Annotated in this window: 49 protein-coding genes and 1 tRNA gene (1 of these 50 running past the window's edge); 17 read left to right on the top strand and 33 right to left on the bottom strand. The window is 37.0% G+C overall.

Annotation, left to right across the window (positions count from 1 at the left end):
* On the top strand, nt 1–719 hold the 3' portion of the coding sequence (locus ACZIX2_RS09125) for a beta-ketoacyl synthase N-terminal-like domain-containing protein (protein WP_463339792.1). The gene continues 487 nt to the left of window position 1, outside the view; 719 of the gene's 1,206 nt are visible here — the last part of the coding sequence; its start codon lies beyond the left edge, outside the window; the stop codon is at nt 717–719.
* A 30-nt stretch (nt 720–749) separates the two neighbouring features.
* Nucleotides 750–1,376, top strand: coding sequence for an aminoacyl-tRNA hydrolase (pth, locus tag ACZIX2_RS09120; protein ID WP_463339791.1), 627 nt, complete (start codon nt 750–752; stop codon nt 1,374–1,376).
* Nucleotides 1,377–1,382: 6 nt separating this feature from the next.
* Here the strand turns inward: pth and ACZIX2_RS09115 are convergent, their stop codons facing one another.
* The 9 genes from ACZIX2_RS09115 to ACZIX2_RS09075 all read right to left on the bottom strand — a co-directional run bounded on the left by ACZIX2_RS09115 (nt 1,383) and on the right by ACZIX2_RS09075 (nt 14,679).
* Nucleotides 1,383–4,034, bottom strand: coding sequence for a zinc-dependent metalloprotease (locus ACZIX2_RS09115; protein ID WP_463339790.1), 2,652 nt, complete (start codon nt 4,032–4,034; stop codon nt 1,383–1,385).
* Between the two features lie 82 nt (nt 4,035–4,116).
* Nucleotides 4,117–4,923, bottom strand: a complete 807-nt coding sequence (locus ACZIX2_RS09110) for a hypothetical protein (RefSeq protein WP_463339789.1) — start codon at nt 4,921–4,923, stop codon at nt 4,117–4,119.
* Nucleotides 4,924–5,418: 495 nt separating this feature from the next.
* On the bottom strand, nt 5,419–6,429 hold the full coding sequence (gene galE, locus ACZIX2_RS09105) for a UDP-glucose 4-epimerase GalE (protein WP_463339788.1): 1,011 nt from the start codon (nt 6,427–6,429) through the stop codon (nt 5,419–5,421).
* Nucleotide 6,430: 1 nt separating this feature from the next.
* Entirely contained in the window at nt 6,431–7,480 is a 1,050-nt protein-coding gene (locus ACZIX2_RS09100) for a UDP-glucose--hexose-1-phosphate uridylyltransferase (RefSeq protein WP_463339787.1), read from the bottom strand.
* A 126-nt stretch (nt 7,481–7,606) separates the two neighbouring features.
* Nucleotides 7,607–8,779: a galactokinase gene (gene galK, locus ACZIX2_RS09095; protein WP_463339786.1), complete on the bottom strand. Its 1,173-nt coding sequence runs from the start codon at nt 8,777–8,779 to the stop codon at nt 7,607–7,609.
* A gap of 82 nt (nt 8,780–8,861) precedes the next feature.
* Entirely contained in the window at nt 8,862–11,288 is a 2,427-nt protein-coding gene (locus tag ACZIX2_RS09090; protein WP_463339785.1) for a DUF4982 domain-containing protein, read from the bottom strand.
* Between the two features lie 222 nt (nt 11,289–11,510).
* Nucleotides 11,511–12,545, bottom strand: a complete 1,035-nt coding sequence (locus ACZIX2_RS09085; RefSeq protein WP_463339784.1) for a glycoside hydrolase family 53 protein — start codon at nt 12,543–12,545, stop codon at nt 11,511–11,513.
* Nucleotides 12,546–12,547: 2 nt separating this feature from the next.
* Nucleotides 12,548–13,645, bottom strand: a complete 1,098-nt coding sequence (locus ACZIX2_RS09080) for a glycoside hydrolase family 53 protein (protein WP_463339783.1) — start codon at nt 13,643–13,645, stop codon at nt 12,548–12,550.
* Nucleotides 13,646–13,647: 2 nt separating this feature from the next.
* On the bottom strand, nt 13,648–14,679 hold the full coding sequence (locus ACZIX2_RS09075; protein ID WP_463339782.1) for an aldose epimerase family protein: 1,032 nt from the start codon (nt 14,677–14,679) through the stop codon (nt 13,648–13,650).
* A 125-nt stretch (nt 14,680–14,804) separates the two neighbouring features.
* Between ACZIX2_RS09075 and ACZIX2_RS09070 the strand changes: the two genes are divergently transcribed.
* Nucleotides 14,805–15,803 carry a GntR family transcriptional regulator gene (locus ACZIX2_RS09070; protein WP_463339781.1) on the top strand — a complete coding sequence of 333 codons (999 nt, stop codon included), beginning with the start codon at nt 14,805–14,807 and terminating at the stop codon, nt 15,801–15,803.
* Between the two features lie 42 nt (nt 15,804–15,845).
* Here ACZIX2_RS09070 and ACZIX2_RS09065 read toward each other — a convergent pair.
* Nucleotides 15,846–15,925: transfer RNA gene (locus tag ACZIX2_RS09065), tRNA-Leu, on the bottom strand.
* Between the two features lie 288 nt (nt 15,926–16,213).
* Between ACZIX2_RS09065 and ACZIX2_RS09060 the strand changes: the two genes are divergently transcribed.
* Both ACZIX2_RS09060 and ACZIX2_RS09055 read left to right on the top strand, forming a co-directional pair.
* Complete coding sequence (locus tag ACZIX2_RS09060) at nt 16,214–17,155, top strand: ribose-phosphate pyrophosphokinase (RefSeq protein ID WP_463339780.1); 942 nt, start codon at nt 16,214–16,216, stop codon at nt 17,153–17,155.
* 117 nt (nt 17,156–17,272) lie between these two features.
* Nucleotides 17,273–17,884, top strand: a complete 612-nt coding sequence (locus ACZIX2_RS09055) for a 50S ribosomal protein L25/general stress protein Ctc (RefSeq protein ID WP_463339779.1) — start codon at nt 17,273–17,275, stop codon at nt 17,882–17,884.
* Nucleotides 17,885–17,949: 65 nt separating this feature from the next.
* Here ACZIX2_RS09055 and ACZIX2_RS09050 read toward each other — a convergent pair whose 3' ends face one another.
* The 11 genes from ACZIX2_RS09050 to gdhA form a co-directional block, all read right to left on the bottom strand.
* Entirely contained in the window at nt 17,950–18,423 is a 474-nt protein-coding gene (locus ACZIX2_RS09050) for a regulatory protein RecX (protein ID WP_463339778.1), read from the bottom strand.
* Nucleotides 18,424–18,508: 85 nt separating this feature from the next.
* Nucleotides 18,509–19,378, bottom strand: coding sequence for a cupin-like domain-containing protein (locus tag ACZIX2_RS09045; RefSeq protein WP_463339777.1), 870 nt, complete (start codon nt 19,376–19,378; stop codon nt 18,509–18,511).
* Between the two features lie 89 nt (nt 19,379–19,467).
* Nucleotides 19,468–20,553, bottom strand: a complete 1,086-nt coding sequence (gene bioB, locus ACZIX2_RS09040) for a biotin synthase BioB (RefSeq protein ID WP_463339776.1) — start codon at nt 20,551–20,553, stop codon at nt 19,468–19,470.
* A gap of 84 nt (nt 20,554–20,637) precedes the next feature.
* Nucleotides 20,638–21,078, bottom strand: coding sequence for a hypothetical protein (locus ACZIX2_RS09035; protein ID WP_463339775.1), 441 nt, complete (start codon nt 21,076–21,078; stop codon nt 20,638–20,640).
* A 96-nt stretch (nt 21,079–21,174) separates the two neighbouring features.
* Entirely contained in the window at nt 21,175–22,122 is a 948-nt protein-coding gene (locus tag ACZIX2_RS09030) for a bifunctional riboflavin kinase/FAD synthetase (RefSeq protein WP_463339774.1), read from the bottom strand.
* A gap of 99 nt (nt 22,123–22,221) precedes the next feature.
* On the bottom strand, nt 22,222–22,833 hold the full coding sequence (locus ACZIX2_RS09025) for a lipoprotein signal peptidase (RefSeq protein WP_463339773.1): 612 nt from the start codon (nt 22,831–22,833) through the stop codon (nt 22,222–22,224).
* A gap of 120 nt (nt 22,834–22,953) precedes the next feature.
* On the bottom strand, nt 22,954–23,334 hold the full coding sequence (locus tag ACZIX2_RS09020; protein ID WP_463339772.1) for a TraR/DksA family transcriptional regulator: 381 nt from the start codon (nt 23,332–23,334) through the stop codon (nt 22,954–22,956).
* Nucleotides 23,335–23,386: 52 nt separating this feature from the next.
* On the bottom strand, nt 23,387–26,788 hold the full coding sequence (gene ileS / locus ACZIX2_RS09015; RefSeq protein WP_463339771.1) for an isoleucine--tRNA ligase: 3,402 nt from the start codon (nt 26,786–26,788) through the stop codon (nt 23,387–23,389).
* 186 nt (nt 26,789–26,974) lie between these two features.
* Nucleotides 26,975–27,688, bottom strand: a complete 714-nt coding sequence (recO, locus tag ACZIX2_RS09010) for a DNA repair protein RecO (RefSeq protein ID WP_463339770.1) — start codon at nt 27,686–27,688, stop codon at nt 26,975–26,977.
* A gap of 148 nt (nt 27,689–27,836) precedes the next feature.
* Nucleotides 27,837–30,137 carry a type IX secretion system anionic LPS delivery protein PorZ gene (gene porZ / locus ACZIX2_RS09005; RefSeq protein ID WP_463339769.1) on the bottom strand — a complete coding sequence of 767 codons (2,301 nt, stop codon included), beginning with the start codon at nt 30,135–30,137 and terminating at the stop codon, nt 27,837–27,839.
* 118 nt (nt 30,138–30,255) lie between these two features.
* Nucleotides 30,256–31,599, bottom strand: coding sequence for an NADP-specific glutamate dehydrogenase (gdhA, locus tag ACZIX2_RS09000; RefSeq protein ID WP_463339768.1), 1,344 nt, complete (start codon nt 31,597–31,599; stop codon nt 30,256–30,258).
* A gap of 274 nt (nt 31,600–31,873) precedes the next feature.
* Here gdhA and ACZIX2_RS08995 point away from each other — a divergent pair, with 274 nt between their 5' ends.
* Nucleotides 31,874–32,668 (top strand): THC0290_0291 family protein, encoded by a 795-nt coding sequence (locus ACZIX2_RS08995; RefSeq protein WP_463339767.1) that lies wholly within the window; start codon nt 31,874–31,876, stop codon nt 32,666–32,668.
* A 38-nt stretch (nt 32,669–32,706) separates the two neighbouring features.
* Here the strand turns inward: ACZIX2_RS08995 and ACZIX2_RS08990 are convergent, their stop codons facing one another.
* Entirely contained in the window at nt 32,707–33,852 is a 1,146-nt protein-coding gene (locus ACZIX2_RS08990; RefSeq protein WP_463339766.1) for a cystathionine gamma-synthase, read from the bottom strand.
* Nucleotides 33,853–33,965: 113 nt separating this feature from the next.
* Here ACZIX2_RS08990 and ACZIX2_RS08985 point away from each other — a divergent pair, with 113 nt between their 5' ends.
* Nucleotides 33,966–34,709 (top strand): DUF3298 and DUF4163 domain-containing protein, encoded by a 744-nt coding sequence (locus ACZIX2_RS08985; protein WP_463339765.1) that lies wholly within the window; start codon nt 33,966–33,968, stop codon nt 34,707–34,709.
* A gap of 56 nt (nt 34,710–34,765) precedes the next feature.
* Here the strand turns inward: ACZIX2_RS08985 and ACZIX2_RS08980 are convergent, their stop codons facing one another.
* Nucleotides 34,766–35,221, bottom strand: coding sequence for a DinB family protein (locus tag ACZIX2_RS08980; protein ID WP_463339764.1), 456 nt, complete (start codon nt 35,219–35,221; stop codon nt 34,766–34,768).
* A 77-nt stretch (nt 35,222–35,298) separates the two neighbouring features.
* Here ACZIX2_RS08980 and ACZIX2_RS08975 point away from each other — a divergent pair, with 77 nt between their 5' ends.
* The 5 genes from ACZIX2_RS08975 to nadD all read left to right on the top strand — a co-directional run bounded on the left by ACZIX2_RS08975 (nt 35,299) and on the right by nadD (nt 38,743).
* Nucleotides 35,299–35,655 (top strand): arsenate reductase family protein, encoded by a 357-nt coding sequence (locus ACZIX2_RS08975; protein WP_463339763.1) that lies wholly within the window; start codon nt 35,299–35,301, stop codon nt 35,653–35,655.
* The gene (locus ACZIX2_RS08970; protein ID WP_463339762.1) at nt 35,648–36,526 is read left to right on the top strand and encodes a DMT family transporter; all 879 of its coding nucleotides are present in this window, start codon (nt 35,648–35,650) and stop codon (nt 36,524–36,526) included. Before ACZIX2_RS08975 ends, ACZIX2_RS08970 begins: the two co-directional genes overlap by 8 nt.
* 96 nt (nt 36,527–36,622) lie before the next feature.
* Nucleotides 36,623–37,483 carry a YicC/YloC family endoribonuclease gene (locus ACZIX2_RS08965; protein WP_463339761.1) on the top strand — a complete coding sequence of 287 codons (861 nt, stop codon included), beginning with the start codon at nt 36,623–36,625 and terminating at the stop codon, nt 37,481–37,483.
* A 33-nt stretch (nt 37,484–37,516) separates the two neighbouring features.
* Nucleotides 37,517–38,101: a guanylate kinase gene (gene gmk, locus ACZIX2_RS08960; RefSeq protein ID WP_463339760.1), complete on the top strand. Its 585-nt coding sequence runs from the start codon at nt 37,517–37,519 to the stop codon at nt 38,099–38,101.
* Nucleotides 38,102–38,161: 60 nt separating this feature from the next.
* Complete coding sequence (nadD, locus tag ACZIX2_RS08955; protein ID WP_463339759.1) at nt 38,162–38,743, top strand: nicotinate (nicotinamide) nucleotide adenylyltransferase; 582 nt, start codon at nt 38,162–38,164, stop codon at nt 38,741–38,743.
* Nucleotides 38,744–38,794: 51 nt separating this feature from the next.
* Here the strand turns inward: nadD and amaB are convergent, their stop codons facing one another.
* Nucleotides 38,795–40,339, bottom strand: a complete 1,545-nt coding sequence (gene amaB / locus ACZIX2_RS08950) for an L-piperidine-6-carboxylate dehydrogenase (RefSeq protein ID WP_463339758.1) — start codon at nt 40,337–40,339, stop codon at nt 38,795–38,797.
* Between the two features lie 231 nt (nt 40,340–40,570).
* Between amaB and ACZIX2_RS08945 the strand changes: the two genes are divergently transcribed.
* Nucleotides 40,571–41,524: an MBL fold metallo-hydrolase gene (locus tag ACZIX2_RS08945; protein ID WP_463339757.1), complete on the top strand. Its 954-nt coding sequence runs from the start codon at nt 40,571–40,573 to the stop codon at nt 41,522–41,524.
* 4 nt (nt 41,525–41,528) lie between these two features.
* Here ACZIX2_RS08945 and ACZIX2_RS08940 read toward each other — a convergent pair whose 3' ends face one another.
* The 3 genes from ACZIX2_RS08940 to ACZIX2_RS08930 all read right to left on the bottom strand — a co-directional run bounded on the left by ACZIX2_RS08940 (nt 41,529) and on the right by ACZIX2_RS08930 (nt 44,070).
* Entirely contained in the window at nt 41,529–42,323 is a 795-nt protein-coding gene (locus ACZIX2_RS08940; RefSeq protein WP_463339756.1) for a hypothetical protein, read from the bottom strand.
* A 17-nt stretch (nt 42,324–42,340) separates the two neighbouring features.
* A complete protein-coding gene (locus ACZIX2_RS08935; protein ID WP_463339755.1) occupies nt 42,341–42,880 on the bottom strand; it encodes a 3-hydroxyanthranilate 3,4-dioxygenase in 540 nt (179 codons plus the stop codon).
* Nucleotides 42,881–42,960: 80 nt separating this feature from the next.
* Nucleotides 42,961–44,070 (bottom strand): endonuclease/exonuclease/phosphatase family protein, encoded by a 1,110-nt coding sequence (locus ACZIX2_RS08930; RefSeq protein ID WP_463339754.1) that lies wholly within the window; start codon nt 44,068–44,070, stop codon nt 42,961–42,963.
* 220 nt (nt 44,071–44,290) lie between these two features.
* Between ACZIX2_RS08930 and ACZIX2_RS08925 the strand changes: the two genes are divergently transcribed.
* From ACZIX2_RS08925 to ACZIX2_RS08915, 3 genes are all read left to right on the top strand, one after another.
* Nucleotides 44,291–45,187: a S66 peptidase family protein gene (locus tag ACZIX2_RS08925; RefSeq protein ID WP_463339753.1), complete on the top strand. Its 897-nt coding sequence runs from the start codon at nt 44,291–44,293 to the stop codon at nt 45,185–45,187.
* Nucleotides 45,188–45,195: 8 nt separating this feature from the next.
* Entirely contained in the window at nt 45,196–45,555 is a 360-nt protein-coding gene (locus ACZIX2_RS08920) for a YraN family protein (RefSeq protein WP_463339752.1), read from the top strand.
* 118 nt (nt 45,556–45,673) lie between these two features.
* The gene (locus ACZIX2_RS08915; RefSeq protein WP_463339751.1) at nt 45,674–46,330 is read left to right on the top strand and encodes an aspartate kinase; all 657 of its coding nucleotides are present in this window, start codon (nt 45,674–45,676) and stop codon (nt 46,328–46,330) included.
* A gap of 48 nt (nt 46,331–46,378) precedes the next feature.
* On the opposite strand, the gene ACZIX2_RS08910 is transcribed toward ACZIX2_RS08915, so the two are convergent.
* The 6 genes from ACZIX2_RS08910 to ACZIX2_RS08885 all read right to left on the bottom strand — a co-directional run bounded on the left by ACZIX2_RS08910 (nt 46,379) and on the right by ACZIX2_RS08885 (nt 56,166).
* Nucleotides 46,379–46,879, bottom strand: a complete 501-nt coding sequence (locus tag ACZIX2_RS08910; protein ID WP_463339750.1) for a DUF6646 family protein — start codon at nt 46,877–46,879, stop codon at nt 46,379–46,381.
* A gap of 22 nt (nt 46,880–46,901) precedes the next feature.
* On the bottom strand, nt 46,902–47,633 hold the full coding sequence (locus ACZIX2_RS08905) for a metallophosphoesterase family protein (RefSeq protein WP_463339749.1): 732 nt from the start codon (nt 47,631–47,633) through the stop codon (nt 46,902–46,904).
* Nucleotides 47,634–47,775: 142 nt separating this feature from the next.
* Nucleotides 47,776–51,099 (bottom strand): transcription-repair coupling factor, encoded by a 3,324-nt coding sequence (mfd, locus tag ACZIX2_RS08900; protein ID WP_463339846.1) that lies wholly within the window; start codon nt 51,097–51,099, stop codon nt 47,776–47,778.
* 37 nt (nt 51,100–51,136) lie between these two features.
* Nucleotides 51,137–51,745, bottom strand: a complete 609-nt coding sequence (locus ACZIX2_RS08895; protein WP_463339748.1) for a hypothetical protein — start codon at nt 51,743–51,745, stop codon at nt 51,137–51,139.
* Between the two features lie 367 nt (nt 51,746–52,112).
* A complete protein-coding gene (locus ACZIX2_RS08890) occupies nt 52,113–54,230 on the bottom strand; it encodes a glycoside hydrolase family 97 protein (RefSeq protein WP_463339747.1) in 2,118 nt (705 codons plus the stop codon).
* Nucleotides 54,231–54,501: 271 nt separating this feature from the next.
* Complete coding sequence (locus ACZIX2_RS08885) at nt 54,502–56,166, bottom strand: DUF6377 domain-containing protein (protein WP_463339746.1); 1,665 nt, start codon at nt 56,164–56,166, stop codon at nt 54,502–54,504.
* Nucleotides 56,167–56,449: 283 nt separating this feature from the next.
* On the opposite strand from ACZIX2_RS08885, the gene ACZIX2_RS08880 reads away from it, so the two are divergent.
* A complete protein-coding gene (locus tag ACZIX2_RS08880; protein ID WP_463339745.1) occupies nt 56,450–57,388 on the top strand; it encodes an L-threonine 3-dehydrogenase in 939 nt (312 codons plus the stop codon).
* Nucleotides 57,389–57,671 lie beyond the last annotated feature (283 nt).

Below are 57,671 nucleotides of genomic sequence, written 5' to 3'. Positions count from 1 at the left end.
CTTTACTCAACGGAGTCGCTTGGTTGCGAGCAGGAATGGCAGATCAATTTTTGGTAGGAGGTAGTGAAGCGCCCTTGACAGATTTTACGATAGGTCAGATGCGCGCTTTGAAGATTTATACTCAAAACAAAAAGGGTAATCATGAGCCTGTCGAATGGCCCAACCGTGCTTTGGATTTAGATAAAAAGCAAAACACGTTGGTTTTGGGTGAAGGTGCGGCAGTATGTTGTTTAGAATTAGGACAAAAAGAAAATGCCTTGGCTTTTATTGAAGGCATTGGCTATGCAACAGAAATTTTGGAGCATAACATTTCAATCTCGGCAGAAGCTATTTGTTTTCAAAAATCGATGGCAATGGCTTTGCAAAACACGCCTTTATCCGAAGTAGATGTTATTGTAATGCACGCGCCAGGCACCATCAAAGGGGATTTGACCGAATATCGCGCCATTGAAAAAGTTTTCGGAAATGATTTGCCATTACTCACTACCAATAAATGGAAAATAGGCCACACGTTTGGGGCCTCGGGAATCTTAAGTCTCGAAATGGCTATTTTAATGTTGCAACACAATCAGTTTATTGGGGTGCCTTTTGTTAGCGATAGTAACCCTTTCAGAGTTCAAAACTCTAAAAGGGATATCAAAAAAGTTTTAGTAAACGCCGTTGGTTTTGGAGGTAATGCGGTAAGTATTTTGTTGAGTAAAGATTTTACTTTGGCTTAAAATAGTAGAAGGATTGACTTATTTTTGCAGATGATAACTTGGATTCAAAAAATATTTGTTGCAGCAACAACGGAGGAAATGACATTAGATATGAAAAAATTTTTAATAGTAGGTTTAGGTAATATAGGTGCTGAATACGTAAATACCCGTCATAATATTGGTTTTAAAGTATTGGATTATTTTGCTAAACAAGAAAATATAGAGTTTCAAACCGTAAAATTGGGTGCACTTGCCGAATACAAATTCAAAGGCAGAACTTTTTTATTATTGAAACCCAATACTTACATGAATTTGAGCGGAAAGGCTGTTAAATATTGGATGGATCAAGAAAAAATACCATTAGAGAATATCATGGTCATTACAGATGATTTGAATCTTTCTTTTGGAACCATTCGCATTAAAGGTAAAGGAAGCGATGGCGGTCATAATGGATTGAAAAACATTAATTTGATTTTAAATACGCAAAATTACACTCGTTTTCGATTCGGAATTAGTGATGAATTTAAAAAAGGGCAACAAGTAGATTATGTGTTGGGCGAATGGAACGACCACGAAAAAACAGCACTTCCAGAGCGTTTGGCTGTAAGTGCCGAAATTATCCGATCATTCGGCACTGCTGGTTTAAGTCAAACCATGAATACTTATAATGGTAAATAAAAGGAATTAGTTAATAACAATTTTTCGTACTTCTTTTTTGTTTCCACTTTCCACTTTTAAAAGGTAAATACCAGGAGGCGTTCCTTTTAGTTCTATGTTCTCATTGAAATTTGTAACTTTTGGGAAGTGATTTTGATATATATTTCTACCTACTAAATCGGTCACAGAAAGAAATACGTCAGCATTGGTAGCGTTCGTGAATTCGAGTTTAAATTTTCCTTTTGAAGGATTGGGATATACTTGAAAGTCTTGAATCGTAAGGTCATTGTTTCCTAAAGTTGCTTTTTGCGTACAAATTTCCAATACAGCATTGGTGATAGTACCACTATCGCCATCGTACGCATCTCGAACTCGTAGAATCCAGGTTCCTACAGGATCTTTTCCATTAAAATTACTAAGCAGATCTGCTGCACTAACGGTTTGTTTTGCAGCGTTGTCGCAATTAAGGCTAGTTCCGGAATCGTCTTGAATCAAATCTAGCGGAGTTTTTGAGGCGCCACACACTCGTTGTAACAATCTAACGGTTTGTTTTTGCGGATTTACCAATTCAATTTCAACATCCGACATGTAATTGTGTGAGATAGATAATTGTACATTAACATCAGTAATAGTGCCTTGATTGGCAGGGATTTGAATTTGACTCGTTGTGTAGGTACTTTGAAAATCAGGGATAGCAATTGGTGTTGAAAAAGAATAGGTATTACAACTAGAAACAGTAGTATAGCCTATAGCAAAAGGCGTTGAGTTTATCGCATAAAAAATGGAGTTGGTGGGTTCAATCAAGATTCTACAATTGACAGCGGCAACAGCAGGTACTTGAATAGTTGCAGAGCCATCATTTGGTGTGTTGGCAAGGAGTGTTGTTGGAAAAGTAAGCCCACCATCAGTAGAGAGTTTGATGTTGACATTGGCAGCACCAGCAAGAGTGTTGCTTGTATTCACGTTCCAAGTTATGGTTTCGGTAGTTCCTTGGGTCCAACTCAAGTCTTTAGTATTTTGCGAAGTGATTTCAAAAGGTCCAACTGTATTGGAAACCGAAACGGTAGCTATATCCGATGCCGTTTGTCCAAGGTCTTGTGTTGCATTGTTTCGGGCAGTAAACACAAAAGTAAGTGTCCTTCCGATAGAGGGCACAGACTCCCAAGTACTAGTTAGTTGATTGGACAAGACACGGTTTAAGTTTGGAAAATAACGGCTTAGGCTGCTCGATGGTTTTATACTACGAAATAGAGGGCCGTCTAATTTGCTGGAAACGGCAGTACTATTGACACCAGAACTAGTACTAGCCGAATCGTTTTGTTCCCAAACATAGGTGAAAGCTGATGTTGAAGTACCAGATACAGTTCCTTTAAGAACAAAAGGGGTACTTTTGGGAATAGTATAATCTGAACCTGCATTTACGGTAAAAAGGTCGGTTGTAATGTTGGTATTTGTAGGGCAATTTTTGTTGGCTAAATTCAATTGAATTTGATTGATGCTGGCATAGGCAAAGTAGTCATCAGCATTTTTTTGAACGTCGTAATCATCAGTTATTCCAGCATAACTCATAATGGTAGAGCCACTTCCAGGTTCTATATTTACACCAAAACTTTCTAATTCATGCGAAAAAGTATGATTGGCTCCCAATTGATGTCCCATTTCATGGGCTACAAAGTCGATATCAAACGTGTCGCCTTCTGGACGCCCATTTCCTGGTGATGTATAAGCACTTCCTTTGCCGGCCTCACAGACACAACCAATACAGCCTGAATTGCCACCGCCACCTGATGCTCCAAAAAGGTGGCCAATGTCGTAATTTGCTGAACCAATTACGGTATTTAGACTAGTTTGTAATTCTTGATTCCAGGCATCTGGAGCCGAGCCATCCAATACAGAAGAATAAGGGTCAGCTGAAGCATCCGTATATATAACAGCATCATTATTGGCAATCAGCACTAATTTTAAAGCTAAATCTTTGTTGAAAATTCCATTGACTCTTGTCATTGTTGCATTCATTGCGGCCAAGGCTACGGCTTTGGTTCCTCCAAAAAATGCTGCATATTCGCCTGTGCATGAAAGTGCCAAACGAAAAGTTCTGAATTTACGGTCGCTCACTTTTATAACGGAGGTTTTGCTGGTAATTTTATTGGCGATAATTTTTTCTTCCGTAGTACAAAGAAGCGGTCGATCGTTTTTGTCTTTTTTGTCTGAACGATACAAAACGTAACGATTAGTACTGGTTTTAAGTGGTTCCAAAAATTCAGTAGCTTGATCTTTTCGAAGCACCATGGTTTGTATGCCGTTGGGGGCGCTACTTAGATAAACTGTGGCCGAAGGATCGGTGATGCCTTTTCCTGTGTAGGATTGTATTGCCGGGTATTTGGCTTGAAGTTTGGGGTCAAAGTTGGATGATTCCCAAATCATAAATTCTTCTAACGTACCATTAGAAGTAGGCAATTGAATCTGTTTGCTATTGTTTGTTCCCTTATTTGCTTTTGTTTCTTGAAGAATAGTACTCCAAATTGTTGGGTCTAATTCGTATTCTCCCTCTGAGCTTCTAGAGTTTGCTATTGTTTTTTCGCTTTTACTAAAGGGAACGGGTTTCCATAATTGCATCTTTTGTGCATTAATGCTAAGGCCTTTTGTGAGTATCAATAACAAAAGAAGGATACGAATCATTTTCAGTGTTTTAGTGATTTCAAAAATAAGGTAAAAAATCGAATTCAAAAGATTTGATAGGGAAAAGTGCCTTTTAGCGTAGTCATTCGGTACTTACCCAAATGGGTTCAATGGGAGCAACAAGATGGGTACAATCTATTATTATCCCTTTGGCTTTGCCTTCAGTTATGGTTGTAATTCCGAAATTGAAATTATTTTTATTGCTGTAAGAAACAATCCACTCGTAAAACAAAGTTGGTTCAAAAAGCTCTATTTTTTTATAAGTAGGACTTTGTTCTTTTTCCCAATGTTTTGTTTTTAATAAACGAAAGACACTTACTCTTTTATTATTTCCTTCTGGACCTCCTATGCATTTTGTGGGTACGTTAACTTCTATTTTCCATTGATTTTTTGGAAGAATTTTTTCTAATCCAGCTACCTCTAAGAAACTAATAGCAAAAGCTGAGCATCCGGCACCTCCACCTTCTCTTGGGGTATTGCATCCATTATACAGCTTGTCATATCCTTTTTTCTTGTATTCTTGCAGATAGTTCCACAATCGATCAAAAACAGCTTGAGTAATTTTGTATTTGATAAAGGCAATGTCCCCCTTTTGTATCCGTTCCTGTATTTGTGGCTCATTAATTTCTTTGGATTCTAGTTTTCCTTTAATAGATTCAAACAGGATGCCTAGTCCATGGCCATCGAGTATCGTTTTTTGGAATAAAGAACGGTTTTCATCTGTGGTCATACCTACAATATCATAACGCGTATTGTCTTTTAATCCAATTAGCATATGACCTATGGGATGTCTGTTTTTGCCATAGGGGGAGGGTATAATTTTGTTGAGGATACAGCTTTTTACCAACTTGTTGGGAGCGCTCCAGTCTATTTTTTTTGGTGCAGGCATAGTGTATATGACCAATTCTTGAGGGAATAACCCATTGGATAATAGTAGAAAAACTAGGGCGAATATTTGTGCTGTTTTTGTAATAGGTCTTTTTTTTTTGCATTGCCACTACTTTTTAATTTCCTAAAAATCGGAATTAAATTCCCTGACAAAAAGTTATATTTAAAATTACAAAAAAAGATTGGTATGCTGTGTAAAAATATGATTAGTAGTAAATTATATGTTTTTATTGGTGCCGATTCGTATAGAGTATAGGCCAAAATATCAATGGATGCAATTGCTTGGAAGGTGTAGTTTGTGGTTTTGAAAGAATAAAAAACCCCGTAATTTCAGATTACGAGGTTTGTAGTATTCGGAGACTGTGTAAATGGACATGCTTTCCTTCTGTTTCACGGTCTATTTATTCATTGACAAGGACAAAATTTCTTTTTTTTCAGTAGAGACAACAAAGGTAAAATTCGAAGATTATGGGATAAGGAATCTTTATATTAATTATTACCTACTCTTTTGTTCCCATTTCCAAGCGCTTTCGATAGCTTCTTCTAGGGTTGCTGCTGTTTTCCAGCCGAGTATTTTATTGGCTTTTTCGGTATTGGCATAGGCTTCGGTTACATCGCCTTCTCGTCTTGGTACGATAGTATACGGTAGCTTTTGCCCACTCACTTTTTCAAAAGCTGTAATCACTTCGAGTACAGAACTTCCTTTGCCTGTTCCTAAATTGAATACCTCTAATGCCGTTTCATTTTTCTTATCCAACAAGCGTTGCAAAGCCACTACATGCGCCTTGGCCAAATCTACTACGTGGATGTAATCACGAACACAAGTCCCATCAACCGTAGGATAATCATTCCCATAGACGGACAATTCTTTGCGTAAGCCCATTCCGGTTTGTGTAATAAAAGGAACTAAATTTTGAGGAACTCCGATAGGTAACTCTCCAATTTCGGTAGAAGGATGCGCTCCAATTGGGTTAAAATAACGCAGCAAAATAGCATTGAGCCCGCTTACTTTGGTCACATCGGAAATGATTTCTTCCCCAATTTGTTTGGTATTTCCATAAGGAGACATCGCAGCTTGAATCGGTGTAGTTTCTGCAATAGGCATCACTTCGGCTTGACCATAAACCGTGCAAGAGGAACTAAAAATGAAATGAGCTTCTGGCTTTTTCTGCAATTCTTGCAAAAGATAGACTAAAGAAGCAATATTGTTCTCGTAGTACAATAAAGGATTTTGAACACTCTCGCCCACCGCCTTGGAGGCAGCGAAATGAATCACTCCTGTAACCTCAGTATATTTGGTAAAAAAAGCTTGTACTGCCGCTTTTTCTCTTAAATCAATCTGTTCAAAAATAGGCTGCTTTCCTGTGATTCTTTCAATTCCATCCAAAACATCAATAGACGAATTCGATAAATTATCAATAACGATTACCTCATAACCAACATTTTGTAATTCAACAACCGTATGCGAACCTATAAATCCTAAACCTCCTGTGACAACTATTTGCATCTTATTTGTTTTTATAATGAACTACTGACAATCCTCTCAAGACCTCAGCACTTTTCTCTGGAGTAATATCACGCTGTGACTCGCCCATCATTTCATAACCTACCATAAATTTCTTTACCGAAGCTGAGCGCAACAAGGGCGGATAAAAATGCATATGAAAATGCCATTCTGGATGTTCTTGACCATCTGTTGGCGCTTGATGAATTCCCGAAGAATACGGAAATGAGGTTTCAAAAAGGTTATCGTATTTGGTGGTTAATTGTTTTAAAATAATCGCAAAAGCAGTAACCTCAGCTGAACTAAAGTCTGTGATTTCGGACACATTGCGTTTGCTTACAATCATAGTCTCATAAGGCCAAATCGCCCAAAAAGGCACCAAGGCAACAAAATGCTCATTCTCGATAACGATGCGCTCTTGTGCCTTCAATTCTTCTTCAACATAATCTTGCAATAAGGTTCGGCCTTGTTCTTCGTAATACTGTTTCAAGCTATTATGCGTTTTTTCAACCTGCGTAGGCAAAGACGATTGTGCCCAAATTTGACCGTGCGGATGCGGATTACTACAGCCCATCACACTGCCTTTGTTTTCAAAAATTTGAACGTGGTTAATGTAATCTATAGCGCCCAAAGTGGTGTATTCTTTTTGCCAAGTCGCTACAATATTTTCGATATTCTCGACCTCCATTTGAGGTAAGGTCAAATCGTGTCTTGGTGAAAAACAAACCACTCTAGAAATGCCTCGTTCTGGTTTTGCCTTAAAAAATGTAGGCGTATTGTTTTCTTCAAAAGCAATAGGTTCTTGTTTTAGCGCAGCAAAATCATTTTCAAAAACATAACAAGAATCATAAGCAGGATTCACTTCGCCATTGGCACGAACATTCTCTGGGCACAAGTAACATTCGGGGTCGTATTCTGGCAATTGCACACCTGAAATGGTTTCTTTTTGACCTTGCCAAGGTCTTTTGGAACGGTGAGGAGAAACCAAAACCCATTCGTCGATTAAGGGATTAAAACGTCTATGTGGATCTTCGTTGATATCAAAATTTTTCATGCTATTCATTTATGGTTTTTACCGCAAAGCGATACGTTCATTTTAACCGCAAGGGACGCAAAGCTTTGCGTTCTTAGCATTATCTAGTTAAACAACCGAAGCGCTCTTTGCGGTTAAAATTATTTTTTACACTATAGGTTCATACAATGATGTACCGTTTCCGATTTTTACATCGTAGATTTTCAACTCAATGTTCCATTTTTCTTGGTACAATTGAGCGAATTTTTGTTTAACGGCTTCTTCTTTTCCTTTTTTAATCAAGTTGATGGTACAGCCGCCAAAACCACCGCCCATTAATCGGGAGCCTATTACGGCATCATCGGCTAAAGCCAAGTCGACCAAGTAATCCAACTCGGGGCAGCTCACTTCGTATTCTCTAGACAAACCATCGTGTGTTTCAAAAAGTAATTGTCCCAAAAGTTCAATATTTCCCTCATCCAAAGCTTCGCAGGCTTTAGACACACGAGCAATTTCTTTCACTACATAATGCACACGTGTAAAAACCTCAGCATCCATTTTGTCTTTCAACGTCAACAATTGCGCTTCGGAACAATTTCTAAAACTTTTAATTTCAGGAAAATTAGCCTTGATAACCGCTAAACCTTCCTCACATTGTTCCCTTCTTTTGTTATAGGCGGATGCAAATAGCGAATGTTTCACATTACTATCGAACAACACCAAAGCATAGTCTTTAAAATCAGCATTGTGGTACTCATACTCCAGCGTATTACAATCCAACTTGATGACTTTGTTTTCTAGTCCGTGTACGCTAGCAAACTGGTCCATGATACCGCAGTTGATTCCTACCCAATGCTCTGCTTTTTGTCCCATTAAAGCACGTTTTTGTTGGCTAATGTCCAAACCAAAAAGAGATTGTATTCCGAAAAGAAAACCACATTCCAAAGCAGCCGAAGACGATAATCCAGAACCTACGGGAATGTTGCTACTAAACACGCAATTCACGCCACTAAATTCGAATCCGTTGTCTTGTAATTGTTTTAAAACTCCTAAAATGTAATTGTTCCAAACGGTAGTACTGTGCTGAATATCTTGGGTTAAATCCACTTCAAATTCTTCATTCAAATCGATTGCCACGATTCGAGAAGTAGTGGTATTGCTTTTTTCGAAGGCAAAGCAGATGATCTTATCAATAGCGGCAGGTAAGACAAAACCATCGTTGTAATCGATATGTTCTCCAATAATATTAATTCTTCCCGGTGAAAGCACCACTTTTTGAGGGTCGTTTCCAAAAGTTGATTTGAAGAACGCTCTTGTTTTTTCAATTAAAATACTGTTCATTTTATTTAAATTATTATGTTGTTTGTTATGAATTAGTTCACAAAAATCTTTTTCAAAACGTTTGTGTTTTTTAATGTAAATTCTATTTAGTTGAAGATAACGTCAGTTTACCCGATTTTAAACCTGCTCCTTTTACTTCCAGTTGGATGTCTCCAGCGGTGGTTTTTGATTTCACCAATACAACCAATTTTCCGCTAAACAATTTCATCGTGTCTTTATGGAACATCTCGAGTGAAGTCGCATCTCCATTACAAGCGGCGCGATAAGTACCTGCTCCTGACACTTTAAATTTTAACTGGTTTGTTGCTGTTGGACAAGGCACTCCATTTTTATCCACTACAGATACAGTCACAAACGAAATATCCTCTCCATCGGCTGTGATGGTTTTTCGGTCAGCATCCAAAACAATCTGATACGGTTTACCTGCGGTTCGGATTTCCTTTTCTTCAGCTACTTTACCATTGTCATCATAAGCAACAACTTTTACCGTTCCTGGTTCATATTTTACATCCATCCACATCAAGCGGTAACGGTTTTGTGGAGTATTTTTGTTTTTGGTTTGTACACCCATACTTTTGCCATTGATAAAAAGTTCAGCACTGTTGTAACTGGTGTACACAAAAACAGGAGTTGTTTGTCCCTCACGACCTTCCCAGTTCCAATGAGGTAAGATGTGTAGCGTAGTTGCCTTGGTATTCCAACGGCTTCGGTACAAATAATAACGGTCTTTCGGTAAGCCTGCTAAATCGTTAATTCCGAAATAAGAACTACGAGACGGCCAGCTTTCGTCATAAGGTGTCGGTTCACCCAAATAATCAAAACCTGTCCAAACGAATTCACCAATTACCCAAGGTTTATCATCCTGAAGTAAAAAATCTTCATCGGGAACATTGGACCAACTACAGGCTTCCAAATCATACGATGAAGATTGAAAGTCTGGATATTGCTTCATTTTTTCTTGTACTACAGGAAATTTGTAAATCCCTCTAGAACTCACGGTTGAAGCGGTTTCGGAACCCAAAATGAATCCTTGCGGGAATTTTTTGAATGCCTCATCATACAAATGCACGCGATAATTCAATCCTGGAATATCCAACAAAGCTCCAAAACCAGACTCCATAGTCGCTTTCACTTGATCCATTCCTACGGTTACAGGACGCATTGGATCTTCTCTATGAAAAATCTCCTGCAACCATTTTGCTCGTTTTACACCCGCTTCTCCCCACTGATCTGGGACTTCATTCCCTGAACTCCACATCACAATTGAGGGATGATTTCTTGTGGCTTGTACCAAATTCACTATGTCTTTTTCAGCATATTCGTCAAAAAAGCGATGGTAGCCGTTTTCTACTTTTGGTAAAACCCATTCATCGAAACTCTCTGCCAAAAACAAAAAGCCCATTTCGTCTGCCAACTCCAATTGCTCGAAAGAAGGCATATTATGCGAACTACGAATGGCATTACATCCCATATCTTTTAAAATGGTCAACTGTCTGCGCAAAGCCGCTTTGTTTACCGCAGCACCAAGAGGTCCCAAATCGTGATGCAAACAAACCCCTTTGAATTTGGTCACTTTCCCATTAAGGCTAAACCCTTTATTGGCTTCATATTTAATTTCTCGGATTCCAAATCGGGTAACAACCTCATCTTTTAGTGTATTACCAACATACAATTGAGCAACCGCTTTGTACAAATAAGGCGTTTCGGGACTCCACAGTTTTGGATTTTCTACTTTTAAATTTTGATCAAACTCTTTTCCGAAGCGAGAAGAAGACTCCTCTTCACTTACTTTTTGACCTTCGGCATCAAAAATGGTGGTCACCAAACGCGTATTTTCGCCAGAAACTTTGGTCTTACTATTCACTTTGGCCACGGCATCGCTAATAAAAGGTGTCGTGATAAACTGTCCCCATTGGTCAATGCTTTCCTTGTTTTTTATAATAACACTAACTTTTCGGTACAAACCAGCTCCAGGATACCAACGGGAAGCAAATTCTTTATTGGTTAGTTTTACGGCTACAGTATTGTCCCCTTCTTGAATGAATTGAGATACATCAAAATAAAAATAACTATAGCCATACGCCCATTCTCCCACTTTATTCCCATTCAAATACACTTGAGGTTCACTCATAGCGCCTTCAAAAAGAAGCAGTACTTTTTTTCCTTTGGTTTCTTTAGGCAAAGTAAAGGTATTGCGATACCAGGCAGTGCCAATATGAGGTAAGGCTCCTGTTCTTCCTGTTTTTTCGGTAGCTACACTTTCTCCATTTTGAACAATGGCAACCTTTTGTATGTCCACTTTTTTATCAAAAGGACCATAAATTGCCCAATCGTGTGGAACAGTAACTGATTCCCATTTCGAGTCGTTGAAGTTCGTCTTAAAAGCGTCTTCAAAATTTCCTTTTTGAAATTTCCAGTGGGCATCCAATACCTTTACCACTCGCGCTTGAGAGAAAGCCGTGGTTGTGAAAATTATAAAAACCAGCAAAAAACAGTGTATTTTTTTCATTTGTAAACCTGTATAATCATTTACTATCTAATCAATTCATAAACATTTAAGTCATTTAAGCGAAAGTTATTTAGCTTGCCCAATACTATTCAAAAGGGAATATAAGTTCAAAACATTCTCTATAAGGCTAACAGTAGTTACTTAAACGAACTGATATTTTCACTTATAAGCAAATCAAAAACTTATATGACTTATATGTTGTAACATTTTTAATCCAATTCATTATTCTTTAAAAGCATCCAATGCTGGTGAAGGTTTCCCATCTGGTTGCCACGCACTCAAGCCATAGCCACTCCAAGATTTGGCTCCTTGTGGCTCCCAATACAAAACGCCCAAGCCTTTATGATTAGGAACAGCTCTTACAGCTTTGATCGTAGCAGCTAGGAGTTCTTTGGTGTTTTGTACTTGTTCATCTACACCGCCAACTTCGACGACCATTACTTCTTTCTGATAACGTGAAGCCATATCGTTCAGATTCTTTTGTAAATCGGCTATGGTTTCTGAATAGTCTTTCTTGATCCAAAACGGATAATAAGACAAACCAATTACGTCATACTTTACTTGATGTTCGGTAGCTTTATCAAAAAACCAACGGAACTTTTCGTTGTTGTTTCCTTCGTCTACGTGCACAATTACTTTGATTTTGGCATTCACAGCTTTGGTTGCTTCGTATCCTTTATTCAGTAATTGCACTAGTTGAGCCCAATTGTTCGTGCTCCCATCAGGCCAAAGCATTCCGCCTGGAATTTCATTCCCCACCTGAACCCATTCTGGAGTAACACCTGCTTTTTTTAAAGCGGTCAACACATCAAATGTATGTTCATAGACTTTATGTTGTAACGCATCGAACGATAAGTTCGCCCAAGCAGCTGGTTTGGCTTGTTTGGCGGGATCTGCCCAAGTATCGCTATAATGAAAATCGATCATAATGCGCATTTTGGCTTTTTGAGCACGCAAAGCCATAGCTACTGTTTCTTCCTTACTGCAATGACCGCTTGCTTTGTCTTGGCTTGGATTGACAAATACTCGCAAACGAATGGTATTCATTCCGCGTTCTTTTAGCAATTGCAAACACTCTTTTTCCTTTCCGTCGGTATCATAAAAACGATAGCCCGTAGCTTCCATTTGCGGCAACCAACTCACGTCGGCCCCTTTGGCGAAAGCCGATGTATTTTTCTTTTGTCCAAAAACAGGCATACTTAAAGCAACAAAAAGTAGAATAAATATGTTGAATTTGATATACTTACATTTTTTCATAACTAATTGGTAAATGCTTGCAAAACGGGCAATGCTTTATTTGAAAAATCATAAAATGCCTGATTTTCGAAAGTAGACCCATTGGTAGCTTGGTTGCCTTTGAAAGCTACCCATTCGCCTCCCCAATACGCAAAACCTTGTCCGTAAGTAGAGGATTTCACTAAATCTTTAATTGCCAAAACAAAGTTTTTTTGGCCTTCGGGAGTCGCTGGATATCCTGCCACTAGCTGAGATTCCAGTCCCATAATATTATTCGTCCAATCGTTGTATCCCAAAGTAAAGGGATAAGCAGTTTCTGCAATCAATACTTTTTTAGAAAAGTTTTTTCCTAAGGCATCGATAGTGGTTTTTATTGTAGCCAAATCTTTACCGTGCCAAATAGGATAATACGACAAACCGATATAATCATAATCAACACTTTTTACTTTAGTAAAAAACCAATTAGTATCTGTAGCCGAAACGCCTGCATAGTGAATCATAATTTTGGTACTTGGCGCTTTGCTTCGAATGGTAGTACTCATTGTTTTTAACAAATCTATACATTGTGCTTCTTGATTGATTAAATGTCCTTGAGGCCAAAGCAATCCGGTATTGATTTCGTTCCCGATTTGAATAATATCTGGATTAATTTCTGTCAAAATAGTTGTGGTATACGTGGCTACTGCCGCTTTCAAATCATTAAACGATAAGTTTTTCCAAGCAGCTGGAGTGGTTTGAACCGCAGGATCTGCCCAATCATCAGAGTAGTGAACGGTTAACCAAACTTTTAAGCCTGCTTGTTTCACTCGTTGTGCTAGAGCTTTTACTTCGGTCAACCCAGAATGTACGTTGGCGGGATCTTTCCACAAACGAATTCGGATGGTATTACAACCAACACTTTTTAGGGTAGTCAACATGTCTTCATTTTTTCCGTTGTGAGAAAACACTACGCCCGCCGTTTCTATTTCTGGTAAAAAAGAAATATCTGCCGCTTTGATAAAATCACTTGTTACTACAGGTGGTGTAACGGTTCCGTCATCGCTTTTTTCGCTATCGCTCGAACATGCTGTTTGCAACAAAACGCTTATAAGAAGAACTATAGTTAAGAAGGTTTTTTTCATGGTTAATTCGATTTGGATTGGAATTTGTAAATTGTTTTATGATTGTAATGTTCTCCTTTTTTTAGAACTGCTGAAGGAAATTCGGCATGATTTGGAGCATCTGGAAAATTTTGAGTCTCAAAACAAATGCCACTCAACGGGTGGTAATTGACTCCATCTTTTCCTGGGATGGTATCAAAACAATTGCCTCCCACATAAATATGAACGCCTGGCTGATTGGTATACACCAATAATTGCAGGTTGTTTTTAGCACTATAAAGTGAAGCCGCAACTTCTTCAGAGCTACTCAAAACAAAAGTATCATCTATTGCTATTGGGCATTTTTTAGAACTTAAAAAATCAAATGTAGTTCCGGCTACAGGCAGCACCCTACCAGTTGGTATATTTTGATGATTTTTCTCTAATATTTTTTCGGCATTGACGAATAGTTCTTGTTGCGTTACCGTATGCTGATGACCATCAAGATTAAAATAACTGTGATGAGTTAAATTTAATATAGTATCCTCAGTGGTAGTTGCACTATATTCCACTTTTACTTCATTTGATTCCGTCAAAGTATAGGTAACTTCAACGGTTAATTCTCCTGGGAAATTTTCTTCATTGGCAGGGCTAGTATAAGAGAGTGTTACTGCTGGATTCATACCCTGTTTAACGTTTGCTACTTTCCAGTTTTTTTTACTAAATCCATTTTCGCCTCCATGTAATACATGTGCACCGTGATTAGGGATGAGGTGAATGGTTTTGCCGTTTAATTCGAATGTACTTTCGTTGATTCTTCCAGCGTATCGCCCTACGATGGTTCCGAAATAGGGAGGACTTGGTAAATCGAAAGAGTTGATGTATGCTGCTGCGTTTTCAAATCCTAAAACCACATCTACCATGGATTGGTTTTCTAATGGAACTTTTATAGCAGTTACTGTGGCGCCGTAGCTCATTACCTGCACTTGCATGCCATTAGCATTTTTGAGCGCAACAAACTGAACTTCCTCGCCATCAGGCATTGTATTCAAGGATGTATCATAATAGTGTGTCATAAATTTGAAATTTTTTATAAAAGCGGTATTGGTATTAACTGTGAAATTCAAATTTAGTTAAAAACAGCTCTAATACATACCAGTACCTACCAGTTGTTTTTGTATATTGCCAAAAAATACCAACTATGAAATATATCACTGTTCAAAACAACCAAGGGATACCCAAATACAAACAAATAATTCAGTCGATTGAAAAAGCCATTGAAGCCGAAAGTTTAAGTAAAGGCGATCAGCTGCCTTCGGTAAACAAAGTGTGTTTGGCACACGGATTATCTCGAGACACGGTATTGCTAGCTTACGATGAATTAAAGAAGCGAGGTATTGTATTTGCTATACCTGGCAAAGGGTATTACATAAAAAGTGTGGAAATAAATATCAAACAAAAAATATTTTTGCTCTTTGACGAACTGAATATTTTCAAGGAAGATTTGTACAATTCATTTTTAGAAAACATCGGGAAAAATGCTCAAGTAGACATTTTTTTTCATCATTTTAATTTTCAGTTTTTTCAAAAACTTATAGCAGAAAATATTGGGGATTATACCAAGTATATTATTATGCCTACTGCTTTTGAAGAAGCACATACCACAATAAAAAACCTACCAGTAAATGATGTTTATATTTTAGATCAAACCAATCCGCATTTGGCCAAATACCCTGCGATCTATCAAAACTTTGTTGAAAACATTTATGATAACCTATTAAAAGGCAAAGACAAACTAGATAAGTATCAAAAACTCATACTCATCTTTCCTGGATATAGAGAGCCTTTTGGAATGAAAATAGGATTTCTAAACTTTTGTAAGGACTTTGGATGTGATCACGAAGTAATAACCGAATTTAAAAATCGTACTATCCAACAAGGAGAAGTGTATGTGATACCGAGTGATCGAGATTTAGTTAGTGTAATCGAGAAAGCGAAAGCGCAAAACTTAACTATTGGTGAAGATTACGGTATCATTTCATACAATGAAACACCGCTTAAAAAAATTGTAGAAAACGGAATTACCACTATTTCAACTGACTTTGTTGGTATGGGAAAAATATTGGCCGAAATGATATTGAAAAACAAAAAAGTGCAAATCGAAAACCAATGCAATTTGATTATAAGGAATTCGTTATGATATAAAACAAAAAAAACCGCTTCTAAAAAGAAGCGGTTTTTGTACCCGGAGCCGGAGTCGAACCGGCACGGTTTCCCACAGGTGTTTGAGACCAGCGCGTCTACCAATTCCGCCATCCGGGCTTAGCAGACCGAAACAACAACAGTTGTTTCACGCATAAAGAACAATTTAGTAGTAACTAAGTTGCTGTTTCTTTAACACGGTGCAAATGTAAAAAATAAAATTAAATCATCAACAAAAAATACTTAAAATTTTACTTTCAGTCTTGAATAAATTTTATAAATTTGCACCTCGTTAAAACAACACACACTAACTAACTACATTCGAGGTAAATACACTTGGTTTTGCTGATTTGAAATTAAAATAGTAAACCAAAAGAAGCGGCTTCGGAAATAAAAAAAATTCAATCAATGTCACACCTAGAACCAGAAGCTAAAATTTTTGCTTGTTCACAAAGTGTATATCTTGCAGAGCAAATTGCAAAAAATTATGGAATTCCTTTAGGAAAAGTAACCCTTGCTAAATATAGTGATGGTGAATTTCAGCCTTCATATGAAGAGTCTATAAGAGGATTGCGCGTTTTTATTGTTTGTTCCACATTTCCAACAGCAGACAATTTGATGGAATTGTTAATGATGATCGACGCTGCCAAAAGAGCTTCGGCTAGACACATTACTGCTGTAATTCCATATTTTGGATGGGCTAGACAAGATAGAAAAGACAAACCAAGGGTGCCGATTGGGGCAAAATTGGTGGCTAATTTGTTAAATGCTGCAGGGGCAACCCGCATCATGACCATGGACTTGCATGCTGATCAAATTCAAGGATTCTTCGAAAAACCGGTAGATCACTTATTCGCTTCTACCATCTTTTTACCTTATGTAAAAAGTTTAGGAATTGAGAATTTGACCATCGCTTCTCCAGATATGGGAGGTTCTAAAAGAGCGTATGCGTATTCTAAATTTTTAGAATCAGATGTGGTAATTTGTTACAAGCAAAGAAAAGTTGCCAATGTTATCGAATCTATGGAGTTGATCGGTGAAGTGAAAGGAAGAAATGTGATTTTGGTAGACGATATGATTGATACCGGAGGAACATTAGCTAAAGCAGCTGATTTGATGATTGAAAGAGGAGCATTAAGCGTTAGAGCGATTTGTACTCATCCAATTTTATCTGGAAATGCATACGAAAAAATCGAAAATTCTAAATTATCAGAATTAATCGTTTCGGATTCCATTCCATTAAAGAAGGAGTCTAGCAAAATTAAGGTTTTAAGTTGTGCGCCACTTTTTGCCGAAGTAATGCATATGGTACACCACAACAATTCTATTAGTGGTAAGTTTATAATGTAGCATTAGTGAGTAGTACATAGTTATTAGTAATTAGCAAAAAACAAGGCTAATCACTAATAACCAATTACTAATCACACAAAAAGAAGAGTTTAATTAATAACTATATAAATATTTAAAATGAAATCGATTACAATTAAAGGATCAGAAAGAGAAAGCGTGGGCAAAGTGTCAACTAAGGCCTTACGTAATGCTGGATTGGTTCCTTGCGTATTATACGGAGGAAATCAAGCGGTGCATTTCTCAGCAGAAGTTATGGCATTCAAAAACTTGATTTACACTCCAAACGCTCACACTGTTGTGATCGAATTGGGTAATGGTAAATCGTACAATGCTGTTTTGCAAGACATACAATTTCACCCAGTATCTGACAAAATTTTACACATTGACTTCTTCGAAATCCACGAGGATAAAGAAATCACAATGGAAGTTCCTGTGAAAATTATTGGTAACTCTAAAGGAGTTATGGCAGGTGGAGATTTACGTATGAACAACCGTAAATTGAAAGTGAAAGCTTTACCAAAAAATCTTCCTGATTTCGTAGAGGCAGACATCACTCCACTTGAAATGGGTAATAAGTTATATGTAACTAAAGTACCTACTCCAAACTTCAAAATCATGCACCCAGACAATACTGTAATTTGTCAAGTGAAGATTTCTCGTGCGGCGATGAAAGCAGCTCAAGAAGCAGCCAAAGCAGCCAAAGCTCCTGCAAAAGGAAAGAAAAAATAATTTGTTTTTTTTATATCAAAGCGTCAGTTTCAAAACTGGCGCTTTTTTTTTGGATACAATTGAGGTTATTTATGAGATTCTAACTCTCTTATTTTTTCATAGACCAGTTGGTTTTCAAAGCCTTTTCGGAACATAAAATCGCAAAATTTCTTTTGCTTTTTTAATGGATTGGTTTCGTTTATGGATTCCCAATGTTTGTCTGCTACGGTATGAAAGGTATCCAAATACCCTTCTGCATCGAGTTCTTGAAGGGCTTTGTTGATATTGTAGGTGCTAATCTTGCGTTGTTTTAGCTCGTTGGTAATTCTGATTTTGCCCCACTTTTTAATCCGGTGTTTGCCTCTAGCAAAACTGCAAGCAAAACGGGTCTCATTCAAAAAATTCTGCGCAATAAGGTGTGCCATCAATTGGTCTATTACCTCAGGTTCCAATTGCATGGTTTTTAGTTTTTGAATCACCTCTTCGTGACATCGTTCTTGATAGGCACAATAGTGTTCTATTTTATGTTGAGCTTGAAGAGAAGTGATGATTTTTGACATAAGAAAAGGTGCTGACAATTGGAACGCTAAGGGAGGTTTTTCAAGCGTTTTAAGAGAAATAACGAAGTGTTTTGCGAAAAGCGAGTTAGCTCTTGATTAATTTTTTTTCGGTGTCCAAAATGGCTCTTTCGTTTTTGTAGTCTATCCAAGCTTGTCCTTTTAGTTTACGCATCGTATTGTCAAAAAAACGCATAAAAAATACGTTGTATACCGCTTTTGATAAGTGTACCACGTTTCTTGGGAATGCTCTTAAACTCATAGAAAAACCTGGAGTAACATATTTCATGTAATGCCAATACCCTTCTGGCATATAGAGTACCTCACCGTGTTTTAGGTTGGTGATATAGCCCTTAGCATATTGCAAGGCAGGAAATTTTTCAAAATCAGGTTGGTCAAAATCGATATCCTCTCTTGAAATTAAGGCGTGAGGAACTTTGTAAAGGTAAGGGGTTTGATCAGGGGCAAACAAGATGCATTGTTTTTTTCCGTGAAAATGAAAATGCAAAATATTGGAATAATCAATATCATAATGCATGAATACTTTTGAGTTTTCCCCACCAAAAAACAACATAGGTAGTTGTTTGACCAAACGCAAACCTATATTGGGCCAATTGAAATCTTTTTGAAGTATGGGTACTTCTTTCATTAATTCATATAGAAAAATACGATAATTGGTAGGTTTGGATTGAAGCAAATCAATGTAATCTGCCATTTTCATTTGCGCATGTGCCTCATTAAAACCGTCTTTGTGGGTAACTGGGCGATCGTCGTATAGTGGGACAATTTTATCACCGGCCACATTTTTAATGTACTCTAGATTCCATTTTTCATAGGCAGGCCAGTCTTCTGTTAGTTTTTCAATAACTAGAGGTTTTTGTTTTTTTACATAATTTGTATAAAAATCTTGTTTAGAAATAGTAGGAACGCGTTCGATTTTAGTAAGATTTAATTTCATAAACAAACAAAATTATGATTAAAAAAAAGCTCTTAGTTTTAAGGCTAAGAGCAAATTTAATAAAGCTTTTATGTTTGAAAAAATATTTTTTATTTATTCTTAACCGAGGCTTCAAGATTTCTTTCGATGGTATGACCTGGTCTTGACCACTTTGGTTTTTCTCCTAATGATTCAAATTCTGAATCCTCAGCTTCAACGGATGGCGTTTGTGCTTTTTTGGTAAATGGTTTTTGAGGCTCTAATCCCAATAAAGCAAACATTTTCATGTCTTCATTAACGTCTGGATTTGGAGTGGTTAAAAGTTTTTCTCCAGCAAAAATAGAATTGGCACCCGCAAAGAAACATAAAGCTTGTCCTTCTTGGCTCATTTGTGTTCTACCAGCAGATAGACGTACTTGTGTTTCTGGCATTACGATACGAGTAGTGGCAACCATACGCACCATATCCCATATTTCAACAGGTTTTTCGTCTTGAAGCGGTGTGCCTTCAACAGCAACAAGGGCATTGATAGGCACTGATTCGGGTTGAGGGTTTAAGGTCGATAAAGCAACCAACATACCGGCACGATCTTCAACACTTTCTCCCATACCTATAATTCCACCACTGCAAACAGTAACTGATGTTTTTCTAACGTTGGCAATGGTTTGCAAACGGTCTTCAAATCCACGGGTAGAAATAACTTCCTTATAGTATTCTTCGGAGGAATCTAGATTATGGTTGTAGGCATACAAACCGGCTTCAGCCAAACGTTGGGCTTGGTTTTCGGTGATCATACCTAAAGTACAGCACACTTCCATGTCCATTTTGTTGATGGTGCGCACCATTTCAAGAACTTGGTCAAATTCTGGTCCGTCTTTAACATTGCGCCAAGCAGCACCCATACAAACTCTTGAGGATCCGCCAGCTTTGGCTTTTTCTGCTTTTTCCTTTACTTGATGTACAGTCATTAAGTTGTTGCCTTCAATGCCTGTGTTGTATCGCGCTGCTTGAGGGCAGTATCCACAATCTTCAGAGCAACCACCTGTTTTGATAGATACTAAAGTTGATACTTGAACAACATTAGGGTCGTGGTTTTTTCTGTGTACTGTGGCTGCTTCATAAAGCAATTCCATCAAGGGTTTATTATATATTTCTAAGATTTCTTCTTTTGTCCAATTGTGTTTTATACTGCTCATAGATGCATTTTTAGAGCGACAAAAGTAATCAAATTGTTTTTAAGTAACAATGTTGTACAATAAATGCATTTTTTATTTAAAGCTTTATGAATCGGTTGCCAAACGGTTGTTCCAATACATCAACAAGAGTAAGGTTACCAAGACCGAAGAAGCAATTCCTTCGAAAAACAGACAAATACTATAGGTCATTACAGAGGGATTGCCGCCAAACAAAAAAGTTTTGGATAAGGATTGTACATATTGATCTCCTCCCTGCAGGTAGCTGTAGATTATTAGTCCAATAATACTCAGGCAAACTCCTATTATTGACGTTTTCATGGCTGATTTTGCATTGTTTATCAATAAAATATTGCCTTCGTGGATGTTCATGACAATGGAACGATTCACCCCGTATAGTACAAAGAAAGTATTGAATAGACGCAAGTAAAACACATCGGACAAACCAAGAAGGTTCATGATCAAGAAATAAATGGCAATTCCCAAGAATATGAGAAAACCGTTCTGAAATTCTTTTGAAGTTTTCATAGTGTATTTTTTAAGTGATAGTTAAGCAATTGAAAGAGAATTAAATAACATTAAATTTACTCAAAAAAAACGACTAAAATGGTTTTTTAAAACAGATTAACTTTTTAGATTGTGTGTAGCGGTAGCAATGTAGGATCTAGTGTCCCTTTCGTCTTGGGCTAATTGCGATTTTAGGAAGTCAATGTTTTCGAATTTCTGTTCAGAACGCAGGCGATGCAAAACGGCTATTTTTAGTTCTTGATGGTATAGGTCTTTATTGAAATCCAAAAAGTGCACCTCTATGCTTTGCTTATTTCCTCCCACCGTTGGATTGATGCCAATATTCATCATTCCAAAAACAGTCTCGTTGGCGATGATGCTTTTTACAACATACACTCCATTTTTTGGAATTAATTTAAAATCTTCGAGAACTGAAAGGTTGGCAGTAGGAAAGCCAATGGTTCGGCCCAATTGTTTGCCTTGAATCACTTTGCCGGTTAATGGATAAGGATAACCAAGATAGGTGTTGGCCAAATCGATTTCGCCATCTTGAATTGCTGTTCTTATTTTAGTGGAACTAACCGAAATTTCATTAATTTCTTGAGCGGTAATTTGCTCTACTTCAAATCCGTATTTTAGTCCAAATGCAATTAAATCTTCGATATTTGCCGTTCTGTTTTTTCCAAAACGATGATCGTAACCAATTATGATTTTTTGAATTTTGAATTGAGCTACTAAAATATCTCTCACAAATTCTTCGGCTGACAGGTTGGAAAAGGCGGTGTCGAAAGGATGGATGACTAAGTTTTCGATGCCTAATTGATCCAATAATTCTGTTTTTTCATCTATAGTATTCAAAAGTTGAATAGTAGAATTTTCTCTAAGAACCATTCGTGGATGCGGAAAAAAAGTAAGTACAACACTCTCATACTTGCCATTTTCTGTGCTTTGAGTTACCCTTTTTAAAATAGTTTGATGTCCATAGTGCACACCATCAAAAGTACCTAAAGTTAGGATGGTTTTTTTACTACTATTAAACGCGTTGATAGAATGAAAAATCTTCAAAATGACTTATTTAAGAAAGCGCAAATTTATACTTTCTGTATAATTTTTGTAAAGAAATTGTAGTTTATTTTGATAGAATCTAGTAATAGGAGCTAAAGATTAATCCGCGTTTTCTTTTGGAAATGCTTTTTTGTTGAATACGATCAAAATACCCACACCAGTAGAAATGGCTACATCGGCTACATTGAAAATGGCATTGAAGAAGGTAAAGGGTCTTCCGCCAAAGAAAGGAACCCATACGGGCATAGGATAATCTTTGATGATAGGGAAGTAGAACATATCGACCACTTGCCCGTGAAACCAAGTTCCGTAAGGCTCTTCAGAGAACATAACGGCCAATTGCTGATAACTGTCGTTAAAGAGGACACCGTAAAAAACAGAATCGATAATATTTCCTAAGGCTCCAGCAAAAATTAAAGCGATGGCCACAATTAAGTAATTGGTACTTTTATGATTTCGAACAGCATCCCACAACCAATATCCGATACCTGCAACGGCAAAAATTCTAAAAACGGTCAAGAACAATTTTCCGTACTCTCCTGGAAGTTTGGTGCCCCAGGCCATACCTTCGTTTTCTATGAAATGAATTTTGAACCAAGAAAATACTTCGACTTCTTCGCCTAAAACAAAGTGCGTTTTGATATAAATCTTTGAAACTTGGTCAACTAATAAAAGTAAGAATATAAGGAAGTATGCTTTGCGTAATGACATGGTGAAAAATTTTGTGGGGCAAAAATAACGAAATTCGATAGAACTATTTCAAAAAAGAAATTCCAAATTCCAAAAGAAATCCTGGAATTTGGAATTAAAAATTAAAGGAATACCCTCAATTTATTTTTGTAAATTTTTAGCTTCAATACTCATAGTAGCATGAGGTACTATTTTTAAACGTTCTTTTCCAATTAATTTACCGGTTACTCTGCATATACCGTAGGTTTTGTTTTCTACACGGAAAAGTGCATTTTTTAAGTCCCTTAAGAATTTTTCCTGACGAATGGCCAATTGTGAATTGGCTTCTTTGGACATGGTTTCGCTACCCTCTTCGAAAGCTTTAAATGTAGGCGATGTGTCATCGGTACCGTTATTTAAATCATTCATATAGGCACTTTTTATCAAGTCAAGATCGGCTTGCGCTTTCTCAATCTTTTCTTTGATTATCTGTTTGAACTCTGCTAAGTCAGCATCAGAGTATCTTGTAACTTCCTCGATCATAGCCTAATTAATTTAATGGGTTGGTTAATAATATTTGTTAATAGTTGGTTTATTACTTTGAAATGGACATTTTAGTTACAATGTCATCGAATGCCACTTCTACACCATTTTCTAAACTAGGAGCAAAAATCAGTTCCTTGGTAAGGGTTTCTGATTTGATATAGTTTTCATTGGCAAGAATAGCTTCTTCTAATACAATATGATTTTGAACGTACACATTTACCTTGTCAGTAACTTCGAATCCTTGGTCTTTACGTAGATTTTGAATTCGATTAACTAACTCTCTAGCAATCCCCTCTTTTCTGAGCTCGTCGGTGATGGTTACATCAAGTGCTACCGTGATTCCGTTGGCATTGGCCACTAACCAACCTTCGATATCTTGAGAGGAAATTTCTACATCTTCTAGAGATAAAATTACATCTTTTCCTGAAATAACAATACTTAAGCTACCTTCTTTATCTAATTTATTGATCTGTTCTTGTGAGAAAGATTGTATTTCTTTTGAAATCAATCCCATATCTTTTCCAAATCTTGGGCCAAGTGCTTTGAAATTTGGTTTGATTTGCTTCACTAAAATTCCAGAAGCATCATCTAAAAGTTCAATTTCTTTAACATTCACCTCGGCTTTAATCAAATCGGCTACCGCTTCAATTTCTTTCTTCTGTTGTGCATCAAGTACAGGAATCATTACTTTTTGTAATGGTTGACGTACTTTGATCATTTCTTTTTTTCGTAAAGATAAAACCAAAGAAGATACGATTTGTGCTTTTTGCATCTTGCTTTCAAGGGATTTATCAACATATTTTTCAACCGAAACTGGGAATTGTGCTAAGTGTACTGATTCAAAATTTTCAGTTCCTGTTGCTTGTGTCAGGTCTTTGTACAACTTATCCATAAAGAAAGGCGCGATAGGAGCACTCAATTTGGCAATGCTTAACAAACAAGTATAAAGCGTTTGATAAGCTGCAATTTTATCTTGCGCATACTCGCCTTTCCAGAAACGACGACGACACAAACGCACGTACCAGTTGCTTAAGTTTTCTTGAACAAAGTCAGAAATAGCACGAGCTGCTTTGGTTGGTTCGTATTCGGCATAAAATACATCAACGTCTTTTATCAATGTGTTCAACTCTGAAATGATCCATTGATCAATTTCTGGACGTTCTTCTAAAGGCACCTCAGCTTCTGCGTAGCTAAAGCCATCGATATTGGCATATAATGCAAAGAAAGAATAGGTATTATACAACGTTCCAAAGAACTTACGACGCACCTCAGCAATACCTTCAATGTCAAACTTCAAGTTATCCCAAGGGTTAGCATTTGAAATCATGTACCAACGCGTTGCATCAGGACCATATTCTGATAACGTTTCAAATGGATCGACAGCATTTCCTAAACGCTTAGACATTTTTTGTCCATTTTTATCCAAAACCAAACCGTTGGATACTACGTTTTTATAAGCGATACGATCAAAAACCAAAGCACCAATGGCGTGTAAAGTATAAAACCATCCGCGAGTTTGATCGACACCTTCTGCAATAAAATCAGCTGGGAAATCGGTATTTTGATCTATTTTTTCTTTGTTTTCAAACGGATAATGCCATTGCGCATAAGGCATAGCACCCGAGTCAAACCAAACGTCAATCAAATCGGATTCGCGTTTCATTGGTTTTCCTGAAGCAGAAACCAACGTGATTTGGTCCACCACATTTTTGTGTAAATCAATCAAATCGTAATTAGTTTCAGACATATTTCCAATTTCAAAACCTGCAAACGGATTGTTGGTTTGAACGCCTGCTGCAATAGCTTTCTCTATCTCGTTGTATAATTCTTCAACCGAACCAATTACAATTTCTTCTTGTTTGTCTTCGGTTCTCCAAATTGGCAAAGGAATTCCCCAATAACGAGAACGCGATAAGTTCCAATCGTTGGCATTTTTCAACCAATTTCCAAAACGACCTTCACCAGTAGCTTTTGGTTTCCAGTTGATGCTGTCGTTCAGGTCGAACATACGGTCTCTCACCTCGGTGATTTTGATAAACCAAGAGTCTAATGGATAATATAAAATAGGCTTATCAGTTCTCCAACAATGTGGGTAACTGTGAACGTATTTCTCTACTTTGAAGGCTTTGTTTTCTTCTTTTAAACGAATGGCAATTTCTACATCTACCGAACGCTCTGGTGCTTCTCCTTCGTTGTAATATTCGTTTTTAACGTATTTACCCGAAAAATCACCTAGACCTTGAATAAATCTTCCTTGTAAATCTACCAATGGAACTGGCGTACCATTTTCATCTAAAACCAACATTGGTGGCACTTCTGGCGTAGCTTCTTTGGCTACTTTCGCATCATCTGCACCAAATGTAGGCGCAGTATGTACAATACCCGTACCATCTTCCGTGGTTACAAAATCACCCGCTATCACTCTAAACGCATTTTCTGGATTTTGATAGGGTAATACAAAAGGCAATAATTGCTCGTAACGAATATCAACTAAATCTTGACCTTTACATTCGGCTACGATTTGGTACGGTATTTTTTTATCACCGGCTTTGAAGTTTTCAAAATCAGTGGCATCTTCAGAAGCGAAAAAAGCTTTTGTAAATTGTTTTCCAACTAAGTTTTTGGCCAAAATCACATGAACTGACTCAAAAGTATATTGATTGAAGGTTTTTACTAAAACATAATCGATTTTTGGTCCAACCGTCAAAGCGGTGTTCGATGGTAAAGTCCAAGGTGTTGTCGTCCAAGCCAAAATGTGAATAGGACCAAAACCTTGTAAAAATGAAGGTAATGTTTCTGGTAGTGTTTTGAACTGAGCTACAATGGTCGTATCCGTTACATCACGGTAACTTCCAGGTTGATTTACTTCGTGAGAAGACAAACCAGTACCTGCTTTTGGGGAATACGGCTGAATGGTGTAGCCTTTGTACATCAAATCTTTGTTATAGATTTGTTTTAGCAACCACCAAACGGATTCCATATACTTGGGTTTATAGGTTACATACGGATCTTCCATATCTACCCAATAGCCCATTTTTTCAGTCAAATCGTTCCAAACATCGGTATAACGCATAACGGTTTTTTTACACGCTTCGTTATAATCTTCGATAGAAATGGTTTTTCCGATATCTTCTTTAGTAATGCCTAATTCTTTTTCGGTACCTAACTCTACAGGCAAACCGTGAGTATCCCAACCGGCTTTACGTTTTACTTGAAATCCTTTTTGGGTTTTGTATCGGCAAAAAATATCTTTAATAGCACGTGCCATTACGTGGTGAATTCCAGGTAATCCATTGGCCGATGGCGGCCCTTCAAAAAAGACAAAAGGCGTGTTGCCTTCTCGGGTAGTTACACTCTTTTCAAATATATTTTCGTTCTTCCAAAAATCAAGGACTTCAGCTGCTGCTTTGGGTAAGTCAAGTCCTTTGTATTCAGTAAATTTTGTACTCATGGTATCCGTTTCTTAATCGTGGCGCGAAAGTAAGAAATTGTTATGAATTATTCTTGGTTTATAAGGAGTTTTGTATTATTTTAAGAAGATAATTTGCTCAAAAATTGATAAAAAAGTACGGAAAAGAGTTATTTATAGTTTGAATCAAATTTTTTTGAATGATTTGTCTTATTTACTAAAATGCCATTATCTGAAAATTTCTCTTAAAACTTCCAAGGATTTCGGAGGTTTGAATCCGTCCAAATGATAGCTATAGTAATCGATTAAAATTTTAAGTAAAAGTTGACGCTCAGTAACTTGAAACACTTTTTGATCGGAATCCAATCTCAAATCGAGTAGTTTCTTTAGTAAATTGGATTGATGTTCAGACAAAGAACTTATGGCTTGAAACAAGGAAAACACGCCTTCGTTCATTTCAAAAAACGGCAAATCGCGATCAGAAGTATCCGGATAAAAGCCCAAAAATTTTGTCATTTCGAGCATGAATATCAAATGAAAATTGCTGATTTCATTGTGGGTGTCTAACCATTGCAAGGCGGCTTCGAGGTATTGAAATAAATCGTCATTTTTTTCTTCTTCGTGAATGGCATGATGTAAAATTTCTGACAGAAACATCGCGATGCTACTCTTAACAATATCCAAAGGAATGGTTTGAAAAGGAAATGCGGGTTTGATTTCTTTAAAATGTTCTAACGTGCCTTTGTTTTTGTGTACCGCTTCGATTTCGAGAAGTGATAAAGGTTGAAAATAGGCGATTTTTTGATGGTTCTTTTTTCCCGAAAAAGCATCGCGTACAAAATAGGATTTTAGGCCATGTGACTCTGTAAAGCACTTGACAATTAGGCTTTTTTCTTGAAATTTTAAAGTAGAGATTACAATAGCCTTGGTTTTTACTAACATAGCCTCCTAGCCTCCAAAGGAGGAATTAAATGAATGAAACATGCAAGAATTATTAGAAATCATCGAGATAGTATTTTAGTTTTTATCCAATTAAGTTTTGGAATTTGGAATTTGAGTTTTGGAATTTGTGATATTAAAATTCGATTTTTTATCTGATAATCATCACCTTTTTTACTTTGGTTTCAATACCGTCTTCGGCGGAGATGAAAATCATATACACACCCGTAGCCACTTTGTATTTGCCAAAAGCGGTGGTATCCCATTCGATAGTGCCTCCCTCGGCAACGGCTTCATGTACAAGATTACCCTCGATGTCGGTTATTTTTACATTGGCACGATCCAAAAGTCCTGCAATTTTTACGGTACCGCCAAATTCAGGCCTTACGGGATTGGGGTATACATAAACACTATTCAAGGTTTCGCTTGCCGTAGTGGCCATTCCTTTAAATGAAATTAGGCCTTTGGTCGTGGCCAAATATACTTCGCCAGTAGCATTGTTAATTCCGATGTCGTTAATAGTATTGCTCGGCAGAGGAGAATTGTTAATGGTAAAATGCTGCAGCGTTTTTTGACCATCGGCCGAAAAAAGGAACACACCAGAATCAGCGGTACCGATCCATTTGTTATTGGCCCCATCAACGGTTATGCTAGTTATGAATTGCTCATACAACAATTCTTGGGCAACATTGTTTTCTAAAATAATGATGGGTTTTGTTGTTAGGGCTGTGGTGTTTTCAAAATTATTGACATTAGACAATATGCGGAGGCCTTTGGTAGTACCAATCCAAAGTTGGTTGTTTTTGTCAAGGGCTAATGTTCTGACATCTGTAGTAGGAAGATTTCCTGCATCGGTGCCAAAAGATATTTTTTTGTATTGCGTTGGCTTTTTTTCGTTGAAAGCAATCAGACCATCGGATATGGTGCCTATCCATTTGGTGCCATTTTTATCAACGGTTATTTCGCTCATACTAACATCAATACTTTTAGATACAATTGGATTCAATGAATAACTTTGCCACTCACCGTTAGTCTTCAAAACCTTAATGCCATTTTCAATTCTCGAATTGGTAATCCATAAATTCCCCGAATCATCAAATGCGGTTCCGTTTATACGTACATCGATATAAGAAGGACCTACGAAAGTTATAGATTCTAATCCAGAATTTTTTTCATTAAATAGGTTTTTTGGGGTATCGTTTTCAATTTGTAACAAACCCGAAAAAAAGGAACTAGCGTATACTTTGGACTCATTAATGGGATCAACTATAATTTTAGAGATAGATTTCGCACCCAAGACTTCCGTAGCAGGAATTGTCAACCAACCTTTTGAGTCTAGTTTGTTAATGCCATATAAATTAGGACCACTATTGTTGTAAGTATAGGGGTTGTAATCTACAGAATAACCTCCAAAGACAGTCCAAAGCGCATTGGGTGTTACATCTAGTCCAAAAACTGCATTTCGTAATGGACCTTTAGGGGATTCTTCATTGAAGGAGTTATTATTTGCAATACTAGATGAAAATAATCCGTTTTCTTTGGTGCCAAGATAAAGTTTGGAATTAAGTAGTAGTGCGCAAGTAAATTGTGGTAGGCTATTACTGAATTGAGTATTGTCAATTTTTTTAACTAAATTAAATCCGGTGGAGTAGAGGGCTACTTGATTAGAGGTAGTTACTATCAAATTGGAACTGTCAGCTCTTAAATCTAGAATTGATGACCCAAAATTCTGTATGTTAGAAAAAACCAAGCCTGTTTCTTTGAATAAGGCACCACTGAAATTGGCGGCATACACCTCATTATCAAAAACGGTAATGCCAGACCAATTGTCTTGCGCTATGGTTGACCATTGCTTAAAATCATTTAGGTTTGGGTTGCTAATTGCAGCTTTTCGAATTCCGTTTGCAGTAGCAGCATAGAGCCAGCCGTTTTGCAATGTGGTTTGTCGTACGGCAATTTCTTTTCCGTTGTCGCCAATAAAGTAGGTGTCGCCAAACAGTAGGGTTTTGAGGTTGTATTGTACGATACCAAAGTCGCAGGAAATATAGAGAATGTCTTGGTATTCTAGGAAATGATTGACTTTTTTGACGGTTGCAGGAAGCTGTTTGTTGATTATATCGACCACTTTTGATAGTGTTCCGTCCTCTTCATTAATAACTATTAAAAGTCCATTTTCATATCCCACTATGGTTTTGTTGAAGGTGCTGCTGTGATACAAAGCAGAAATGGTTGTTCCAGACAGCCCTTCTATGGTTGTAGTTGTTTTTAGAGAATTGTTATTTGTGTTTTTTGAAAACAAAGCGTTTTCGGCAGCAGCAAAAACGGCTGAATTTGATGATGAAAGGTCTTTGATTTCATTGTATGAAAAAAAACCGTTCCATTGCGATTGTTGTTGCGAATGTCCAATATTAAATAGGAATAAAAGAAAAAAAAACAGTGCTATTCTTCTCATAAAGTGTGTAAAATGAATTACAAATATAACATAAACGAGTTGTACTGGGTTCGCTTAAAAAGTAAAAAGCCTTCAATCGAGAAAAGATTGAAGGCTTTTGGGGTCTTTCTAAAGAATATTAAACCACTCCTTGTGCTAACATAGCATCTGCAACTTTTACGAAACCTGCAATATTAGCTCCTTTTACGTAGTCAACAAATCCTGTTGAGTCAGTACCATATTTCACACATGAAGCATGGATGTTCAACATAATGTTGTATAATTTCTCGTCAACTTCTTCTGTAGTCCAACTCAAACGCAAAGAGTTTTGAGACATTTCCAATCCTGAAGTAGCAACTCCACCGGCATTAGAAGCTTTTCCAGGAGCAAACAAAATTTTGGCTTTCAAGAAAGCTTCAACGGCTTCTGGTGTAGATGGCATGTTAGCTCCTTCAGCCACTGCAATACAGCCGTTAGCTAATAAAGTAGCAGCTTCTTTACCATTCAATTCATTTTGTGTAGCACATGGCAAAGCAATATCACATTTTACTTCCCAAGGACGTTTTCCTGCTACATATTTTGCATTTGGATATTTAGTTACATATTCGCTAATTCTACCACGTAATTCATTTTTCAATTCCATTACGAAGGCTAATTTTTCAGCATCAATTCCATCCGCATCATAAATGTATCCAGCAGAATCAGATAAAGTTACCACTTTACCACCCAATTGAGTAGCTTTTTGTGTAGCGTATTGTGCTACATTTCCTGATCCAGAAATGGCTACTGTTTTACCTTCAAATGAATCGCCTTTGGTTTTCAACATGCTTTGAGCAAAATAAACTGTACCATAACCTGTTGCTTCTGGACGAATTAATGATCCACCGAAAGAAATTCCTTTACCTGTTAATACACCTGTAAATTCATTTCTTAATCTTTTGTATTGTCCAAATAAGTAGCCTACTTCGCGACCACCAACACCAATATCACCAGCAGGTACGTCGGTATCAGCTCCAATATGTTTGGCTAATTCGGTCATAAAACTTTGACAGAATTTCATGATTTCGTTGTCTGATTTTCCTTTAGGATCGAAATCAGATCCACCTTTTCCACCACCCATTGGTAATGTTGTTAAACTGTTTTTGAACGTTTGCTCAAAAGCCAAGAATTTCAAAATACTTAAGTTTACCGAAGGGTGAAAACGTAATCCGCCTTTGTAAGGTCCAATGGCTGAGTTCATTTGAATGCGGTATCCACGATTTACTTGAGTGTTGCCTTGGTCATCAATCCAAGTCACTCTAAACATGATTACGCGCTCAGGCTCCACCATACGCTCTAAAAGCATTTTGTTTTGGTATTTTTTATTTTGTTCTATAAACGGAATTACAGTTTCGGCAACTTCTAAAACGGCTTGTAAAAACTCTGGTTCATTCGGATTTTTTTTAGCAACCGATTCTATAAAGTTTGTAATACTTTGTGACATATTTTTTTCAATTAAAAAAGTTAAAAATATATTTTTATTTTAGGCAAATATAATTCATAAAAGTTAAATTTGACCTAAATATTTATGAAAAAAAGGAAAAATAACTAAAATTTAAGCAAAATTAATTTAAACCTTATTTTTGGTAGTCAAAACACGAAATCGTTGTAGTTTATGTAATAAAAAACGAGTTTAACTGTCAATTTTGAGATACTTTTTTTTAAGACTTTTATTCTAAAATAGTTTTTTATATTTGCTTTAGGTTAAACAAAAAAAAATGTTAAATAAACAATTAGTGGCGTTGTTGATTCTACTAGGAATTACAACCAATAGCAGCGCCCAATTACTTACTGCAAAAGATGTTGGAATTATAAGTGGTTTAGTGGCTTTTCAGTCGGATTATGGCGAGCGCCACGATTTTGATACTAATAAAGGAAATACAGGTTTTGGAGTTGGAATTGTGCATTATATCAATTTTTCTTCCCGTTCTGATTATGGTGCATTTTTTAATGATCATGTCAAAGTCCGTTCAGAATTATCGTATTATACTACCAAGTTGAATCATTTTGGTCGATGGGTTGAAGGGGGAAATAATACCCTTGGGAAACAACAATTACGAGCTATGAGTGGTTCCTCGGATGTGGTGAATTTTGGGGTTCAAACCGAATTCTATTTGTTGAACATTCATGATTTTGAAAATTATGTTGGCTCCTTTGCGCCTTATGTAAGTTTAGGCGCTTTTTATAGTTTTTACAATGCCAAAGCTACTTCTTCATTAGGCGAAATGGGAACGCCTGAAGTGACTTTTCCTAAATATTTGATACCTTCAGACGGGCGTCCTAATGGTTTTTCAAATGAAAATCGAGGGGTTTTATCCGTTACCGGTAGTTTAGGCGTACGTTACAAATTGAATAAAATAAGCGATTTACAATTTGACACCCGTTTTCAATATTTTAATTCGGATTGGGTAGACGGTCTTAACCCGAACAAGGATTTATTCAAGGAAAATAAGTCCAACGATTGGAACGTTTGGTTTAACTTCGGTTACATTTATTATCTAGAATGGTTATAATGATAAAAGGCTCTACAATATTTGCAGAGCCTTTTTTTTTATAATAATGCTTGTGTCAAATCGGCAAGTAGATCTTCAATATCTTCTATACCTACACTCAAGCGAACCAGATCATCCGTAATTCCTACCTCGAGACGTTTGGCTTCTGGTATAGAGGCGTGGGTCATCAAAGCGGGATGATTGGCCAAGGATTCTACACCACCCAAGGATTCGGCCAAAGTGAATACTTTTAGTTTTTCTAAAAATGTAATAGCTTCTTCCTTTTTTCCCGATGTAAAGGTAAAAGACACCATACCACCAAAACCACTCATTTGTTTTTTAGCTATCTCATGAAAAGGATGGTTTACTAAACCAGGATAATATACGTTTTTTACTTTAGGATGTTGTTGTAAAAAGTGCGCTACCTTTTCGCCATTTTCGCAGTGTCTTTGAACACGTAATGCCAAAGTCTTGATTCCACGAAGGACCAAAAAACTATCCATTGGACCTAAAGTAGCTCCGGTGGCAAATTGTTGAAAATGGAGTTGTTCGCCAAGGGCCTCGTCTTTGACGATTAATGCACCAGCAATTACATCAGAGTGTCCTCCTAAATATTTAGTGGCCGAATGCATTACTATATCAGCCCCTAAATCCAAAGGCTTTTGCAAATATGGGGAAGCAAAAGTATTGTCGACCGCAAACAAAATAGAATGTGCTTTTGTGATTGCTGCTATGGCTGCTATATCGGCCAATTTCATCAATGGGTTAGTAGGAGTTTCCACCCAAACTAATTTGGTGTTTTCATTAATCAACGATTGAAAAGAATCCAAATCGTTCATGTCCACAAAATGAAACTTTATCCCAGAATCTTTGTAAATTCGGGTAAACATTCTGTAAGTACCACCGTATAAATCATCCATTGCAATGATTTCATCCCCTGCTTTGAAAGAACGCAAAATACAGTCAGTCGCTGCTAAACCAGAAGAAAAAGCAAGGCCTCTTGTGCCATTTTCTATACTTGCCAAAGCATTTTCTAAGGCTGTTCGAGTAGGATTGGCGGCTCTACTGTATTCATATTCGGGATGTAAAGGTTGGCCAGGACTCTTTTGTACAAAAGTAGAGGTTTGGTATACGGGAGGCATTACAGCACCAGTACTTGGATCATGATGTTGATTGCCATGGATCACTTTAGTATTAAACTTCATAATGTTGTATTAATTAGACGGTTATCATTTTTTGAATTTGCAAATTTACCGTTAAATATTGATTAACCAATACGAAAGTGAGCTACCTTTGTCCTTGAAATCAAATTGTAGTTATGAGAATACCTCTAATTTTTCTTTCTTTTGCACTATTTTTCAGCAGTTGCGCTAATGAATTGTATTTTGAAAATATAAAATTGAATAAAAAAAGCACTCTGCTTTGTAAAGTCAATTGTCCTGAAATAAAATTAAATATCCCTCTGGCCAAAACCAATTCAGCTACTGCAGATAGTATCAATAAAAGAGTATTTGCTGTAGTAAGAGATCTTGTAAAACTAGATGAAACTCCAGTTACCAAAGAAGATTATTCCACATTGATGGAGTCTTTTATTGCCTCTTATGAAGAAGCTAAAAATGAATTTCCAGAATCTACTTTTGGTTGGGAAGCAGCAATAGCAGGAGAAATAAAATATGAATCGGAGGCTGTAATTAATATCGAAATTGAACATTATACTTTCACGGGTGGTGCTCATGGGTACAGTGGTTTGCAATCGCTTTTAATTGACCCGAAAACGGGCAACGTGATTCCAAATGAGTCTTTATTCAATAATATAATTGGCTTTAAGAAAATGGTTGAAGAAAAGTTTAGAAGTAAATACAAAATTCCGTTAGAGGGCAGTATCAATCAAACGGGATATTTCTTTCCAAATAACCAATTTGAATTGCCCAAAAATATTTTTTATACCCGTGATGGTCTTTTATTACATTATAATCAATATGAAATTGCTTCCTATGCTGAAGGGGCTAAAAACTTGTTTCTTCCTTTTACCATTTTAAAAGAGTATTTGGTTATAAAATAAAAAAATGCTTTACAGTTTTTTGGACTATAAAGCATTTCTGTTTATTTTGAAGGTGACTAGATGAATTTTTTCAAACCTAGTACTACTCCTAAATGAATTCCTTCGTGAAAGCTGTTGAAGGCAATAGCGTCTTCCACATTTTGTAGAACAAAACCAGTAGAAGTAGGGTATTCTGTAAAATTTTGAAACAATTGATTTTCGTAATCGTTTTTCATTTTATCGACAGTAACAAAAAGTTTCTCTTTGATAAAGTCAACCTCTTCTTGAGTTGCATCTTGCTCGGGTTTGGTTCCTTTTTTGTATCGCTCTATCCATTCTTCTGGTAAATTCATAGGTAAACCAGATAATTTATACACTAATAGTTGTTGTGTTACCACTACGTGAGCAATATTCCAAAATATTGAATTGGTAAATCCTTCTGGAATTGTATTTAATTGTTCTAAAGTAAACTTTTCTAAAAAGGGGGCCATTAACTTTCTGTTGGTGGCAATTACATCAAATGCTGTTTTCATTCTTTTTTATTTTTTAATCAAAAGTACGCAATTTCGACCGAAAAGAATTTTCTTTGCATTTCAAAAAATTACAATAAATGAATAAGGTATATTATTTATCATCTTGCGATACTTGTAGAAAAATACTTAAAGCTTTACCCGAAGGACATTCACTAGTATTACATGACATCAAAAAAGAGCCAATAACGGAAGCACAATTAGAGGAGATGCATCATTTGGCTGGAAGTTACGAAGCTTTGTTTAGCAAAAAAGCGCAATTATACAAAACCTTAGATTTGAAAAACCAAAAACTAACCGAGGAAGATTTTAAAAAATATATACTTGAGCATTATACCTTTCTAAGTCGTCCGGTATTTGTAATAGACCAGCAAATTTACATTGGTAATTCGGCCAAAAATGTGCAAAACGTTCAAAACGCGTTGCAACATGTCTAATAGGAACCTTGCCTTACTCGGCGCAACTTTAGTTTCGATTATTTACGGAGTTACCTTTACCATAGCCAAAGATGTCATGCCAAAGTACATAGATGCATTTGGTTTTATCTTGTTGCGCGTGGGTGGTTCCACTTTGTTGTTTTGGTTAACTTGGCTAGCCGTACCTAAAGAAAAGATCGCCCTTAAAGATTTTCCTAGAATAGTTGCAGCCGCTTTTTTTGGGGTAGCGTTCAATATGCTTACTTTTTTTAAAGGTTTAAGTTTAACATCGCCTATTTCAGCGGCTGTGATTATGGTTTCTACTCCGATGATTGTGCTGGTTTTGTCGGCCATATTGATGAAAGAACGATTAAAAAAGCGCATGATTTTAGGTATACTCTTGGGGTTATTTGGGACCACTTTTTTAATACTGTATGGTAAATCTGTTGGTAATGCTACTCAGCCAGCATTGGGTAATTTCTTGGTATTGGTAAATGCTATTTCATATGGTTTTTACTTAATTATTGTCAAAAAATTGATGCATACCTATAATGCGTTTACCTTTGTCAAATGGATTTATCTTTTTGGATTCCTAATGGTTTTGCCCTTTGGATGGGAGGAATTTCAAACGGTAAATTGGGCATTGGTACCCGAAAGTATTTATTGGAAAATAAGTTTTGTAGTAATAGTATCTACTTTCTTGACCTATTTGCTAAATTTACTCTCCATGAAAGAATTAAAACCCACCACAGTGGCTGTCTTTATCTATTTGCAACCGCTATTTGCAACCGTTTTTGCCATTGGATTAGGAAAAGATACGCTTAGTTGGGTCAAGATAGGTTCCGCTGTTTGTATTTTTTCGGGAGTTTATCTCGTAAGTCAAAAAAAGTAAGGTGAAGAAAAGGGTTTTATTGTTTTAGTCAATAAATGGTTCCTTCTTCGAATTGCCATTTACTTTGTTTATATTTACAATTATTTAGTTATCAATATGATACATTCTATGACCGGTTTTGGCAAAGCGAGCTTGCAATTGCCTACCAAAAAAGTTACTATCGAAATCAAATCCTTAAATAGTAAAGGCTTGGATTTAAACGTAAGAATTCCTTCTTTGTATAGAGAAATGGAATTGAGTTTGCGCAATCTTATTGCATCGCAATTGGAAAGAGGAAAGGTAGACTTTTCTATATTTATTGAATCTACAGCCGAACAAACCTCTACTAAGGTTAATGTACCCATTGTAAAAGCATATATGAATCAATTGCGTGACGTATATGCTCAGGCCGACGAAACGGAGTTGATGAAAATGGCACTTCGTATGCCGGATACCATGAAAGTAGAACGCGAAGAATTAGACAAGGAAGAATGGGGGCACATCCAAACAATCATTGAAGAAGCCTTGCAAAACATTCAAAACTTCCGCAAAGATGAAGGGCAAACCTTAGAAAAAGAATTCCAATTGCGAATCGCGAACATTCGTCAATACATGGAAGAAGCATTGGTTTTGGATCCAGAACGAATTCAAGCGGTAAAAGATCGCTTGCAAACTGCTATTGCCGAATTACAAGTGAATGTTGATCAAAGTCGTTTTGAACAAGAACTGATTTATTATATCGAAAAACTCGATATTACCGAGGAGAAAGTGAGACTGACTAATCATTTGGATTATTTCTTAACTACACTCGAAGGGACAGAGGCCAATGGTAGAAAGTTAGGCTTTATTACTCAAGAAATGGGTCGAGAAATCAACACTATGGGGTCCAAATCGAATCATGCGCAAATGCAAAAGTTAGTCGTTCAAATGAAAGACGAATTAGAAAAAATCAAAGAACAGGTATTGAATGTATTATAGCCGCTAACTTTAAATGCGGATAAATAAAAGAAAATGAAAAAAGGGAAATTAATTGTATTCTCGGCACCATCGGGATCCGGAAAAACTACTATAGTTAGACATTTATTAGGGAAAGAAGACTTGAATTTGGAGTTCTCTATTTCGGCAGCTACTCGCGAACCACGAGGTCAAGAAGTTGATGGTAAAGATTATTATTTCATGTCTTTGGAACAATTCAAAAAACACATCAAAGCAGAGGATTTTGTGGAATGGGAAGAAGTGTATCGAGACAATTTTTACGGAACCTTAAAAAGTGAAGTGGAGCGTATTTGGGCTTTGGGCAAAAATGTAATTTTTGATATCGATGTGGCAGGTGGTTTGCGTATTAAGCATAAATTCCCCGAGGAAACCTTGGCTGTTTTTGTAAAGCCACCCAGCGTTGATGAATTGAAACGACGTCTCAAACAACGTTCAACGGAAAGCGATGATAAAATCAACATGCGAATTGCCAAAGCTTCTGTAGAATTGGCTACGGCGCCTCAATTTGATAAAATTATTAAGAATTATGATTTGCCTGTAGCTTTGGAAGAAGCGTATCAATTGGTGAAAGATTTTGTAACTACAGATACTACTAAGTAATACAGATAGCAGAAAAGCATCGATAAGAAAGGGCTGAGTAGACTTAACAAAGAACTGAAAATGAAAATTGGACTTTATTTTGGAACGTACAATCCCATTCATGTAGGGCATTTGATTATAGCGAATCATATGGTCGAGCATACCGATTTAGATCAGGTTTGGATGGTCGTTACGCCACATAATCCTTTGAAAAAGAAAAGCACCTTACTCGATGATTACCATCGGTTGCATATGGTACATTTGGCTACTTCGGATTATCCTAAAATCAAAGCTTCTGATATTGAGTTTAAATTACCACAGCCTAATTACACTATTACGACTTTAACGCATTTGCAGGAGAAGCATCCTGAGTATGAGTTTGCTTTGTTAATGGGTGAAGACAATTTGAAAACACTTCATAAATGGAAAAATTACGAAGCCATTTTAGCTCATTATGAAATTTATGTTTATCCAAGAATCAGTGCTGAGATGGGAAATAAAGACTTTCATAATCACCCTAAAGTACATCTTATAGATGCGCCAGTGGTAGAAATTTCAGCTACTTTCATTCGGGAGAACATTAAAATAGGGAAGAACATTCAGCCATTATTACCGCATCAAGTTTGGGAATATTTGGATCACAATAATTTTTATAAGAAATAAAAAAAGCCTCTTGAAAATACAAGAGGCTTTTTTACTACACTTTATATTGATTTAAAAATCGAATTTAATGCCTTGTGCTAATGGTAATGCTGTACCATAGTTGATGGTATTGGTTTGTCTTCGCATGTAAGCTTTCCAAGCATCAGATCCAGACTCACGTCCACCACCGGTTTCTTTTTCACCACCAAAGGCACCACCAATTTCAGCTCCTGAGGTACCAATATTTACGTTGGCAATACCACAATCCGAACCTGCTGCCGAGAGGAATAATTCCATTTCGCGCATGCTATTAGTAAAGATAGAGGAAGAAAGACCTTGAGGAACTCCATTTTGCATTGCAATAGCTTCCTCAATTGTACTGTATTTCATTACATATAAAATGGGGGCAAAAGTTTCTTCTTGAACAATTTCAAAATGATTTTGAGCTTCGATGATACATGGTTTTACATAACAACCACTTTCGTAGCCTTCGCCAGTTAAAACGCCTCCTTCAACAATGATTTTTCCGCCTTCTTTTTTGGCTTTTTCAATAGCGTTCAAATAATCGTTTACGGCACCTTTATCAATTAGTGGACCAACGTGGTTAGCAGCATCAAGAGGGTTACCAATTTTTAGTTGACCGTAAGCATTTTGTAAAACACTGATTGTTTTATCGTATACACTTTCGTGAACAATCAAACGACGCGTAGAAGTACAACGTTGTCCTGCAGTTCCTACGGCACCAAATACAGCACCTACCAAAACCATATTGATATCCGCGTGTTCTGATACAATGATAGCGTTATTGCCACCCAACTCTAGGATGGTGTTTCCAAAACGCTCTGCTACCGTTTTAGATACGTGTCTTCCAATACGAGTGGAACCGGTAAAAGAAACCAATGGAATACGTTTGTCATTGTTAATCAAATCACCAGATTCGTTCCCAACTACCAAACAACTCACACCTTCAGGAATATTGTTACGCTCTAAAACGGTTTGAATAATATTTTGACAAGCTACAGCGCACAAAGGAGTTTTAGAACTGGGTTTCCAAATGCAAACATCACCACAAACCCAAGCCAACATGGAGTTCCAGCTCCAAACGGCAACTGGGAAATTAAAAGCAGAAATAATCCCAACAATTCCAAAAGGATGCCATTGCTCGTACATACGGTGCATTGGTCTTTCAGAATGCATGGTCAAACCATATAACTGACGAGATAAACCTACTGCAAAATCACAGATGTCTATCATTTCTTGAACTTCACCAAGACCTTCTTGCAAACTTTTTCCCATTTCATAAGAAACTAATTTTCCTAGAGGCTCTTTAAATTTTCTTAATTCTTCTCCCATTTGACGAACAATTTCACCACGTTTAGGAGCAGGTACCAAACGCCAAGAAGCAAAAGCTTCTTCAGCAGTTTTCATGGCTAATTGATAATCTTCGGCTGTAGAAGATTTTACTTTGCCAATCAATTCGCCTGTTGCAGGAGAAAAAGATTCAATAATTTTACCATTAGAAAACCAACGAGTTCCTGTTGAAGTTCCTTCGTTGATGTCTTTTAAGCCCAATTCTTGTAAGGCTTCTTCTATACCAAAGGCTGTTGATGTTGTCATTGTAACTTTTTTATATAAAATTGTTATATTTTTTCGTAAAGATAGTATTTCAATCGTTATTTCAAAATGTTGAAAAGATTTAAAAATGAAAAGGGACGCATTTCTTTACTTCGTTTCCGATAGCGTAAGCTTTGATTTTTAAAAACTTAGTGAAAGGAGTAATGGATAATGGTTTCAAAACGGAATAATTTTCTATAGAAATCGTAATTTTATACACTAAAAAGTTTAGGTATGAAAAAGATTTTACTCGGTTTAATTTTCATGTTATCATGTGGTATTTCTTGGAGCCAAAATACTAAAAAATCCTTTGATGTTGTGCCTTTGGGGATTTATGGTGGTGCTGATGAGAGTAACATTTCAGCCTACTTATTGGCGGTAAAAGGAAGTAACGATTATATCTGTTTTGATGCAGGTACAATTCATTCAGGAATTGAGCAAGCAATAAAAAAGAAAACCTTTCGAGTGCCTATTTCGACTGTTTTACGTAAATACATTAAGGGGTATCTCATATCTCACGCGCATTTGGATCATGTTTCGGGTTTGATAATCAATTCGCCAGCCGATTCAACCAAAACAGTTTACGCTATTCCTTCGTGTATGGAACGGATGCAAAATCATTATTTTAACGATCAAACTTGGGCAAATTTTGGAGATGCTGGCCTAGGTCGTCCTTTAAAAAAATATCATTTTGAAACCCTTTCCTACGAGAAAACGATCCCGCTTTCTAATACTTCCATGACTTTAGAGACGTTTCCTTTAAGTCATGTCAATCCATATGAAAGTTCTGCATTTTTGGTGCGAAACGGAACTGAAGCGGTGCTGTATTTAGGCGATACGGGTCCAGATCGTGTTGAAAAAAGTACGCATCTAGCCGATCTTTGGAAAACCGTTGCGCCTTTGATTCAAAAGCAAGAATTGAAAGCTATCTTTATTGAAGTTTCTTTTCCAAACGAACAACCGGATAACTTATTGTTTGGGCACTTAACTCCAAATCATTTGATGCATGAAATGCAAGTTTTAGCACAACTTTCCGGGAAAGAGGCCTTGCAAAAATGCAAAATCATCATCACTCACTTAAAACCTCCAATGGCTTCTGTCAAAAAAATCAAGCAACAATTGGCTGAAGCCAACACTTTAGGATTGACATTAATTTTCCCAGAACAAGGAAAGCGTGTGGAGTTGTAGTAAATTAAATTTGATTCATATTTTTATAAAACCTCCAATCTAAATCATATTTTATACATGTGTTTTTTACAATTTGGAAAGCATAGTTACTCATGAAATCTATTAAAGTTTGAAATGTTTTTGAGTTTAAAACTATTTTTATGTTTTTGGAATCAAGTTCTTCAAATAAAAACAGTTCTTTGAATAAATACTCCTTTTCTTTTGAACAAAAAAGAATAGATTTATTGATTCTACAATTATCATGAACTATATGATTTCTTGTCTTTGAAAGTATATAATAGATTGATTTTTCGTCAAATTCTATTTTATCTTTTTTGTATTTTTTACCTGATAAGTTTTTAATTATAAGTTCAAAAAGTAGTTTGTCACCCTTAATGTTTTCTCTAGAAAAACTTTGATTTTGTTTTAGTTGAGAAATGATTGAGTTTTTTATTTCATCATCATTTAAAGCAAGTTCATAAATAATATTTTTTAGGAAACGCTCAAATGACTCATAAGATTGAACATACATCAAACAGAATTGTTCTGAAAGGACTTTATTTATAAATAAGGAGTAGTTTTCTTTATTCGTATAAATCATACTATCAGTAGGGAAACAATATGTTCCCCCATTGCTATCTGATTTCCCACTCCAATCTCTAATGATTAGTAAAGAAGAAATATGTAAAAGAGATTTTTCAGAGGAATACTTATTTAAATCTTCGTTAAAAACATTATTTATTCTTGAACTAACGTGTTTGTATTCTAATAAAGAATCGTAGTATCTATCAAGATGATATTTCAGTTTTTCTTTAATCATAAAGTTGAATAAAAGAATTATTTCTTCCCCATAAATCTTGGGTCTACGGGCATTACGGAACCGCAATTTTGGCAAGTGCGCAACGCCTCGGAGCTATAGAAATGTTGAAAATGCGGTAGAAAATCTTTTTCAATGTTGTGGAGTTCAAAATACACTTCATGCAATTTATGATTACAAGCGTCACAATGCCAAAGCAATCCATCGGTAAAACCTAAACCAGCTCTTTTACGTTCGATAACCAATCCGATAGATCCTTCGGAGCGAACAGGCGAGTGCGGAACTTTAGCGGGATGCAAATACATATCTCCGGCATGCAATTCCATTTCCTTGCGCTGTCCATCTTCTTGAATAATGACTTTAATGCTACCTTCGAGTTGGTAAAATAATTCTTCGGTTTCGTTATAATGATAATCTTTCCGTGCGTTCGGACCTGCTACAATCATCACGATATAGTCGCCAGAATCAACATAAAGATTCTTGTTACCAACGGGTGGTTTTAATAACTCACGGTTATCTTGAATCCATTGGTTGAGGTTGAAGGGTTTTGCTATGGCCATTATATTTTGAGCTAGATTAACTAGGCTAAGATATGGAATATGATGTTAATATCAGATAGTGCTTAAACCATTATTTATAGCTATCTACTTTCTCGAATCAAATAGACATATACCGGAAAATGATCGCTGTATCCCACTTCGGTAGTGGAATGCCTTAGTGGATACCCTTTGTATTTTCCTTGGGTTTGAATAAGATAATTGGGATGATAAATGCCCGCTTTCCAATACCTCCATCTCGAAAAATCATCACTTAGCCAAGTGCCCGTGAGCATGATTTGGTCAAAAATATCCCAAGTGTCCTGATGGGCAATGGTGCCCATTCCTTTTTTGGCCATACTTTCAAAAGGATTGAAAACTTCGGAGCTATTGGTCTTTTCTTTTGCTGCTTTGGCTCCTAGCACACTTTTGATACTCTTGTTTAAAGGGCCGTCGTTCAAATCGCCCATAGTGATAATTTTGGCATTACTGTTTATTTGTTGTAAGGAGTCGATAATTTTTTTATTCAATAAAGCAGCGGCTTCTCGAAATTTGGATGTTTTTTGCTCACCACCAGAACGCGAGGGCCAGTGATTAACGATGAGATGTATCATTTCGCCCTCCAATAAGCCACTTACTAACAATTGATCTCTAGTGTAAAACTGCTTAATAGTTGGGGTTTCCGGAATTTCATCTTCTTCGGTTGAGGAGGGATTTGTGGAATGCAAGTTTGATTTTTTAATCTCTTCTTCGACAGTGATTTTTAGTGGAACAACACTATAACTGGAAGGGCGAAACCATTTTTTTCGATATAACAAAGCCACATCTATGCCACGTTTGTCAGGTGAGTCAAAATGAATAATACCATAATCAGCTTCCAAAAGTTTTGATTGTTGAATTAAATCTTCAAGCACAGAACGGTTTTCAATTTCGCATCCTCCTATAAAAGTAGGCAGTGCTTTGTTTTCTTTTGTGCCAATTTCGGAGAGTACTTGAGCCAAATGTTTCAATTTCAATTCGTATTTAGAAGAGGTCCAACTTTGTGCGCCATTGGGAGTCCACTCTTCGTCATGGGTTTCGGGATCGTTGATGGTATCGAAAAGATTTTCAAAATTGTAAAAGGCTACGGTATGAATGTTGAATTTTTTAATTTGAGAAAATGTAGGTACTGTAAAGTGTAGTAACAGGGCGATAATCAGTAGGATGAGTCTCATAATTTGATTAAAAAATACACGTGAAGTAAAGATAATAGAAATTCTATAAGGCTAGGCTCTTTTTTTTGAAATGTATATCTTTGCTTTTGAACCCTTTTGAATCCTGCCTTTGAAGTCAAAAACTATACTATTTTCCTCTTATTCACCTAGGTGTTTTTTTATCCCTATGGTGGTATGGATTACTTTATTTTCGATAACCCTTTGTCAAGCACAAAAACAAATGATAACACCACCCTATCTAAAAAAAGGAGATACAGTTGCCTTGGTGGCTACTGCCCGTAAGCATCTTAATGACAATTTGCAACCTACTTTTGATTTATTGAAAAGTTGGGGATTGGAAGTAATAGTTGGCAATACTATTGGTTTAGACCAAAATCAATTAGCCGGCACTGATGCGCAACGGGCCAAAGATTTTCAAACACAATTGGATAACCCCAATGTAAAAGCGATTTGGTGTGTTCGTGGCGGTTATGGTACGGTGCGAATGCTCGATCAGTTGGATTTTACGGTATTCCAACAACACCCCAAATGGATTATTGGTTTTAGTGATGTCACCGTTTTGCATAGTCATTTGAATACCATGGGCTACAAAAGTATTCATGGAACGATGCCTGTAAGTATAGCAAAAACGGCACCTACTTCTATTAGCAGTTTGTATAAAGCATTATTCGGCCAAACGCTCCAATATCAAATTCCTGCTTCACCTATGAACCGTTTGGGGGTTGCCCATGGTGAATTGGTAGGAGGGAATTTATCCATCTTATACAGTTTATTTGGGTCGCCTTCGGCAATCGATTGTACCGACAAAATCCTTTTTATTGAAGATTTAGATGAATATTTATACCATATTGATCGTATGATGATGAATTTAAAACGCAATGGGTGTTTAGAAAGTTTAAAAGGCATTATTGTAGGCGGTATGTCAGATATGAAGGACAATGACATTCCATGGGGCAAAAATGCTCATGAAATTATTGAAGAGATAACCCGAAATTATCAAATACCAGTGGTTTATAATTTCCCAGCCGGACATGTCAAAGACAATCGGGCCTTGATTTTGGGTAGTATGGTACGTTTGGAAGTAACCACAACTGGAGCAACAGTAGATTTTGAATAATTCTGATCATGGCAACACACAACGAATTAGGTAAAAAAGGAGAACAACTTGCGGTTGAATATCTTCAGCGCCATGGTTATACTATTTTGGCTACCAACTGGTATTACCAAAAAGCCGAAATTGACATCATTGCTCAACAAGGCGATACGTTAGCTGTTGTGGAAGTAAAGACCCGTTCTTCTATTGAAATGGGACTGCCTCAAGATTTTGTGAAGCCCAAAAAAATTCAGTTGCTAGTTAAAGCCATTGATGCCTACATCACCCAAAACACTTTGGATGTTTCGGTCCGTTTTGACATTATTGCAATTCAAAAAAAGCAGGAAGAGTTTGTTGTAGAGCACCTTATCGATGCTTTTTATCATTTTTAATGCAAAAAAACGCATTGTTATAATTGTAACATTTTGTTTTTTAAGTATATTTGCTTAAAGATTTAACACATTTAGTTGGTTATTTTATAAATTGTTACTAATTAAAACAAGTCATAACATGAAAACGGTATCTTCTATTGTTGAAAATTACATCAAAACAAAGCCTTTTTTGTTAAATGCGCTTTCGATGGGAATTATAAATTTGACTTCTTTGTCTCGGACCATATTGACCGAATTAAAAGATGAGTTTGGTAAAGAAGTAAAGCAAGGAGCCGTAGTGATGTCGTTAAAGCGATTGACCGAAGAATTAGACTTTAGGTTGAATCACAAGATTAATAAAGTCATTAAAAATATTGGAGAAATCACGGTTCGATCTGAATTGACAGATTATACTTTTGCCGTTTCGGATACGGTTTTGATTAAGCAAGCAGATTTAATAAGTGACATCAACGCCTACTCGGATATATTTTATACTTCTTCCAGAGGGGTAAACGAAATTAACTTGGTAGTGAGCAACAGTGTAAATCATCTTGTAGAAAAACACTTTGTAGATGAAAAACTCATTCAAAAGTTAGAAAATCTAGCTTCGATTACGGTAAAATTGCCTAAAGATAATATAGCAGTTCCTGGAATTTATTACTTTATTTTTCAGCGTTTGGCTTGGGAAGGCATCATCATTAACGAAGTGATTTCAACATCGAATGAATTTACCATTTTAGTAAGCGAAGATGAAGTGGATATTGCTTTTAAGGTCATTAAAGATTTAAAGAATTAATACAACAAAAAAAAACGAAGCTTAAAGCTTCGTTTTTTTGTTCGATAATTACATACTAAAACAAGCACCAACGGTAAAGGTAAATTGGTTGTGAAGGTTATAGAAATACCTGCTGCTCTCATCGTATTTGGCAATTGGGAAACTAGCTTCGCTAAAAATGCCAAATCCATCCGTAAAGAAATAGCGTGCACCTACATGTCCTCCAAAATTTTTCAGTCCCAAACTCAAGCCTGGGTAAATATCTAGTTTCTCGTCAATATTGAAAACACTACTCAAATTGGCATTAATTCTGAGTCTTACATCCACTCGGTCTTCAAATTTGGGTTTTCCAATACCAGGAATATTTTCTACACCCAATAAATAAGCACCAACTAAACCATAGGATAAATTTTCGCCAAGACCAAAATCAGACGACAATTGGATGCCATTTCCTCCATTTTGAAAATGAGCACCAACACTAAATTTTCCATCGCCTTTTCCTCTAAAGGCTTGTTGCGCTTGTGTAGCAGTGAAACAAAATAACAAGGCTAATAAGACAGCTTTTTTCATTATATAGATGTGATTTATAAGTTTACAATTGATTTCTCCCTTTTTCATCAAAGTATAATTGATGCAAGGGTTCGCTTTGCCAAAATTCTTTGGTGTCTACGTCTAGAATCGTGAGCGGTCCTTTGAAGGCAGCACCGGTGTCTACGTTCCAAACATTGGCCATTTGAATGGGCACAGTTTGGTTCAAACGGGTTACTGGGGTATGGCCTATATAAATTTCGTCATATAGAGTTAACCGTTTGGGGTAAAAAGGATGATTTTGAGGCCAACTTTTGTCTAGTGCTACTGCTGTTTCCCATAGCGTTCTATCCCAGTAAAACATTTTTGGGAAATATTCATAGTCAATACCATTCAAATTGGTAAAACCAGCATGGATAAACAAACGGTTTTTTTCATCTAAATAGTATTCTTTTAATGATTTCAAGAATGCAATGTGTTGGGCTATCGTTTCGTTATCTACAGTTTCGTAGGCCAGTACGGTAGCTTCACCTCCATGTTTGTACCACAAAGGATTGTCTTTGCCATTATCTAAGTAATCCAAAAACAATCCGTCATGATTGCCTTTGATACACGTAACATTATGCGTTTTTTGTAATGCGATAAGCAAATCGATAACCTGAGGGGACTGACTCCAGCCGTCTACATAATCGCCCAAAAAAATCAAGTGATCTTTAGGGGTTACTTGTGCCCGTTCCAATACCTGATGTAAGGCACGCAAGCCACCATGTATGTCTCCTATGACTAAAGTTCTCATGTATTAGTTATTCGCTTTTTTACAAAAATAGTAGAATTACACCAATAACACTTTTTTGGAGTAAGAAATGTATGGGTTTTTACAAAAAAATAGGAGGATGTTAACAAATAGGATTGGTTCTATTAATTTTTTAGTTTCCATATTACTCCCCTCCCAACATTTCCATCAACTCCAAACATCTTCGGGTGGTTTTGGCATTATCAAAAGTCAGCAACAAACGCAGGCCTGCTGGGGTTTGCTTTTCTTTCATTTTGCATAGATTGGGATGCTTTTGTACAAAATCCAAGACTTTATTGAAGCGATTCGATTGGTAAAAATCGGATTGTTGGTCGGAAACAAAATACCCAATCATTTTGCCTTGTTTAAGCACTAGTTTTTCGATACCCACTCGGGTGGCGATCCATTTAATGCGAATGCTGTTCATCAACGCATTGGCTCTTGCTGGTAAAGGACCAAATCGGTCTATTAACTTGTTGATGAAAACAGTCAGTTCTTCTTCGTTTTTGACTTCTCCTAATTCGTTGTACAGCAGCAATCGCTCCGAAACGGTATTGATGTATTCATCTGGGAATAACAACTCAAAATCGGTGTCGAGTTGCAGGTCTTTGACGTATTGTTTGGTTTCGATGTTGTTCTCTTCTGGATAAAGGTCTTTAAATTCATTCTCCTTAAGTTCCTCGATAGCTTCATTCATAATTTTTTGATAGGTATCAAAGCCAATTTCATTGATGAAACCACTTTGTTCCCCACCCAACAAATCGCCTGCACCACGAATCTCTAAATCCTTCATTGCAATATTGAATCCGCTACCCAACTCGCTAAATTGTTCCAAAGCTTGGATGCGTTTTCGGGCTTCTTCGGTCATCGCAGAATACGGCGGACAAATAAAATAACAAAAGGCTTTTTTGTTGCTTCGTCCCACACGTCCTCGCATTTGGTGCAAATCTGATAATCCAAAATTATTCGCATTATTAATGAAAATGGTGTTCGCATTGGGCACATCCAATCCGCTTTCGATGATGGTGGTGGCTACCAAAACATCGAATTCACCGTTCATAAAGGCCAACATCAATTCTTCGAGTTTTTTACCATCCATTTGGCCGTGACCTATGCCTACTCGTGCATTGGGCACCAAACGCTGAATCATACCCGCGATTTCTTTAATATTTTCAATACGGTTATTAATGAAATACACTTGACCATTGCGCTGAATTTCATACGAAATCGCATCTCGAATGGTTTCTTCATTAAACCCAACTACGTGCGTTTCTATCGGATAACGATTGGGCGGTGGCGTAGTAATCACTGACAAATCTCTGGCCGCCATCAACGAAAACTGCAAGGTTCTTGGAATAGGCGTGGCGGTAAGAGTAAGTGTATCCACATTAGCCGCAATGGTTTTCAGTTTGTCTTTTACATTTACGCCAAACTTTTGCTCCTCGTCTACAATCAACAAACCTAAATCTTTGAAGACTACATTTTTGTTGACCAATTGGTGTGTACCGATGACAATATCTAGTTTCCCTTCGGCGAGTTGCTTTAAGGTTTCTGCTTTTTGCTTGGCGGTTCTAAAACGGTTCAAATAGCCCACCGTTACCGGCATATCTTTCAATCGCTCGCTAAACGTTCGGAAATGTTGGTAGGCCAAAATCGTGGTGGGTACCAAAACCGCCACTTGTTTGCTATTGTCCACAGCTTTGAAAGCGGCACGAATCGCCACTTCGGTTTTTCCAAAACCAACGTCACCACAAACTAATCGGTCCATTGGGCGTTCGCTTTCCATATCAGCTTTGACGTCCTGAGTCGATTTTACTTGGTCAGGGGTGTCTTCGTAGATAAATGAACTTTCTAGCTCGTTTTGTAAGTAACTATCGGGCGCAAATTGAAAGCCTTTTTCCAAGCGACGTTTGGCGTACAACTGAATCAAATTGAACGCAATATGTTTGACTCTCGCTTTGGTTTTTTGCTTTAACGCTTTCCAAGCATTCGAGCCTAATTTGTAGATTTTGGGTGGCGTTCCGTCTTTACCGTTGTATTTCGAAATTTTGTGTAGCGAATGGATGCTCACATACACAATGTCATTATCGGCATAAACCAACTTAATCGCTTCTTGGGTTTTGCCTTCCACTTGTATTTTTTGCAAGCCTCCGAATTTCCCAATTCCGTGGTCAATATGCGTCACATAATCGCCAACCGAAAGGGAGGTTAATTCCTTTAGCGTAATGTTTTGCTTTTTCGAATAGCCGTTTTTGATGCTGAATTTGTGATAACGTTCAAAAATCTGGTGGTCGGTGTAACAAGCAATTTGGTTTTCTTCGTCGATAAAGCCTTGATACATTGGCAACACGATAGTATGGTATTGCTTTCGAATGTTTTCGGCATTGGCTTCATCTAAACTTTCGAAAATATCGTGAAAGCGTTTGACTTGTCCGTCATTGGAACAAAACAAATAATTTTTGTAGCCGTTAAAATGATTGTCGCTGAGGTTGTTCAGTAACAAATCGAATTGTTTATTGAATGACGGTTGTGGTTGAAAATGAAAAGGAAACGTTTTTGAGGTTTTGAAAACCGCTTTGCTTCCCCATTCTACGACCGAAAAATCTACAGCACGCTTGATGAAACTGGCTTGATTCAAGAACAATTGCTCGGGTGTGGCCCGTTTGATTTCTTGGGATAATTTTGCGAAAGCTTCTTCGGCTTTACCAAATTGTTTGTCTAAATCGGCCAACAACAGTTCGGTATTTTGAATAAAAATCACCGTTTGTGGCGAAATATAATCTAGAAAAGATTCCCGATTTTCTTGAAAAAAGGAATTTTCTACATTGGGAATAATCGTGATTTTTTTCTTGGTCTCTATCGATAATTGGGTAGCGACATCAAAGGTTCGAATACTTTCGACTTCGTTGCCAAAAAACTCGATGCGGTACGGATTATCATTCGAAAACGAAAAGACGTCTACAATGCCTCCACGCACAGAAAATTCTCCGGGTTCGGTAATAAAATCGACTCTTTTGAACTCGTATTCAAACAACACCTCGTTGATAAAATCGATAGAAATCTTATCCCCGACTGACACTTTTAAGGTGTTTTTGTCCAATTCCTTTCGGGTAACTACTTTTTCAAAAAGCGCTTCGGGATAAGTGACAATTACGGCGGGTTTTTTACGCGAATTGATGCGGTTCAACACCTCAGCACGCAACAAAACATTGGCATTGTCGGTTTCTTCTATTTGATACGGTCTTCGGAAAGAGGCGGGATAAAACAGTACGTCTTTTTCGCCCACCAATTGCTCCATATCGTTCAAGTAATAGGCCGCTTCCTCTTTGTTGTTGAACACCAATAAAAAAGGTTTGTCCGAAAGAGTAAACAACGCTCGAGTTACAAAAGAAAAGGCGGAGCCTAACAATCCTGTTAGCTGCAGTTTTTGAGCGGAGGGTTCAGCCAAAAGTACTCCAAGTTGTTTGATTTTTGGAGAAGTGGTATATATTTTATTTAACACAGTACTACTCAACTTTCGAAGGGTTAGGAGGTGACATAACTGAAGAGGGTATAGCTCTAGCGGTATCTTTCATCATTTGAAGCATTTCGATTTCGCCTTGTTCGATTGGAATTTTGCTTTTCATGTCGATTTTGTCCAACTCGCGTTGCAAAGCAATTAATTCTTGATTGATTTCGCCAATTTGTCGAACTACCTTTTTATCTGGTATTTGGGTTAAATGCATGTACATGTCGAGTAAACTTACATTCGTAATCACAATAGCTATACGGCTGCGAATGGCGGCATTGTTGTATTGCCCTGGAATACTATTTTTTAGTTCCTCGGCTTTTTTGGTTAATATTCTAGTTTTTTTCTGAAAAGCACTGATGGAACTTTTTGGTTTTTGACCTAATTCATCCATAAACGTTCGCCATTGTGGCCAAAATCCCATGCTTTTTTCGGCAACTTCATTGATGGGTTGACTTTGAAATTTCCACCCTTTATCTATAGCAGCAAAAATCACTTTGCTTTTTTCGGCTTCTTTTTTTTGGGCTTCCAAACGTTGTTTGGCATTTTCGTTGCATGAAGCAAGTAGCAGTGCGAATAGTATAACGAAACTAATTCGGTATTTCATAGTTTTTGGATTAAAAGGCCAAAGTTACAAAGTAAATTTAAGTTATAGGATTTTCAATTTTGGGTTTTCAGAATTCTTTGTGTTATATGACTATCCTTGACTAGTACCATTTCACAGAATAAATTAGTTGTTGAATGTTTTTCATAAATATAATCCTTTCTGATCTTTGCGTCTTCGCGACTTTGCGAGCCCAATTTCACGCAAAGGCGCAGAGACGCAAAGTATATTGTCATTATTTAAACTGTTGGTATGAGTTACGGACAGTCATATTGTGTTATTACCAATGCAAAGAGCCCAGTACAAGACCGAGCTCATTCACTTCAAACAAAACCAATTGTATCCGTAGATTCCAAAGGGTGTTTAGGAATTATTTTTTTATTTCCACAATACTCACAGCGTATCCTCCACCTGGAGCAGCATATTGAGACATTTGCGATTTGCTATTCACCTTTACTTTGCGAATGGTATACGCTTGTGGATTCGTTTTGTAATGAGCGTCTTTGGCATCGGCATAAATGGTAGCTTCATACGTTTTGCCTTTATCCAAAAAGTCTAGTTTTATTTTAGACGTTCTTGGCGTTTCGCCATTAACATTTCCAATAAACCAATTAGAAGTTCCTTTGGCTTTTCTAGCTACAGTAATATAATCTCCGGGTTCGGCTTCTAGATACTTACTCTCGTCCCAATCGATAGCTACATCTTTAATAAACTGAAAAGCATCAGCAAATTTGTTGTAATGTTCTGGGAAATCGGCGGCCATTTGTAAGGGGCTATAAAGGGTTACATACAATGCCAACTGATTGGCCAAGGTGCTGTTAACATGCGATTTGTTAGTTGGACTAAACGAACTGATATTCATTTCGAAAATACCGGGTGTATAATCCATAGGGCCGCCTAACAAGCGCATAAATGGCAAGAGTGTCACGTGATTTGGTTTGGAACCACCAAAAGATTGGTATTCTGTCCCTCTAGCCGATTCATTACCAATCAAATTAGGATAGGTTCTGCATATTCCTGTAGGACGCACCGCTTCGTGTGCGTTGACCATTATTTTGTATTCGGCTGCTTTTTCTACCGCGTATTGATAGTGGTTATTGGTCCATTGGCTGTAATGATTAGAGCCCAAAGGAAGGATATTGCCCACGTATCCGCTTTTTACAGCATCATAACCATTGTCTTTCATGTATTGGTACGCTTTGTCCATATGACGCTCATAATTACGAATCGATCCAGAAGTTTCGTGATGCATGATCATTTTTACTCCTTTGGACTTCGCATAGTCACGAATTCCTTTGACATCAAAATCAGGATAAGGAGTTACAAAATCAAAAACATAATCTTTGGAATGCCCAAACCAATCTTCCCAACCTTCGTTCCAACCTTCAACCAAAACGCCATCAAATCCGTGTTGCGCAGCAAAATCAATGTATTTTTTTACATTTTCGGTAGTAGCTCCGTGACGACCGTTGGGTTTTACTTTAGTGAAATCGGTAACACCAAGTTGCACCGAAGGCAATTCATCGGTATACGCCCAACTACTTTTATCGGTAATCATTTCCCACCAGACCCCAATGTATTTCATAGGTTTTATCCAAGAAGTATCTTCAATTTTACAAGGATCGTTTAAATTCAATGTCATTTTAGAAGCCAAAATATTTCTGGCATCATCGCTCACTATAATAGTACGCCATGGTGTATTATGTGGCGCTTGCATCAAACCTTTGTCACCAAATTGGTCTGGGGTCAACCACGATTCGAAAATCATATTTTTGTCATCCAAATTCAAATGCATACACGAGTAATTGATCAACGCGGCTTCGTGTAAGTTGATATACAATCCTTCTTTGGTTTTCATCAATAATGAAGTTTGCACACCGGTTGGAGAGAAGGTGGTTTGCGATAAATTGGCCGTTTTGGCTTTTTCGCTAAATCCTCTAATTTCAGATAATTTCGAAGTGGTATAATCGTATTCTTGTGTATCATAATCTCCCGGAATCCAAAAAGCCGTGTGATCTCCGGTCATGGCAAACTGGGTTTTTTCTTCTTTGATTACAAAATAGGACAGATTTTTTTGCAAAGGAAATTCATAGCGAAATCCTAGTCCTTCATTAAATAATCGGAAACGAACCACCATTTGTCGTTGGGTTTCTTTTTGATTCAAAGTAACCGCCAATTCGTTGTAATGGTTGCGAATGGAAGCCACTTCTCCCCAAACTGGTTTCCAACTTTCATCAAAAGTTGCCGTTTTGGTATCGGCAATTACGAAATCATTTCGTAAGGATTTTTTATCATTTTTCAAGTCGAATCCTAAAGTACTTGGCTTGATTACAACCTTGCCTTTGTAATTCAAGGTATAACTTGGCGTGCCATCCGAAAGCAATGAAAATGTCATGACCAATTGTTTATCGGGCGATTGTAATTGTTGGGCTTGTACCGAAGTCATTACGATACAAAAAAGGAAAACAGAGAATAAAAAGTGTTTCATTTTTTTGAATAAAAAGGATTAAACATTTAGGAGATGCGTGCTAAAAAGGAATCAATACAAAGTGCGAAATCCATCGAAATCGATGTAATCAGTAGCCTTTAAAATTTCCTTTCGGCATAAAAAACTATACCTACAAAATTAGCCGCTTTATCATAGTGAAAACGATAGCGTAAAAAAAAAGTAGATTTAAAATATTATAAAATATTGTTTTTCAGTTGTTTATAAAATAAAAGTAAACAAAAAAAGTGGTAGCATTAGGAATAAAAAGTGGTTATTTTTCTGGAGAAGTTCCAATTAATAGCACTTGATTTTCGAATTCTTCTCTTGGACCGCGTGCTTTGTTTTTTAATTGTGAGCGGTAATTATAAATGGTAGAAACAGAATATCGCAAAAACACGGCAATTTTGGCACTGTCTTTTATCCCTAAACGAATCAAAGCAAAAATGCGCAATTCGGTGTTGAGTAGCTCTCCTTTTTTTAGTTGTATCGCGTCCGTATCGACCAATAAATTAGAAAAATCTTGAATAAAAGAGGGAAACAATTCCAAGAAAGTTTGGTCAAATTGGGTGTAAAATTCCCTTAATTCTTTTTCAACAGGCGCATTCGATTTAACCAATTTGAGCAACTCATTTACTTTTCCAGCTGTGGCCATTACTTTGAGTTTTTGGCTGTATTCTTCGAGTTTACCAATATAATCCGAACATTGGTCCATATAACGGCCAATATAAATTTCCTTCAACAAACTCGCTTCGGCCAAGGTTGCATTGGTAGCATTTAGTCGTTGATTGATTTCTTTTAAATCCTGATTCAAATTAGAAAGTTGTTCATTAGCCAAAGTAAGGGCTTTTTGGGCCGCAGCTACTTTTCGCATTTGTTTGAAAAGCAATACCAAAGCGCCTAATAGGATTAACGACAAAACACTTACCGCTAACAGAAAAATGGTCAATTGTGTACGATTGGTTTTGTTTTTATTTTCGTAAGCTTGGTTGATGATGGGCAGCATTTTAGAAATTTCATACGTCCGTAGTTTGGCATTACAAAACAAGGCGTCTTCCAAAGATCGCTTGATGTAGGTGTACGCCCGATCAATATCGCCTTCTTCATACAAGATAAAAGCTATTTTACGCAACGAAATATTTTCTTTTTTGGCCAATTGTACATCAGAAATAGCCGAAAGAATCAACCACTTTTTTTGTTGTTCTTTATCTTTTTTTAATCGATAGCCTTCTGCAATCAAATACGCTAAAACCGCTTGATCGGGATCCTGAGCAGATGTTGACGTGTAAAAACGAAGTAACGCAGCAATCGCTTGATCGTACAGCTTTTTTTCAAATAAAACATCGGTATTGGCAATACAAAATTCTCGACTTTTCGGCTGAAAATACAACATAGAAGAATCTCGGTAGCGTTGCGTCAATGCCTTATACTTTTGTTTTTCTAAAGCCGAAGCCGCATATTCAGTCAAGTAACCATAGACAATTCGGTACGTGCCATAATAATAGCCCTTCAAGTTGGGCGTTTGATTTACAGGAATCGACTCCAACAAGTCAATCGATTCTTTGTACATCCCTGAAGTGCCCAAAATAGTAGCCACGTTGAGCTGAGCCACGTTTACTTTTCCTAAATCTTTTAAAGCTAGGGCTACTTGCCCACTTTTTCGAGCATAAGTCAATGCCGAGTCCAACTGATAGGTTGCGTATTGGGAATAAAGTTGTTCGTAAATAGCATAACGCTGCTTGTTGGAAGTACTGAAACGCAATAACGCTTTGAGATGCAGTAATTGTTTTTCCTTTTTTTTAGCAGTTATCGGATAGTTCACAACGGCTCGATCTAATTTTTGCAATAAAGTAGTCACCTCATTTTGTCCCCAAAAATAATTGGGAAAAAATGCCGCCAAAAAAATAAAAACCGATGTTACAAGTATTCTTTTGTTCATCAGGTAAAAATAGGGATAATTTCATTTTACTTTCTCTAAAATACCTCATTTTAAGATTTCGAAAAAAGTAATTATTCTGAAAAACAACTCAGGTAGATGGACACTTTCATCCATTTTATTCCAAAGACCTCTAGCATGAATTCAGTAATTTTTTAGTCACTTTCTAAATTTTTAAAGAATACATGGTGTATAATTACATTTTTTTACTAAATTTATTGTCATTATTGCGAAATCGATATTTTTAAGATAAATTCCTATCTTTGTTCTTTTAAAACGGCAACTTATGAATCCAAAAATATTAATCATTGGCGCGTGTGGTCAAATCGGAACGGAACTGACCCAAAAATTGAGAAAAATTTACGGTACCGAGAACGTCATCGCTTCCGATATTCGAAAACTGAATGTAGATGTGGTCAACTCGGGTCCTTTTGAAGTCATCAATGCGCTCGATTTTAACCAAATCGAACATTTGGTCGAGGTGCACCAAATCACCGATGTCTATTTGATGGCCGCTTTGCTCTCGGCTACTGCCGAAAAAAACCCAGCTTTTGCTTGGGATTTGAATATGAATTCCTTGTTTCACGTCCTAAATTTGGCCAAAGCCGGAAAAATCAAAAAAATATTCTGGCCTTCGAGTATTGCAGTTTTCGGACCTACTACTCCCAAAGAAAATACGCCTCAATACACCGTAATGGAACCTTCGACCGTGTATGGCATTAGCAAACAGTCGGGCGAAAGATGGTGCGAATACTATCACAATCTTTTTGGTGTAGACGTACGCAGCATCCGTTATCCGGGCTTGATTAGCTGGTCTTCGCCTCCGGGCGGCGGAACTACAGATTATGCGGTAGATATTTACCACAAAGCCCTCGAAAACCAATCCTACGAATGTTTCTTGTCGGCCGAAACCAAAATGCCAATGATGTATATGGACGACGCTATTGCGGCTACCATCCAAATTATGCAGGCGCCAGCGGAGCAAATCAAGATTCGTTCGTCGTATAACTTGGCCGCTATGAGTTTTACACCCACCGAAATCGCCGCCGAAATCAAAAAGCACATTCCTGATTTCACCATCAGTTATGCACCTGATTTCCGTCAAAAAATCGCCGACAGTTGGCCTGCGAGCATCGATGATAGCCGTGCGCGCGAAGATTGGGGTTGGAACCACCATTTTACCCTCGACAATATGACGGTAGATATGCTCGAACATTTGAAATAAATCGGCAACTGCCTACTGTTTTCGAACATTTAAGTCATTAAAGTTTTTCTTGTAATAGTAAGCAGAAAGTAGCCCATAGAAGTTGAATTCGTGGCTGCTTTTTAAATCCTATAAGGCACATAAGGACATTTAAGTTATTCCTTTTTTAACTTAAATCTTTATGTGCCTTAGTTTTTTTAGTGCATTCATTAGGAGCACACGAACGGATATCTCCACACTTCCCCTCCCGTGATCCGCTATATCTTTGCTGCCGAACCCCGTCAGCAAAGGATGCCGCTCCTCC

It is taken from the genome of Flavobacterium riviphilum, from assembly GCF_055231795.1.
The sequence above is the reverse complement of the archived record's forward strand: the minus strand, read 5'-3'. Positions and strand labels throughout refer to the sequence as shown.

Excerpts from the sequence above, each read along its gene's own strand:
- pth (WP_463339791.1), top strand. The coding sequence starts at position 750 with ATGATAACTTGGATTCAAAAAATATTTGTTGCAGCAACAACGGAGGAA.
- ACZIX2_RS09115 (WP_463339790.1), bottom strand. The coding sequence starts at position 4,034 with ATGATTCGTATCCTTCTTTTGTTATTGATACTCACAAAAGGCCTTAGC.
- ACZIX2_RS09110 (WP_463339789.1), bottom strand. The coding sequence starts at position 4,923 with ATGCCTGCACCAAAAAAAATAGACTGGAGCGCTCCCAACAAGTTGGTA.
- galE (WP_463339788.1), bottom strand. The coding sequence starts at position 6,429 with ATGCAAATAGTTGTCACAGGAGGTTTAGGATTTATAGGTTCGCATACG.
- ACZIX2_RS09100 (WP_463339787.1), bottom strand. The coding sequence starts at position 7,480 with ATGAAAAATTTTGATATCAACGAAGATCCACATAGACGTTTTAATCCC.
- galK (WP_463339786.1), bottom strand. The coding sequence starts at position 8,779 with ATGAACAGTATTTTAATTGAAAAAACAAGAGCGTTCTTCAAATCAACT.
- ACZIX2_RS09090 (WP_463339785.1), bottom strand. The coding sequence starts at position 11,288 with ATGAAAAAAATACACTGTTTTTTGCTGGTTTTTATAATTTTCACAACC.
- ACZIX2_RS09085 (WP_463339784.1), bottom strand. The coding sequence starts at position 12,545 with ATGAAAAAATGTAAGTATATCAAATTCAACATATTTATTCTACTTTTT.
- ACZIX2_RS09080 (WP_463339783.1), bottom strand. The coding sequence starts at position 13,645 with ATGAAAAAAACCTTCTTAACTATAGTTCTTCTTATAAGCGTTTTGTTG.
- ACZIX2_RS09075 (WP_463339782.1), bottom strand. The coding sequence starts at position 14,679 with ATGACACACTATTATGATACATCCTTGAATACAATGCCTGATGGCGAG.
- ACZIX2_RS09070 (WP_463339781.1), top strand. The coding sequence starts at position 14,805 with ATGAAATATATCACTGTTCAAAACAACCAAGGGATACCCAAATACAAA.
- ACZIX2_RS09060 (WP_463339780.1), top strand. The coding sequence starts at position 16,214 with ATGTCACACCTAGAACCAGAAGCTAAAATTTTTGCTTGTTCACAAAGT.
- ACZIX2_RS09055 (WP_463339779.1), top strand. The coding sequence starts at position 17,273 with ATGAAATCGATTACAATTAAAGGATCAGAAAGAGAAAGCGTGGGCAAA.
- ACZIX2_RS09050 (WP_463339778.1), bottom strand. The coding sequence starts at position 18,423 with ATGTCAAAAATCATCACTTCTCTTCAAGCTCAACATAAAATAGAACAC.
- ACZIX2_RS09045 (WP_463339777.1), bottom strand. The coding sequence starts at position 19,378 with ATGAAATTAAATCTTACTAAAATCGAACGCGTTCCTACTATTTCTAAA.
- bioB (WP_463339776.1), bottom strand. The coding sequence starts at position 20,553 with ATGAGCAGTATAAAACACAATTGGACAAAAGAAGAAATCTTAGAAATA.
- ACZIX2_RS09035 (WP_463339775.1), bottom strand. The coding sequence starts at position 21,078 with ATGAAAACTTCAAAAGAATTTCAGAACGGTTTTCTCATATTCTTGGGA.
- ACZIX2_RS09025 (WP_463339773.1), bottom strand. The coding sequence starts at position 22,833 with ATGTCATTACGCAAAGCATACTTCCTTATATTCTTACTTTTATTAGTT.
- ACZIX2_RS09020 (WP_463339772.1), bottom strand. The coding sequence starts at position 23,334 with ATGATCGAGGAAGTTACAAGATACTCTGATGCTGACTTAGCAGAGTTC.
- ileS (WP_463339771.1), bottom strand. The coding sequence starts at position 26,788 with ATGAGTACAAAATTTACTGAATACAAAGGACTTGACTTACCCAAAGCA.
- recO (WP_463339770.1), bottom strand. The coding sequence starts at position 27,688 with ATGTTAGTAAAAACCAAGGCTATTGTAATCTCTACTTTAAAATTTCAA.
- porZ (WP_463339769.1), bottom strand. The coding sequence starts at position 30,137 with ATGAGAAGAATAGCACTGTTTTTTTTTCTTTTATTCCTATTTAATATT.
- gdhA (WP_463339768.1), bottom strand. The coding sequence starts at position 31,599 with ATGTCACAAAGTATTACAAACTTTATAGAATCGGTTGCTAAAAAAAAT.
- ACZIX2_RS08995 (WP_463339767.1), top strand. The coding sequence starts at position 31,874 with ATGTTAAATAAACAATTAGTGGCGTTGTTGATTCTACTAGGAATTACA.
- ACZIX2_RS08990 (WP_463339766.1), bottom strand. The coding sequence starts at position 33,852 with ATGAAGTTTAATACTAAAGTGATCCATGGCAATCAACATCATGATCCA.
- ACZIX2_RS08985 (WP_463339765.1), top strand. The coding sequence starts at position 33,966 with ATGAGAATACCTCTAATTTTTCTTTCTTTTGCACTATTTTTCAGCAGT.
- ACZIX2_RS08980 (WP_463339764.1), bottom strand. The coding sequence starts at position 35,221 with ATGAAAACAGCATTTGATGTAATTGCCACCAACAGAAAGTTAATGGCC.
- ACZIX2_RS08975 (WP_463339763.1), top strand. The coding sequence starts at position 35,299 with ATGAATAAGGTATATTATTTATCATCTTGCGATACTTGTAGAAAAATA.
- ACZIX2_RS08970 (WP_463339762.1), top strand. The coding sequence starts at position 35,648 with ATGTCTAATAGGAACCTTGCCTTACTCGGCGCAACTTTAGTTTCGATT.
- ACZIX2_RS08965 (WP_463339761.1), top strand. The coding sequence starts at position 36,623 with ATGATACATTCTATGACCGGTTTTGGCAAAGCGAGCTTGCAATTGCCT.
- gmk (WP_463339760.1), top strand. The coding sequence starts at position 37,517 with ATGAAAAAAGGGAAATTAATTGTATTCTCGGCACCATCGGGATCCGGA.
- nadD (WP_463339759.1), top strand. The coding sequence starts at position 38,162 with ATGAAAATTGGACTTTATTTTGGAACGTACAATCCCATTCATGTAGGG.
- amaB (WP_463339758.1), bottom strand. The coding sequence starts at position 40,339 with ATGACAACATCAACAGCCTTTGGTATAGAAGAAGCCTTACAAGAATTG.
- ACZIX2_RS08945 (WP_463339757.1), top strand. The coding sequence starts at position 40,571 with ATGAAAAAGATTTTACTCGGTTTAATTTTCATGTTATCATGTGGTATT.
- ACZIX2_RS08940 (WP_463339756.1), bottom strand. The coding sequence starts at position 42,323 with ATGATTAAAGAAAAACTGAAATATCATCTTGATAGATACTACGATTCT.
- ACZIX2_RS08935 (WP_463339755.1), bottom strand. The coding sequence starts at position 42,880 with ATGGCCATAGCAAAACCCTTCAACCTCAACCAATGGATTCAAGATAAC.
- ACZIX2_RS08930 (WP_463339754.1), bottom strand. The coding sequence starts at position 44,070 with ATGAGACTCATCCTACTGATTATCGCCCTGTTACTACACTTTACAGTA.
- ACZIX2_RS08925 (WP_463339753.1), top strand. The coding sequence starts at position 44,291 with ATGATAACACCACCCTATCTAAAAAAAGGAGATACAGTTGCCTTGGTG.
- ACZIX2_RS08920 (WP_463339752.1), top strand. The coding sequence starts at position 45,196 with ATGGCAACACACAACGAATTAGGTAAAAAAGGAGAACAACTTGCGGTT.
- ACZIX2_RS08915 (WP_463339751.1), top strand. The coding sequence starts at position 45,674 with ATGAAAACGGTATCTTCTATTGTTGAAAATTACATCAAAACAAAGCCT.
- ACZIX2_RS08910 (WP_463339750.1), bottom strand. The coding sequence starts at position 46,879 with ATGAAAAAAGCTGTCTTATTAGCCTTGTTATTTTGTTTCACTGCTACA.
- ACZIX2_RS08905 (WP_463339749.1), bottom strand. The coding sequence starts at position 47,633 with ATGAGAACTTTAGTCATAGGAGACATACATGGTGGCTTGCGTGCCTTA.
- ACZIX2_RS08895 (WP_463339748.1), bottom strand. The coding sequence starts at position 51,745 with ATGAAATACCGAATTAGTTTCGTTATACTATTCGCACTGCTACTTGCT.
- ACZIX2_RS08890 (WP_463339747.1), bottom strand. The coding sequence starts at position 54,230 with ATGAAACACTTTTTATTCTCTGTTTTCCTTTTTTGTATCGTAATGACT.
- ACZIX2_RS08885 (WP_463339746.1), bottom strand. The coding sequence starts at position 56,166 with ATGAACAAAAGAATACTTGTAACATCGGTTTTTATTTTTTTGGCGGCA.
- ACZIX2_RS08880 (WP_463339745.1), top strand. The coding sequence starts at position 56,450 with ATGAATCCAAAAATATTAATCATTGGCGCGTGTGGTCAAATCGGAACG.